This window comes from Martelella lutilitoris (assembly GCF_016598595.1).
GTDB lineage: Bacteria > Pseudomonadota > Alphaproteobacteria > Rhizobiales > Rhizobiaceae > Martelella > Martelella lutilitoris_A.
This window is the reverse complement of the sequence record NZ_CP066786.1, coordinates 4147501-4203576: the sequence shown is the minus strand read 5'-3', so window position 1 is coordinate 4203576 and position 56076 is coordinate 4147501. Positions and strand designations below refer to the sequence as shown.

General features: G+C 63.0%; 52 protein-coding genes and 1 tRNA gene (1 of these 53 only partly in view). 22 read left to right on the top strand and 31 right to left on the bottom strand.

Going from position 1 to position 56076, the window contains the following annotated elements; translation table 11 throughout:
• The 3 genes in view from JET14_RS19835 to JET14_RS19825 are tightly spaced (at most 11 nt apart) and all read right to left on the bottom strand, a layout consistent with a single transcriptional unit that may run on beyond the window.
• Window positions 1-412, bottom strand: partial view of a glycosyltransferase family 4 protein gene (locus JET14_RS19835; RefSeq protein ID WP_246750398.1) — the start only. It extends 626 nt beyond the left edge of the window; the window shows 412 of its 1038 coding nt (coding positions 1-412); it begins with the start codon at window positions 410-412; the stop codon falls past the left edge of the window.
• The gene (locus JET14_RS19830; RefSeq protein ID WP_200335879.1) at window positions 409-807 is read right to left on the bottom strand and encodes a 6-pyruvoyl trahydropterin synthase family protein; all 399 of its coding nucleotides are present in this window, start codon (window positions 805-807) and stop codon (window positions 409-411) included. The genes JET14_RS19835 and JET14_RS19830 overlap by 4 nt, the downstream gene beginning before the upstream one ends.
• An 11-nt stretch (window positions 808-818) precedes the next feature.
• A complete protein-coding gene (locus JET14_RS19825) occupies window positions 819-1799 on the bottom strand; it encodes a zinc-dependent alcohol dehydrogenase (protein WP_246750396.1) in 981 nt (326 codons plus the stop codon).
• A gap of 222 nt (window positions 1800-2021) precedes the next feature.
• On the opposite strand from JET14_RS19825, the gene ribA reads away from it, so the two are divergent.
• Together ribA and JET14_RS19815 are read left to right on the top strand one after the other, a co-directional pair.
• Window positions 2022-3128 carry a GTP cyclohydrolase II RibA gene (gene ribA, locus JET14_RS19820; RefSeq protein ID WP_200335877.1) on the top strand — a complete coding sequence of 369 codons (1107 nt, stop codon included), beginning with the start codon at window positions 2022-2024 and terminating at the stop codon, window positions 3126-3128.
• A gap of 6 nt (window positions 3129-3134) precedes the next feature.
• Window positions 3135-3950 (top strand): CDP-alcohol phosphatidyltransferase family protein, encoded by an 816-nt coding sequence (locus tag JET14_RS19815; RefSeq protein WP_200335875.1) that lies wholly within the window; start codon window positions 3135-3137, stop codon window positions 3948-3950.
• Here the strand turns inward: JET14_RS19815 and JET14_RS19810 are convergent.
• Window positions 3935-4858 carry a lysylphosphatidylglycerol synthase transmembrane domain-containing protein gene (locus tag JET14_RS19810; RefSeq protein ID WP_246750394.1) on the bottom strand — a complete coding sequence of 308 codons (924 nt, stop codon included), beginning with the start codon at window positions 4856-4858 and terminating at the stop codon, window positions 3935-3937. The genes JET14_RS19815 and JET14_RS19810 overlap by 16 nt on opposite strands.
• A 55-nt stretch (window positions 4859-4913) precedes the next feature.
• On the opposite strand from JET14_RS19810, the gene JET14_RS19805 reads away from it, so the two are divergent.
• Window positions 4914-6593 (top strand): sulfatase-like hydrolase/transferase, encoded by a 1680-nt coding sequence (locus JET14_RS19805; protein ID WP_200335871.1) that lies wholly within the window; start codon window positions 4914-4916, stop codon window positions 6591-6593.
• Window positions 6594-6661: 68 nt separating this feature from the next.
• On the opposite strand, the gene JET14_RS19800 is transcribed toward JET14_RS19805, so the two are convergent.
• The 5 genes from JET14_RS19800 to JET14_RS19780 are packed head-to-tail and all read right to left on the bottom strand — an operon-like array spanning window position 6662 to window position 11378.
• Entirely contained in the window at window positions 6662-7174 is a 513-nt protein-coding gene (locus JET14_RS19800; RefSeq protein ID WP_200335862.1) for a hypothetical protein, read from the bottom strand.
• Complete coding sequence (locus JET14_RS19795) at window positions 7167-8471, bottom strand: hypothetical protein (protein WP_200335860.1); 1305 nt, start codon at window positions 8469-8471, stop codon at window positions 7167-7169. Before JET14_RS19795 ends, JET14_RS19800 begins: the two co-directional genes overlap by 8 nt.
• On the bottom strand, window positions 8468-9247 hold the full coding sequence (locus JET14_RS19790) for an ABC transporter ATP-binding protein (RefSeq protein ID WP_200335858.1): 780 nt from the start codon (window positions 9245-9247) through the stop codon (window positions 8468-8470). The genes JET14_RS19795 and JET14_RS19790 overlap by 4 nt, the downstream gene beginning before the upstream one ends.
• Entirely contained in the window at window positions 9244-10299 is a 1056-nt protein-coding gene (locus JET14_RS19785; protein ID WP_200335856.1) for a FecCD family ABC transporter permease, read from the bottom strand. The genes JET14_RS19790 and JET14_RS19785 overlap by 4 nt, the downstream gene beginning before the upstream one ends.
• On the bottom strand, window positions 10296-11378 hold the full coding sequence (locus tag JET14_RS19780; protein ID WP_200335854.1) for an ABC transporter substrate-binding protein: 1083 nt from the start codon (window positions 11376-11378) through the stop codon (window positions 10296-10298). Before JET14_RS19780 ends, JET14_RS19785 begins: the two co-directional genes overlap by 4 nt.
• Before the next feature lie 417 nt (window positions 11379-11795).
• On the opposite strand from JET14_RS19780, the gene pcaF reads away from it, so the two are divergent.
• From pcaF to JET14_RS19735, 9 genes are all read left to right on the top strand, one after another.
• A complete protein-coding gene (gene pcaF / locus JET14_RS19775) occupies window positions 11796-13001 on the top strand; it encodes a 3-oxoadipyl-CoA thiolase (RefSeq protein WP_200335844.1) in 1206 nt (401 codons plus the stop codon).
• Window positions 13002-13021: 20 nt separating this feature from the next.
• Window positions 13022-14020, top strand: a complete 999-nt coding sequence (gene paaA / locus JET14_RS19770; protein ID WP_200335842.1) for a 1,2-phenylacetyl-CoA epoxidase subunit PaaA — start codon at window positions 13022-13024, stop codon at window positions 14018-14020.
• Between the two features lie 29 nt (window positions 14021-14049).
• Window positions 14050-14334 (top strand): 1,2-phenylacetyl-CoA epoxidase subunit PaaB, encoded by a 285-nt coding sequence (gene paaB / locus JET14_RS19765; protein WP_024708712.1) that lies wholly within the window; start codon window positions 14050-14052, stop codon window positions 14332-14334.
• Between the two features lie 44 nt (window positions 14335-14378).
• Window positions 14379-15170: a 1,2-phenylacetyl-CoA epoxidase subunit PaaC gene (paaC, locus tag JET14_RS19760; protein WP_200338181.1), complete on the top strand. Its 792-nt coding sequence runs from the start codon at window positions 14379-14381 to the stop codon at window positions 15168-15170.
• Window positions 15171-15208: 38 nt separating this feature from the next.
• Complete coding sequence (paaD, locus tag JET14_RS19755) at window positions 15209-15697, top strand: 1,2-phenylacetyl-CoA epoxidase subunit PaaD (protein WP_246750650.1); 489 nt, start codon at window positions 15209-15211, stop codon at window positions 15695-15697.
• 14 nt (window positions 15698-15711) lie between these two features.
• Window positions 15712-16788, top strand: a complete 1077-nt coding sequence (gene paaE, locus JET14_RS19750) for a 1,2-phenylacetyl-CoA epoxidase subunit PaaE (protein WP_200335831.1) — start codon at window positions 15712-15714, stop codon at window positions 16786-16788.
• Entirely contained in the window at window positions 16778-17548 is a 771-nt protein-coding gene (locus JET14_RS19745) for a Phenylacetic acid catabolic protein (protein WP_200335824.1), read from the top strand. Before paaE ends, JET14_RS19745 begins: the two co-directional genes overlap by 11 nt.
• A 66-nt stretch (window positions 17549-17614) precedes the next feature.
• Window positions 17615-19696 carry a phenylacetic acid degradation bifunctional protein PaaZ gene (gene paaZ / locus JET14_RS19740; RefSeq protein WP_200335818.1) on the top strand — a complete coding sequence of 694 codons (2082 nt, stop codon included), beginning with the start codon at window positions 17615-17617 and terminating at the stop codon, window positions 19694-19696.
• A gap of 3 nt (window positions 19697-19699) precedes the next feature.
• On the top strand, window positions 19700-20314 hold the full coding sequence (locus JET14_RS19735; protein WP_200335817.1) for a transferase hexapeptide repeat family protein: 615 nt from the start codon (window positions 19700-19702) through the stop codon (window positions 20312-20314).
• Between the two features lie 96 nt (window positions 20315-20410).
• Here the strand turns inward: JET14_RS19735 and JET14_RS19730 are convergent, their stop codons facing one another.
• The 4 genes from JET14_RS19730 to JET14_RS19715 all read right to left on the bottom strand — a co-directional run bounded on the left by JET14_RS19730 (window position 20411) and on the right by JET14_RS19715 (window position 24999).
• A complete protein-coding gene (locus tag JET14_RS19730) occupies window positions 20411-21526 on the bottom strand; it encodes an ABC transporter ATP-binding protein (protein WP_200335816.1) in 1116 nt (371 codons plus the stop codon).
• A gap of 11 nt (window positions 21527-21537) precedes the next feature.
• Window positions 21538-22641 carry a carbohydrate ABC transporter permease gene (locus tag JET14_RS19725; RefSeq protein WP_246750392.1) on the bottom strand — a complete coding sequence of 368 codons (1104 nt, stop codon included), beginning with the start codon at window positions 22639-22641 and terminating at the stop codon, window positions 21538-21540.
• Window positions 22634-23632 (bottom strand): carbohydrate ABC transporter permease, encoded by a 999-nt coding sequence (locus JET14_RS19720; protein WP_246750390.1) that lies wholly within the window; start codon window positions 23630-23632, stop codon window positions 22634-22636. Before JET14_RS19720 ends, JET14_RS19725 begins: the two co-directional genes overlap by 8 nt.
• Window positions 23633-23715: 83 nt before the next feature.
• Window positions 23716-24999 carry an ABC transporter substrate-binding protein gene (locus JET14_RS19715; protein WP_200335815.1) on the bottom strand — a complete coding sequence of 428 codons (1284 nt, stop codon included), beginning with the start codon at window positions 24997-24999 and terminating at the stop codon, window positions 23716-23718.
• Window positions 25000-25286: 287 nt separating this feature from the next.
• Between JET14_RS19715 and JET14_RS19710 the strand changes: the two genes are divergently transcribed.
• From JET14_RS19710 to JET14_RS19695, 4 genes are all read left to right on the top strand, one after another.
• On the top strand, window positions 25287-26297 hold the full coding sequence (locus tag JET14_RS19710) for a Gfo/Idh/MocA family protein (protein WP_200335814.1): 1011 nt from the start codon (window positions 25287-25289) through the stop codon (window positions 26295-26297).
• A 21-nt stretch (window positions 26298-26318) separates the two neighbouring features.
• Window positions 26319-27398 carry a Gfo/Idh/MocA family protein gene (locus JET14_RS19705; RefSeq protein ID WP_200335812.1) on the top strand — a complete coding sequence of 360 codons (1080 nt, stop codon included), beginning with the start codon at window positions 26319-26321 and terminating at the stop codon, window positions 27396-27398.
• 124 nt (window positions 27399-27522) lie between these two features.
• Window positions 27523-28218 carry an FCD domain-containing protein gene (locus tag JET14_RS19700; protein WP_244435608.1) on the top strand — a complete coding sequence of 232 codons (696 nt, stop codon included), beginning with the start codon at window positions 27523-27525 and terminating at the stop codon, window positions 28216-28218.
• A gap of 14 nt (window positions 28219-28232) precedes the next feature.
• Window positions 28233-28631, top strand: coding sequence for a VOC family protein (locus JET14_RS19695; RefSeq protein WP_200335810.1), 399 nt, complete (start codon window positions 28233-28235; stop codon window positions 28629-28631).
• Between the two features lie 167 nt (window positions 28632-28798).
• On the opposite strand, the gene JET14_RS19690 is transcribed toward JET14_RS19695, so the two are convergent.
• Complete coding sequence (locus JET14_RS19690) at window positions 28799-29467, bottom strand: TetR/AcrR family transcriptional regulator (protein ID WP_200335808.1); 669 nt, start codon at window positions 29465-29467, stop codon at window positions 28799-28801.
• Window positions 29468-29625: 158 nt separating this feature from the next.
• On the opposite strand from JET14_RS19690, the gene JET14_RS19685 reads away from it, so the two are divergent.
• Window positions 29626-32121, top strand: a complete 2496-nt coding sequence (locus JET14_RS19685) for a beta-glucosidase (RefSeq protein WP_200335806.1) — start codon at window positions 29626-29628, stop codon at window positions 32119-32121.
• A 229-nt stretch (window positions 32122-32350) separates the two neighbouring features.
• On the opposite strand, the gene JET14_RS22930 is transcribed toward JET14_RS19685, so the two are convergent.
• The 3 genes from JET14_RS22930 to JET14_RS19670 all read right to left on the bottom strand — a co-directional run bounded on the left by JET14_RS22930 (window position 32351) and on the right by JET14_RS19670 (window position 34454).
• Complete coding sequence (locus tag JET14_RS22930) at window positions 32351-32692, bottom strand: hypothetical protein (RefSeq protein ID WP_200335799.1); 342 nt, start codon at window positions 32690-32692, stop codon at window positions 32351-32353.
• Window positions 32693-32730: 38 nt separating this feature from the next.
• The gene (locus JET14_RS22925) at window positions 32731-33324 is read right to left on the bottom strand and encodes a hypothetical protein (protein WP_200335797.1); all 594 of its coding nucleotides are present in this window, start codon (window positions 33322-33324) and stop codon (window positions 32731-32733) included.
• Window positions 33325-33389: 65 nt separating this feature from the next.
• Window positions 33390-34454 (bottom strand): porin, encoded by a 1065-nt coding sequence (locus JET14_RS19670; RefSeq protein ID WP_200335795.1) that lies wholly within the window; start codon window positions 34452-34454, stop codon window positions 33390-33392.
• A gap of 502 nt (window positions 34455-34956) precedes the next feature.
• Here JET14_RS19670 and JET14_RS19665 point away from each other — a divergent pair.
• Window positions 34957-35032, top strand: a tRNA-Ala gene (locus JET14_RS19665).
• A gap of 30 nt (window positions 35033-35062) precedes the next feature.
• Here JET14_RS19665 and JET14_RS19660 read toward each other — a convergent pair.
• Genes JET14_RS19660 through JET14_RS19645 form a run of 4 tightly spaced genes read right to left on the bottom strand, consistent with a single transcriptional unit; the run spans window position 35063 to window position 37459 of the window.
• Window positions 35063-35491, bottom strand: coding sequence for a DUF1178 family protein (locus tag JET14_RS19660; RefSeq protein WP_200335794.1), 429 nt, complete (start codon window positions 35489-35491; stop codon window positions 35063-35065).
• A gap of 16 nt (window positions 35492-35507) precedes the next feature.
• Entirely contained in the window at window positions 35508-36368 is an 861-nt protein-coding gene (locus JET14_RS19655; RefSeq protein ID WP_200335792.1) for a carbon-nitrogen hydrolase family protein, read from the bottom strand.
• Window positions 36369-36378: 10 nt separating this feature from the next.
• Complete coding sequence (grxC, locus tag JET14_RS19650; protein ID WP_200338178.1) at window positions 36379-36636, bottom strand: glutaredoxin 3; 258 nt, start codon at window positions 36634-36636, stop codon at window positions 36379-36381.
• A gap of 37 nt (window positions 36637-36673) precedes the next feature.
• Complete coding sequence (locus JET14_RS19645; protein ID WP_200335790.1) at window positions 36674-37459, bottom strand: ComF family protein; 786 nt, start codon at window positions 37457-37459, stop codon at window positions 36674-36676.
• Window positions 37460-37539: 80 nt separating this feature from the next.
• On the opposite strand from JET14_RS19645, the gene JET14_RS19640 reads away from it, so the two are divergent.
• The gene (locus JET14_RS19640; protein ID WP_200335789.1) at window positions 37540-38424 is read left to right on the top strand and encodes an SAM-dependent methyltransferase; all 885 of its coding nucleotides are present in this window, start codon (window positions 37540-37542) and stop codon (window positions 38422-38424) included.
• A gap of 1 nt (window position 38425) precedes the next feature.
• On the opposite strand, the gene mutT is transcribed toward JET14_RS19640, so the two are convergent.
• The 4 genes from mutT to JET14_RS19620 all read right to left on the bottom strand — a co-directional run bounded on the left by mutT (window position 38426) and on the right by JET14_RS19620 (window position 41886).
• A complete protein-coding gene (gene mutT / locus JET14_RS19635) occupies window positions 38426-38833 on the bottom strand; it encodes an 8-oxo-dGTP diphosphatase MutT (RefSeq protein WP_200335788.1) in 408 nt (135 codons plus the stop codon).
• Window positions 38830-39594 (bottom strand): GNAT family N-acetyltransferase, encoded by a 765-nt coding sequence (locus JET14_RS19630; RefSeq protein ID WP_200335787.1) that lies wholly within the window; start codon window positions 39592-39594, stop codon window positions 38830-38832. Before JET14_RS19630 ends, mutT begins: the two co-directional genes overlap by 4 nt.
• A gap of 139 nt (window positions 39595-39733) precedes the next feature.
• Complete coding sequence (gene argJ, locus JET14_RS19625) at window positions 39734-40969, bottom strand: bifunctional glutamate N-acetyltransferase/amino-acid acetyltransferase ArgJ (RefSeq protein ID WP_200335786.1); 1236 nt, start codon at window positions 40967-40969, stop codon at window positions 39734-39736.
• A 53-nt stretch (window positions 40970-41022) separates the two neighbouring features.
• Window positions 41023-41886 carry a peptidylprolyl isomerase gene (locus JET14_RS19620; RefSeq protein ID WP_200335785.1) on the bottom strand — a complete coding sequence of 288 codons (864 nt, stop codon included), beginning with the start codon at window positions 41884-41886 and terminating at the stop codon, window positions 41023-41025.
• Window positions 41887-42238: 352 nt separating this feature from the next.
• Between JET14_RS19620 and secA the strand changes: the two genes are divergently transcribed.
• Entirely contained in the window at window positions 42239-45028 is a 2790-nt protein-coding gene (gene secA / locus JET14_RS19615; protein WP_200335784.1) for a preprotein translocase subunit SecA, read from the top strand.
• A gap of 187 nt (window positions 45029-45215) precedes the next feature.
• Here the strand turns inward: secA and JET14_RS19610 are convergent, their stop codons facing one another.
• The 5 genes from JET14_RS19610 to JET14_RS19590 all read right to left on the bottom strand — a co-directional run bounded on the left by JET14_RS19610 (window position 45216) and on the right by JET14_RS19590 (window position 51028).
• Complete coding sequence (locus JET14_RS19610) at window positions 45216-46661, bottom strand: homospermidine synthase (RefSeq protein ID WP_200335783.1); 1446 nt, start codon at window positions 46659-46661, stop codon at window positions 45216-45218.
• 163 nt (window positions 46662-46824) lie between these two features.
• Window positions 46825-47742 (bottom strand): heme-dependent oxidative N-demethylase family protein, encoded by a 918-nt coding sequence (locus JET14_RS19605; protein WP_200335782.1) that lies wholly within the window; start codon window positions 47740-47742, stop codon window positions 46825-46827.
• Entirely contained in the window at window positions 47739-48026 is a 288-nt protein-coding gene (locus JET14_RS19600; protein ID WP_200335781.1) for a YciI family protein, read from the bottom strand. The genes JET14_RS19605 and JET14_RS19600 overlap by 4 nt, the downstream gene beginning before the upstream one ends.
• A 10-nt stretch (window positions 48027-48036) precedes the next feature.
• Entirely contained in the window at window positions 48037-49173 is a 1137-nt protein-coding gene (locus JET14_RS19595) for an aminodeoxychorismate synthase component I (RefSeq protein ID WP_200335780.1), read from the bottom strand.
• A gap of 1 nt (window position 49174) precedes the next feature.
• Window positions 49175-51028, bottom strand: coding sequence for a M3 family oligoendopeptidase (locus JET14_RS19590; RefSeq protein ID WP_200335778.1), 1854 nt, complete (start codon window positions 51026-51028; stop codon window positions 49175-49177).
• Window positions 51029-51472: 444 nt separating this feature from the next.
• Between JET14_RS19590 and JET14_RS19585 the strand changes: the two genes are divergently transcribed.
• Window positions 51473-53059, top strand: a complete 1587-nt coding sequence (locus tag JET14_RS19585; protein WP_200338177.1) for a DUF882 domain-containing protein — start codon at window positions 51473-51475, stop codon at window positions 53057-53059.
• Window positions 53060-53120: 61 nt separating this feature from the next.
• Window positions 53121-53375 (top strand): ArsR/SmtB family transcription factor, encoded by a 255-nt coding sequence (locus JET14_RS19580; protein WP_024707741.1) that lies wholly within the window; start codon window positions 53121-53123, stop codon window positions 53373-53375.
• A gap of 165 nt (window positions 53376-53540) precedes the next feature.
• Here JET14_RS19580 and JET14_RS19575 read toward each other — a convergent pair whose 3' ends face one another.
• Window positions 53541-55484 (bottom strand): M23 family metallopeptidase, encoded by a 1944-nt coding sequence (locus tag JET14_RS19575; protein WP_200335777.1) that lies wholly within the window; start codon window positions 55482-55484, stop codon window positions 53541-53543.
• Window positions 55485-56076: the final 592 nt, after the last annotated feature.

Here is a 56076-nt window from a genome sequence, read left to right as displayed (position 1 = left end):
GCTCCCGCGCCGTTTCGGGCGAGGTGACGACAATCTGGCGGGCATGTTCGAGCGCGCGGGACTCGCTCTTGCGCAGGGCTTCCGCCCGCTCGCGCGTCAGTCCGGTTTCGAGCGCCAGCGGATGATGCACCAGGGCGACGAATTTCAGTCGATCGCCTTGCCACGCTGCAAAGTCGTCCAGAATGCCGAAGGCAAGGCCGTCGATCATCACCAGCGTGTCGTCGGCAAGCGCGCAGAGCGCTTGCTCCGCCGCCCGTTTGACGCCGTCCACCGGTTCGGGAAAACCGTCGCCGAGCGGCAGGAGATCGACCTGCCAGCCGGCATCCTCAAGCGCGGCGATCAGCCGGCGGTCATAACCATAGCCACCGGTTCGAAGCTGAAGATCGCCGGGATAGGCGAAGACAAGCCTCACAGATCGGCCTCGTACCAGCCGCGTGCGGCGTGGGATTCGTGCAGCGTGACCCGGATCTTGCGGATCCTGTCGCTGCCCGGGCCGAGCTTGCCTTGCGCAACCGCTTCAGCGAGTTGGTCGAAGATATATTTCGCAATCACCTCGGTTGTCGTTACCTTGCCGGCAAAGGCCTCCACTTCGTCGAGGTTCTGGTAGTTGAGCGGCTGCAAGACCTCGCCCAGAACCGTGGTCGCCGCGCCGATATCGACCGCCAGGCCGTCCTCGTCCAGATCGGCGGTGAAGAATGCCGCATCGGTGACGAAGGTCGCGCCGTGCATGGCCTGGGCGGGCCCGAAGACCGGACGGGGAAGAGAATGGGCGATCATGATGTGATCGCGAACCTCGACAGCAAACATATGGGTTTTCCTCAATAGCGGATGCGGTGGCAGAGCGTGTCGGGAGACGATAGGATGCCGGAATAGGCCGCCTCGATCTCCTCAAATGAAGTGTCGCCCGAAATCAGCGCGTCAAGGCGGGCGTCGGCAAGAAGCTGCAGCGCCTTTCCCATGCGCCGCGTAAACGTCCAGCGGGCGCGGTGCGAGGGCGGCAGCGCGCCGACCTGGGAACTGACGATGGAAAGCCGCCGCGCGTGAAACGGACCGCCGAGGGGGATGGCGGCATTGCCGCTGCCGTGCCAGCTTGCTTCGACGATCCGCGCTTCCTGTCCGGCTGTCGCGATGGCTGCGGCAAGCGCCTTGTCCGACCCCGAGGCATTGACGGCGACATCGAAAGGGCCTGCGTGATCGCCTGTCGAGAAGGCAAGACCAAGCTTTTCGGCAAGCGCGGCCCGTTTTCCGTTGGGATCGATCAGAGTCGTCTCGGTTGCCGGAATGGACGAAGCCAGGAAGGCGACCAGAGCGCCAACAGTGCCCGCGCCGAAGACGGCGACCGTATCGCCCGGCTGGATGCCGGCATCCCAGACAATGTTCAGCGCGGTCTCTATATTGGCGGCGAGAACCGCGCGTTCCGGCGGCAGGTCCTCGGGCAGGGGGGAAAGCATGGCGGCGGGCGCCACGAATCGGTCCTGATGGGGATGGAGGCAGAAGACGAGCCGGCCGGAAAGATCGCTCGGGCCCTCGGCGACCCTTCCGACGGCGGCATAACCGTATTTTACCGGAAAGGAAAAATCGCCTGCCATATTGGGGCCGCGCATGCGTTCGCGCTCGCTTTCCGGCACCCTGCCGTGAAAGACGAGGTTTTCGGTGCCCCGGCTGATCCCGGTGAAAAGCGTTTCGACGAGCGCCTCGTCGGCGCCGGGACGCTTCAGCCTTTCGCCGCGCAAGAGAGCGCGCCCGGCTTCGGGAAACCACAAGGCCCGTGCCTCAAGCTGCCGTTCTCGTTCTGACACTGCCCTCTCCCTGCCGTAATCGATGACCATTCGTTCGAAGACGTCAACGGCGCGGCCTTTGTTCCGGATCACGCGAAGTTGCTCTTCAATTTCTGTTTTTTGTGCAGCAGACTGAACCACTTGGGAAGAGCAAACGTTGATACGGACAGATCCAACGCGTTTTCCGGGTGACCGAGACGTCCTGTCGAACAGACGGATAGAGTGCCCGAGGAGGAGATCAGCATGCGGCAAGACAAGAGTTTCGACTTTGCGTCCCTTACCCCCGAGGCCGAGGTGGAGCGGGCCGTCGCGGAACTGCGTTTCGGTCGCCCCGTCATCATGCGGGACGGCGGGCGGCGGATCGCAGCGCTCGCGCTTGATTGCGTCGCGCCGGCGCTGTTCGACCAGTTCGCCCGCGCCGCCGACAATCGCCACAGCCTGTTCCTGACGCGCGAACGGGCCGAGAGGCTCGGCATTCGCGCGAAGGGCGGCATCGCCGTGCCGCTCGCCGGGATCGGTTTTGACGCGGCCTCGAAGCTTGCCTATGCGCTCTCCGCCGAGAAACCCGCCGCCTGGAGGGAAGCCGATCCTCTGGCGGCGGCCTCGCAGGAACTGGCGCGGCTTGCGCTCCTGCTGCCGGCTATGGTGACAAGCGAAATCGCGCCGGAAGACGGGCGATTCGCCGCCTGCCAGGAAATCGACTTTGCAACGCTTGATCAAAGCGAGGGCGCCCGGCAGAATTTCCAGCAGGTGGTGCGCACGCGGGTGCCGCTGAAGGAGATCGGCGACGCCGACTTCGCCGTTTTCCGCGGCGGGCTGGCGCAAAAGGACCAGATCGCCATCATCGTCGGCAAGCCGGACCTCAGCGCGCCGGTGCCGGTGCGCATCCACTCCTCCTGCATTACCGGCGATCTTTCCGGCTCGCTCAAATGCGATTGCGGCGACCAGCTTCGAAATGGACTGAAACAGCTTAAGGCCGCCGGCGGCGGCGTGCTGGTCTATCTCGACCAGGAGGGACGCGGCACCGGCATCGGCGCCAAGATGCGCGCCTATGGTTATCAGCATCAGGGCCTCGACACGATCGACGCCGACGCCGAACTGGGCCTTGCAAGCGATCACCGCCGCTACGAGGCCGCCGCCGCCATGCTCAGCCTGCTCGGCATTTCCAGCGTGGTCCTGCATACCAACAATCCGACGAAGATTGACGGACTGCGTGCAAACGGCATTGATGTATCGGGCCATGTCCGCGTTACCGGCACGGTCACGACCGACAATGTCAACTATCTTCGCACCAAGACGCTGAGGGCCGGCCATACCCTGGAGCTCGAAAGCCTGATCGCGGCGGAATAGGACGAGATGAGCACGCTTGAACCGCCGACTTCCGGGCGACCCTATCTGCGCCATTTCCGCTTGCCTGTTCAGGAGGGCAGCGAGGAAAGAGCACAATCGCGGGAACGCCGCCTCATCAAGAGCACGCTGACGACGCTTTCGGCGATCTATGTCGTCTCGATCGCGGCCTTCATTGTGCTGGCCGAACGGCTTGCGACGGGGCCTGATGCCGTGGTCGCGTCGGCGCTCACGCTGCTCGTCATCTTCGCGCTGGTGGTTCACGCGCTGCCCGGCCATGACCATGCCCGTTTCGGTCCGGCCAATATCATCACGGCCATCCGCGCGGCGATGGTGAGCTTTTTCGGCGCGGCGATGTTTTTCGGCAATCTCTCGGAGACTATCGAGCTCTATGCGCTCGTTATCCTCGTCGTGAGCGCGCTCGCGCTGGACGGGGTCGATGGTCACCTCGCCCGACGCACCCGCCTTCAGTCGGCGCTTGGCACGCGGTTCGACATGGAGGTCGATGCCTTCCTGATCCTGCTTCTGTCTGTTGCGGCCTTCCTGCTCGGCAAGGCCGGCATCTGGGTGCTGGCGATCGGCTCGATGCGCTATGGCTTCGTGCTGGCGCAGCTCGGTCTGCCCTTCCTGAAGGCGCCCCTCCCGCCCTCTTTCCGGCGCAAGCTGATCTGCGTGGTGCAGGTGGCGGCGCTTTGCATCATCCTGCTGCCCATTGTCGCGCCGCCCCTCTCAACGGCGGTTGCGGCGATCGCTCTCGGGCTGATCGTCTATTCCTTCGGCGTGGATGTCATCGACTTGGCCCGCCGGCGTCATCTCTTGCCATGAGCGCGGCGGCGCCGGAGCGTGACCGCCAGCAGGACCAATCCCTGCGGGGCAACGCCGAAAAGCGAGATGAGGCCGTAGAGCAGGCTCGCCGAAAGCCCTTCGGCGCTGGTGAGCCCGAAGAGCGGCCAGAGAGCGGCGGCGGCCGCCTCCCGCGTGCCCCAGCCGCCGACGCCCGCCGGGATCAGCATCGTCATCAGGCAAAGCGGGATGACCGTGACGGCGGCAACAGGCGGCAGCGGCGCGCCGGTGGCATCAGCCGCGATCATGAACACGGCGATATAGGACAGCACCGTCAGCATGCTGAGACCGAACTGGATGCCGGCCGCGCCGCGCCGCCAGAAGACGGCGGCAAGATCGGGCTTGAGCGTTTCGAACCGGGCAAAAAGCCTGCTGCGGGCAATGACCAGGCCAAGACCGGCGGCAAGCGCCAGAAAACCCGTGCAGATGAAAACCAGCCGATAGAAGCCGGGCGGCAGGCTTTCCGCCAGAAGCAGCGGCCAGGCGAACAGGCCGGCGCCGGCGACAAGGAAAAACGCAAGCTGTCCCGAAAGCCGTTCAAGCACGATCGCCGCGGCCGGCCTTTTCCAGCCCTCCTGCGTGCGCGAACGATAGGCGCGCACGGCATCGCCGGCCATGCCGCCCGGCAGAACCTGATTGACGAAACTGGCGATATAATACTCGCCGATGGCAAGGGGCACGGAAATAGGGTGGCCGAGCCTTGCTGCCGTAAACCGCCAGCGCAAAGCCGAAAGGACGACCTGCAATTGCACGATGACGAGAGCGGTCGCGAGCGGGGCGGCGGTGACATTCTCGAAAGCCGCCGCGACGTCTGCGGGGTCGACAGCGATCACCAGCCCGGCGATGATCGCCAGACAGAAGATCACAGCAAGGACGCCATATGCGGACAAGAGCCGCTCCTTTCGATTGCACGCGGTTTCCGGACGAGCGGAAGGTGGAGTCATGATGGCTGAGCGACCGGCTTGCAAGCAGAACCTTTCCGCGCGGACGATCGGCGCGGCGTTCGTCTTTTCGTTCATCGCCCTTTTCGTGCTCAACCTGCCGGATCATTTGCACGCCTTCTCGCCGCGGGCATTCCTGCATCTGCCGGTGGAAATCCCGCTTCTCGCGCTGGCGCTGGTGCTGCTGCCGCGCCGCATCGCGCTCTTTCTCGCCGCTCTTTGCACCGCACTGCTTGGGCTCGTGCTGTTCCTGCGCCTTGGCGATATCGGCGTGCAGTCCGCCTTTCAGCGTCGCTTCAACCCCTATCTCGACGTCAGGATCTTTGCCGATGGCTGGAACGTGTTTTCCGGCGCGGTCGGCCCCCTGGCGGCATCGCTGGCGGTTGTCGGCGCGGTGGCCGCCTTCCTTGCCGTGCTGGCATTTTTCGTCCTTTCCGCCCGCGCGCTGGCGCGTCTTTCCGGCCGGGCGGCGCGCGCCATGGCGCTTGCCTTTGCCTGCGTTCTCGCCGTGGGGCTCGCGTTGTGGGGCGCGGGTGCGGCGACCGGAACGCGGTCCTATGCCGATGCGGGCGGCTCCGCCTATATCGTTGCGCGCATCGAGGCGGTCGCAACGGCGATGCGCGACATGCGGGACTTCGACCGGATGCTTGCCGAAAGCGACGGCCTGGCGGACAGTGAGACCCTCTTCCGGGCGGTCGAGGGCCGCGATATCGTGTTGGTCTTCATTGAATCCTATGGCCGCAGCGCGGTTGAGGATCCCCGTTATGCGCCGCTGATCGGCCCGCGTCTGGAGGCTGTGGAGGAGGAACTGAGCGAGGCCGGATTTGCCGTGGCCAGCGGCTGGAGCCGGTCTCCGACCATGGGCGGGCTCAGCTGGCTTGCCCATGGCACCTTCCTCTCCGGTCTCTGGGTCGACAACCAGGCCCGCTATGACCGGCTGATGATGAGCGATCGCAAGAGCCTCAACCGGCTGTTCCGCGAGGCCGGCTGGCGCACCGCCGCCATCATGCCGGCGATCACCATGGACTGGCCGGAAGGGGCATATTACGGTTATGACACGATCTTCGCCTCGGATGATCTCGGCTATGAGGGCAAGCCGTTCAACTGGGTGACCATGCCCGACCAGTACACGCTTTTGGCCTTTGACCGGCTGGTGCGCCACACGGGTGACGACCGGCCTGTGATGGCCGAGATCGCGCTGATCTCCAGCCACGCCCCCTGGACGCCTGTGCCCGAACTGATCGACTGGGCCGATGTCGGCGATGGCAGCGTCTTCGACCGGCAGGCGACAAGCGGAGATCCGCCGGCGGTGGTCTGGTCCGACCGCGCCCGGGTGCGGCGACAATATATCCGGACCATCGATTACGCGCTGCAGACGATCGGCGATTATATCGCTCGCTTCGGCGAGGACGCGGTCTTCATCGTGCTTGGCGATCACCAGCCCGCGCCGCTCGTCACCGGACCGGATGCCTCGCGCGCCGTGCCCGTCCACGTCATCAGCCGCGATGCGCGCCTCGTCGAGCGGTTTGAGTCCGAGGGGTTTGCGCCCGGCATGACGCCCGCGGCGGAAGCCCCCGAGCTTCCCATGGATACAATGCGCGCCAGGGTGATCCGTATTTTTTCCGAAACGCCCTCCGCAGATAGGCCTGCTGCTTTTCCGGCGGGCGTCAAAAGCGCTTTATGACGAAGGAAAGCGCAGCCGGTTGCTCCGCTCCGTTTCGGGCATGACCGGCACGCTTCTCGATGGCGTTCTCAGCCGATCAGTCGCGCCGAGTAGATCTCGCTTGCGGGCAGCGGCAGAAGCCGGTCGGCCATTTCGCGTTTCAGCGTTTCGTGGCGTTTGGTCTCCGCGGCCGTCTTGTCCTTCTTGCCGCCAAGGCGGACGAATTCTTCCAGCACATGGCCGGGCTTGATGATGGCTTCGGCCAGTTTTCCCCGATAGGAAAAGCGGAACACATAAGGCCCCGGCGGATCGGTGATCACGTCCTTGCCGCCGAGCGGACGGAAGACGGCGAGCCGATTTTCCGTCAGCGCCCGCGTCACCATTTCCAGCGCATCGCGTCCGCCCGGGCCGGTAAAGGCGGTCAGCACCGAGATCTCGCGGCGCTCAAGCGGGGCGTCATCGAGCAACGGAAAGGCCGCCTGCATGGCTTTGAGGCCATGGACCACGCCGCCCGGAAAACCGCCGCCGTGATAGGCCATGATATCGTTGAAGGAAAAGGTGAGGTCGCGGCCGCCTTCGCGGACCGTGATCGTGTCATGCATCGAGAAAACCCTTCAGATTGGGAACGAACCGGTCGAGGAAACGCGTCGTCGCCGGCATGAAATGCGAACCGTGGTGGAACATCGGATCGAGCGAGGAGACGATCATCCGCCCGGGCGTCGAGACCTCGTCGATATAGAAGATCGCGCGGCCCTCGCCGTCGCGCACCAGCACCTCGGCTCCTTCCGGCGGCGAGAACCAGCCGTGCAGGTGCCAGGTCACGTCGCGGTCGCTCATCCCCGCCATCAGCGGGTGCGCCGGCTCGGCGATCGTGACGCCAAGATCGGCCCCCGGCTCCAGCCACCACCACCAGTTCGTCGGCGTCAGGGTAAAGGCGACATTCGGCAGCCACAGATGCGAGAGGCTTTCGCCAAGCGCGATCACCGTCCCGCCGGCGGCAAGATGCCGGTCGATGACGGGGCGCTGCGCGATCATTCGCTGCGCCGGGGTGCGACAGGGGACCCAAAGCGTATCATCCGGCCGCAAGGTCTCGCCAAGCGCTTCCGGCGTCGTGATCACGTCGAACAGGTCGCCATAGCGCGGGCCTTCGAGGCTGCGGATCTGGTAATAGCAACCCGATGAGGGCAGAACGAGGCGTTTTTTCCGTTCGGGCGCGGACCGGAAGCCCGGATAGTCCTCCGCATCGGCCAGGCGCTTGCGGTAGTCGTCTGCGGTTTGCGTCGCCGTCAGCGGATCAACGCAATCACCGCCGTTGGCCCAGGCGATGATGCGCGCGGCAAGCGTTGCCGGCAGGTCCCATTCGCGCCCCATCGTGGCAAGGTCGTTGCCCGCATGGCTGAAGATGCGCCCGCCTTCGGGACGCGCCCAGACCCAGTCGACCGGCACGGCATCCGGTCCGAGCCCGTTGACGATGACGGCGCCGTCCGGCGGCGGGTTGCATCCGCGTCCGTAAAACCCGGCGACGTTCTTGTTGGTCTCGAGCTTTTCCAGATCTATACCGTTGAAGATCGGATGGGCGTTGACGGCCGAGAGATCGAAATCAGGCCGCTTCGGCGCGGCAATCGGCCGATATTGCGCCATGCCATCGACCAGCGGACGCAGCATGTGGCCATTGAAGAACCAGCGACCACCGCGATCAAGGAAGGCTTTGAGCGCAGCCGTCAGGTCGAGCATGGCGTTCTGATCAAGCTGATTGCCGGTGATCAGGCCGTCATGGGCGGCCAGATGCCGAGCGCTGAGATCGGATTGACCGATGATGGTTAGGAGGCCCTCGGCTTCGGCCTGACGAAAGGTCTCGGATGGCCCCTCATAGGCCGATTTGACGTAAAGAACGCTCATGAAAATTCCCTTCCGGCAAAAGCCGGTATCACTGCCTTGCGGGTGCCGCTTTCCGGTCCCGTCAGGTCCACCCAGCGCATGTCGACGCCGTAAAGCTTCGCCAGCGCCTCGGGCACGATCATCTCCTCCACCGTGCCGTTCACCTCGTGTCCGCCCGGCATCATCATCAGCACGTCGTCGGCGGCTGCCAGCGCGTGGTTCGGGTCGTGCGTGGTGAAGAGAATCGCCTTGTCGCGCCGTTCTCGCAGCATGTTCAGAAGATCGAGCGTCTTCGACTGGTTGCCGAGGTCGAGCGCCGAGGTCGGCTCGTCGAAGACCAGCGCCGGCGAGCCGGTGGCGAGCGCCGGCGAGCCGGTGGCGAGCGCCCGGGCAATCAGGATCATCTGCCGCTGTCCGCCCGACATGCGGTCATAGCGTAGGCCTGCCAGATGCGTGGCGCCGACGATTTCCAGCGCCTCTTCAGCCGCTTCGATATCGTCTTTCCCCGGCTGGCCGAAGAGCCCGATCTGCGCGGCATGGCCCATGACGACGACGTCGAGCCCGGAGAGTTTCGCCTGTGAGGCGCCGTGCTGGGGTACATAGCCGGCGATCTTCGGCGCGGTGCGCGTACCCGTCTTCAGCGGCTGGAAACCAAGAAGCGCGCGCAGAAGCGTGGTCTTGCCCCGACCGTTCGGACCGAGGATCGCCATGGTGCGTCCGACCGGCACCTCGAAGCTCACATCGCGGAAGATGACGTTGTGACCGAAGGCGACGCTGGCATTTTCAAGTCCGATCATGGCTGGTTCGCTTTCGAGAAATGCCGGCGCAGAAGCAGGCCGAAGACCGGCGCGCCGATCAGCGCCGTCAGCACGCCGAGCGGGATTTCCGCGGAGGTCAGCGTGCGCGCCAGCGTATCGACAAAGGTGAGATAGGCGGCCCCCAGAATGGCCGAGGCCGGGATCAGCACGCGGTGATCCTCGCCCACCAGAATGCGCGCGGCATGGGGAATGACGAGGCCGATCCAGCCGATAATGCCGGCGATTGCCACCGAAGTCGCCGTCATCAGCGCCGTGGCGACGAAGATGAACCAGCGTTCGCGGTCCGGATTGACGCCGAGCGAACGCGCCTCGGTATCCTCGAGCGCCAGAAGATTGAGCCGGTAGCGGAAGAGCCAGATGGCGACGATGCCGACGGCAAGGCCCGGCAGCCCGAGCCAGAACCGCGCCCATGTGGCGGTCGAAAACGAGCCCATCAGCCAGTAGACGATCGCCGGCAGCGAGGTGTTGGGGTCGGCCACGAACTGCACCACCGAGACGAGCGCTGAAAACAGCGCGCCGACCACCATGCCGGAGAGAATGACGGTGACGATCTCGGTGCGCCCGTTGATGCGCGCCAGAAGGCCGACGATGACCAGGGCGGCAAGGCCGAAGATGAAGGCCAGACCTAAAAGCGTGACCCCGGCATAGCCGAGCAGAATGGCAAGCGCGCCGCCAAAGGCCGCGCCCTGGCTGATGCCGAGCACCTGTTGCGACACCAGCGGATTGCGGAAGACGCCCTGAAGTGCGGCCCCGCCGACAGCCAACGCCGCACCGGAAACGGCGGCGATCAGAACGCGCGGCATGCGCACCAGCAGCACGATCCGCTCGTCGATAGTCTCAAGCGGCGCGGAAGGTGCGGCGATCCAGGCAAGGATGATCTCGGCGATCCGGCCGGGCGAGACTGAAAACCGCCCGGCGCCGATGGCAAAGATCAGGGCCGCGAAAAGTGCTGCAAAAAGGCCGACGAAGACGCCGGCCCGCAAGGCGCCGGACCCGCCGTGAAGGCGGGCACCGGCTGTCACATCGCTCATGACTGGGCCTTGAACTGATCGTAATTGGCAGCGCCCTCATTGAGGTCGGTCCAGAGAATGCCGTCAATGTCGTCTTCGGTCAGATCGTAATCGTAGATCTTCGCATAGGCGTCCTTCATCTCGGCGCGGAGATCATAGTCGAAGACATCCGGATGCAGGAGTTCTGCGAGCCACATCCAGGTCAGCGGGCTTTCCGTGTTCGGCGGATCCCAGCGGTAGCCGCCGAGCGGCATGCGGTAGACCTTGTGGTTCTGCGCCGCATTGGTGAGCGACAGGATCGGGTCCTCATAGATGCGCTCGGGCGAAATCTCGCTCTCGAAATTGTTGAGCAGGATCACATCCGGGTTCCAGGCGGCGATCTGTTCCGGGTTGATGGTCACGCCATTGGCCTCGAGGTCAGCCGAGGCGCTCTTGCCGCCGGTAAGCTCGATATACCAGGTGTTGTAATTGTTCTTCGCGCCAGACGCCTTCAGCGTTTCCTGGGCGCGCAGCAGGTAGAGCACTTTCGGCTTGTCGGCCTCGTCAATGGCGGCGGCCTTGTCGGCGATGTCGCTGGCAACCTCTTCGCGCCATTCGATCAGCGGGCCGATGCGGTCGTCGCGGCCCATGGCAACGGCCGACATGGTCATGTATTCGCGCGCCTTTTCTTCCGTGCCGTAGGAGATCAGCATGGTCGTCAGCCCGGCATTGGTGATCGGGTCGACCAGGTCATTGCCGCGATCGGCCCACTGGATGACGAGATCTGGATTGGTCGCTGCCAGTTCCTCGACATTGGGGATGAAGTTCGGCGCGGTGATGTCGGAGGGAATATCTTTTGCCTCGGGATAGATCTTGCCGAGAATGCCGTCGAGCACGGCCTGTTTGGCAACCGGGTTCATGCCGACCTGCTTTTCGACGCCGCCGTCGATCGCGATCAGCGTCGAGGCCATCGGCATCGGGATCGAGGCGACGCGCTCGGCGGGCTCCTCCAGAACCACTGCGCGGCCGGCCTGGTCGGTGATTTCGATCGGGTCGGCATGGGCGATGCTTGCGCTGGCCAGGATGAGGGAAGCGATGCCGAGCGGCAAGACGGTCTTCATGGGAAGCTCCTTTGACATATGGCAGGTAGGAACTTTTATATTAAGGTGATTTTTATAGTCAAGTTTTAATGCAACCCAGGCGCTATTTGGTCGCAGGGCGCGCATCGAAACCTCGATGGTTCAGGCTCTTGGGCGGGAGACGTCCGGTTTTTCGAAACCGACGGCGAGGATGCCCGGCGGCTAAGAAAATCTCGAAATTAAGTGCAGATAAATCAATCTGTTATTTCGCTTGCCGCATAAAACATCACATAAAATAGAACAAATCTCTTTTTGCGTGATGTTTTATGCGCTATATAAGTGACCGATCGGTCGGCGAATTGAGGGTTCCCGGCCGGACGCCCGGCGAAGGCGGCTCGAGCAGCCGTCATGCGGGCAAGGGTTTTGATGCGGCGACTGCCGCCGAAGGAGGAGCATTTCATGGCGCAAGCCTTTATCTGCGATGGAATCCGCACGCCTGTGGGCCGCTATGGCGGCGCGCTCTCTGCCGTGCGCGCCGATGATCTGGCGGCCGTTCCGCTTTCCGCATTGCAGGAGAGAAACGGCAAGGTCGACTGGGAAAGCGTCGATGACGTCATTCTTGGTTGCGCCAATCAGGCGGGCGAGGACAATCGCAATGTGGCGCGCATGGCGGTGCTGCTCTCCGGCCTGCCGGAAGGCGTGCCGGGCACCACGGTCAACCGGCTCTGCGGTTCCGGCATGGATGCGATCGGCCTTGCCGCGCGCACGATCCGCGCCGGCGATGGCGCCCTGATGATTGCCGGCGGTGTGGAAAGCATGAGCCGCGCCCCCTTCGTCATGGGCAAGGCGGAAACGGCCTTTTCGCGCAAGGCGGAAATCTACGACACCACCATCGGCTGGCGCTTCAAGAACAGGAAGTTCCACAGCGCATTCGGCACCCACTCCATGCCGGAAACCGCCGACAATGTCGCTGCTGATTACAACATTTCGCGCGAGGATCAGGACCGATTCGCGGCCATGAGCCAGGCGCGCTGGAAGGCGGCCCAGGATGCCGGCGTCTATGCCGACGAAATCGTCCCCGTCACCATTCCCCAGCGCAAGGGCGACCCGGTTGTCGTCGATACCGACGAGCATCCGCGTCCGGGCACCACGGCCGAGGTTCTGGCAAAGCTGAAGGGCGTTAACGCGCCGGAGCTTTCCGTCACCGCCGGCAACGCGTCCGGCGTCAATGACGGTGCTGCCGGGCTGCTGATCGCTTCGGAAGAGGCGGCAAGCACGAACGGCCTGACCCCGAAGGCGCGGATCGTTGCCATGGCGGCTGCCGGCGTTGCCCCGCGCGTCATGGGCATCGGCCCGGTTCCGGCCACCCGCAAGGTGCTGAAGCTTGCCGGTCTTTCGCTTTCCGACATGGACGTGATCGAACTCAACGAAGCCTTTGCCGCGCAGTCGCTCGCCGTTCTGCGCGAACTCGGCCTGCCGGATGACGCGGCCCATGTGAACGCCAATGGCGGCGCAATCGCTATCGGCCATCCCCTCGGCATGTCCGGCGCCCGTCTGGTGCTGACGGCCACGAACCAGCTTCACCGCACCGGCGGGCGCTACGCCCTTTGCACCATGTGCATCGGCGTCGGCCAGGGCATCGCCATGATTATCGAACGGATCTGACCAAGGAGGCCTTGAGAGCCATGTATGCACAGATGGTAAAATCGGAAGGCATGAAATCCCGCGAAGAGATGTCGCCGGAGGAACAGTCCTTCCAGGACCGCATCGACCGCGGCGAGAAGATCGAGCCGAAGGACTGGATGCCGGAAGGCTACCGCAAGACGCTGGTGCGCCAGATCGGTCAACACGCCCATTCGGAAATCGTCGGCCAGCTTCCCGAGGGCAACTGGATCACCCGCGCGCCCTCGCTGGAGCGCAAGGCGATCCTGCTGGCAAAAGTGCAGGACGAGGCCGGCCACGGGCTCTACCTCTATTCGGCCGCCGAAACGCTCGGCGTCTCGCGCGACGACCTGATGGAAAAGCTCCATGACGGGCGCATGAAATATTCCTCGATCTTCAACTACCCGACGCTCAACTGGGCCGATATGGGCGCGGTCGGCTGGCTGGTCGATGGGGCTGCGATCATGAACCAGGTGCCGCTGCAGCGCACCTCCTTCGGGCCCTATTCGCGGGCGATGATCCGCATCTGCAAGGAAGAGAGCTTCCACCAGCGCCAGGGCTATTCGATCATGATGAAGATGGCCTTCGGCACGCCGGAGCAGAAAGAGATGGCGCAGGATGCGCTGAACCGTTTCTGGTACCCGTCGCTGATGATGTTCGGCCCGTCCGACAAGGATTCGGTGCATTCCGCCCAGTCGATGGCGTGGAAGATCAAGATCAACACCAATGACGAGTTGCGCCAGAAATTCGTCGACCAGACGGTGCCGCAGGCCAAATATCTGGGCCTTTCGATCCCGGACGAGAACCTTGCCTGGAACGAGGAGAAGGGCGGCTACGACTTCTCCGAGCCGGATTGGTCGGAATTCTTCGAGGTGATCAAGGGCAATGGCCCGTGCAACCGCGAACGCATCGAAGCCCGCCGCAAGGCCTGGGACGAGGGCGAATGGTTCCGCGACGGGCTTGCCGCCCACGGCGAAAAGGAAGCGCGGCGCGCCAAGGCGCCGGTCGCAGCCGCAGAATAAGCGCACAGCGTTTCTCAAGGGAGGAAAACATGTCCAAGGAATGGCCGCTCTACGAAGTCTTCATCCGGGGTCAGCATGGTCTGAACCACCGCCATGTCGGCAGCCTGCACGCGCCGGACGCGGAAATGGCGATCCGCCACGCCCGCGACGTCTACACCCGCCGCAAGGAAGGCGTGTCGATCTGGGTGGTGAAGTCGAACGACATCACCGCGTCCTCGCCGTCGGAAAAGGGTCCGCTCTTCGATCCGGCCGAAAGCAAGGCCTATCGTCATCCGACCTTCTTCGACATCCCGGAAGAAGTGGGGCATATGTGATGACCGCGACCGTCGAACATACGGGCAATGTCACGCCGATGGCGATGTCGACGACGCCCGACCCCTTTGTCGGCGACGAGGCCCTGCGCGCCGCCTTCTTCGAATGGCTCTGTCGCCTCGGCGATTCGACGCTGGTGCTTGGCCACCGCGTTTCCGAATGGTGCGGCCATGCGCCGGTGCTGGAGGAAGATATCGCCTTTGCCAATACCGCGCTCGATCTCATCGGCCACACGCAGATGTGGCTCGGACTGGCCGGCGAGGTGGAAGGCGAGGGCCGCAGCGCCGACAATCTCGCCTATCTGCGCGACGCCGCGAAGTTCCGCAATCTGCTGATCACCGAACTGCCGAAGGGCGACATGGGCGTCACCGTGATGCGCCAGTTCCTGTTCGATGCCTGGCATTTCGCGCTGCTGAAGCAGCTTGTGGACTCAAAAAGCCCGCGCGTTGCCGAAATCGCGGCAAAGGCGGTCAAGGAAGCGGCCTATCATTTCGAGCGGTCCGCCGATCTGGTGATCCGGCTTGGCGACGGGACCGAGGAAAGCCACCGGCGCATGCAGGACGCGCTCGACTATCTCTGGCCCTATACCGGCGAGATGTTCATCACCGACGATATCGACCGGAAGATCGCCGATGCCGGCATCGCCCCCGCGCCCGCTGCGCTGAAGGCCGAATGGGACCGGACGCTGGCTTCGGTGTTCTCGGAAGCGACGCTGAAGAAGCCGGAAGAGGGCTATGCCCATACCGGCGGCAAGAGCGGGCGGCATACGGAGCATCTGGGTTTCATCCTGGCCGAGCTGCAATTCCTGCAGCGCGCCTATCCGGGAGCGGAATGGTGAGCGCTGCAACCGCCGTCCTGCCCTCGCCGGAAGAGGTGATGGCCTGGCTTGCGCAAGTGCCCGATCCCGAAATCCCGGTGATCTCGATCACCGAGCTCGGCATCGTGCGCAAGGTCGGCCATGACGGCGGCACATTGGTTGTCACCGTGACGCCCACCTATTCCGGCTGCCCGGCCGTGTCGCTGATCAATCTGGAAATCGAGGCCAAGCTCCTGGAGAAGGGCGTCGAGGATTTCCGGATCGAGCAACAGCTTTCCCCGCCCTGGACGACGGATCTTCTGTCTGAGGAAGCGCGGGAAAAGCTGAAAGACTACGGCATTGCCCCGCCAATCGACGGCACGGCGGCCGATGGACGGCTTGTGGCCCGCGCGGCCCGGCTTTCCGGCCGCTCAAATCTCGTCATTGCCTGTCCGCGCTGCGGCTCGGGCAATACGGAGCGCGTTTCCCAGTTCGGCTCGACCCCCTGCAAGGCGTCATACCGCTGCAAGGACTGTCTGGAGCCGTTCGATTATTTCAAGTGTATCTGAGGAGGAGTGATCAGATGGCACGGTTTCATCCGCTGGAAGTGACTGACATTCGCCGCGAAACGGCCGATGCGGTGGTGCTCACGCTGAAGCCCCGCGACGAGGATGCGGGCGCCTTCGGCTTTACCCAGGGTCAGTATCTGACTTTCCGTCGCCAGTTCGATGGCGAGGAGGTGCGCCGGTCCTATTCGATCTGCGCGGGTCTCGACGAGGGCTGCCTCAAGGTCGGCGTCAAGCGCGTGGAAGGCGGCGCCTTTTCCACCTTCGCCAATGAGGAACTGAAGCCCGGCGACGTCATCGAGGCGATGCCGCCGATGGGCAAGTTCTTCACCGCGCTCGATGCCGATGTCAGCAAGGACTATCTCGGCTTTGCCGGCGGGTCCGGCATCACGCCGCTGCTGTCGATCGTCAAGACGGTGCTGGCGCGCGAGCCCCGGTCGCGCTTCACGCTGGTCTATGCCAACCGCCAGATCAAGTCGATCATGTTCCGCGAGGAGCTGGGAGACCTGAAGAACACCTATCTGGGTCGCCTCTCCGTCATTCATGTGCTGGAAAGCGACAGCCAGGAAATCGATCTCTTCACCGGCCGCATCGACGAGGAGAAGCTTGAAGCCTTCTTCAATCTCTGGATCGACCTTCCCGCCGTCGATACCGCCTTTATCTGCGGGCCGGAGCCGATGATGCTGACGATTGCCGCATCGCTGAAAAAGCACGGCATGAAGGACGAGCAGATCAAGTTCGAGCTGTTCGCCTCCTCCCAGCCGGGCCGCGCGAAGCAGAAAGTGATCTCGAAGGCGGCCGCGACCGCCGGCGAGAACGTAGAAATCCAGCTTACGCTCGATGGCACCACCCGCTCCTTCACCATGCAGCGCGACGGCACGGCGGTGCTCGATGCCGCGCTCGCCCACGATATCGACGCGCCCTATTCCTGCAAGGGCGGCATCTGCTCCACCTGCCGGGCGAAGGTGGTCGAGGGCGAAGTCGAGATGATCAGCAACCACGCGCTGGAGGATTACGAGGTGCGGGCCGGTTACGTGCTCTCCTGCCAGTGCCTGCCGCTCTCGGAAAAGGTGGTGATCAGCTATGACGAATGACATGTCGATTGCCGATTATCTGGCCGAAGGCGGCAAGCTGTCCTCCCCGGACAATGCCCCGCCGCTCTACCGCGCCGAGCTGATGCGGATGATGTCCTCATTCGTCGACAGCGAGCTTGCCGGTTCGGCAGGTTTTGCCGCCGCCATCAACTGGGCGCCCGGCATTGCCGAGCGCATCGCCGCAAGCCGGATCGTGCTGGAAAAGGCCGATCATGCCGAGCGCGTGCTCGATCTGATGGGCGATTTCGGAACCGATACCGCGCTCTACAATCGCGCCCACAGCTGGGCGGCGCGTCTTCCCCGCGATGCCGTGGTCGATACCCGCCGCATGGGCGGTGATATGCGGCTTTCCGTCTTCCACTATCCCTTCGAGGACTGGACGGATGCCGTGGTGATGAACGTGCTGATGGGCCTTGCGACGGTCATTCAGCTCGAGGAAATGACGCACGCATCCTACACGCCCTATGCCGAGGTGATCCGCTCTGTTCTGCCGCGCGAGACGAGGCATATGGAGCTTGGGCTTGAAGGGCTGAAGAAGCTCGCCGCGACCGATGAAGGCCGTGGGGCCGCGCAGAAAGCCGTTGCCTACTGGCATCCGCGCGTTGCCGAGACCTTCGGTCCGGCGGTCTCCGAACGCTTTGCCCGGCTTTCGCGCTTCGGTCTGCGCCACAGCGAGAATGAGGCGCTCAGGACCCGCTGGCGGACGGAAGCTGAAAGCATGCTTGAGGACTGCGGGCTGAAGATGCCCGTCGCGGCCTGACCTGCAATATTTTGAGGCCCTGTCTGTCCGGAAAGTCCGACAGGGCCGATGAGGAAGGATATCCCCATGACTGAGACGGCCGCACGCCGCCTTGAGAGCTATGTGCTCGGCTCCTGGCAGACGGGATCGGGCGCGGGAAAACCGCTTTCCCATGCCGCAACCGGTGAAACCGTCGCGCTGATCGGCTCGGACGGGCTGAACTTCGCGGACGCGCTTGCTTATGGCCGCGAAAAGGGCGGCAAGGCGCTTCGGGCAATGACCATTCACGAGCGCGCGCTGATGCTGAAGGCTGTCGGCATGGCGCTGATGGAACGCAAGCAGGAATTCTACGTCGAGAATAGCTGGACCGGCGCCACCCGCCGCGATGGCTGGGTGGATATCGAGGGCGGCATCGGCACGCTTTTGACCTTCGCGTCGAAGGCGCGGCGCGAATTGCCGAACGCGAAGGTGCTGAGCGAGGGCGATGTCGAGCCGCTGTCGCGGGACGGCAGCTTCGTCGGCCGCCATATCCTGACGCCGATGAAGGGCGTTGCGATCCACATCAACGCCTTCAACTTTCCCGTCTGGGGCATGCTGGAAAAGATCGCGCCGGCGCTGATTGCCGGCATGCCATGCCTGGTCAAGCCTGCCTCGCAGACGGCCTATCTGACCGAGCTTGTCACCCGCGCCATCATCGAGACCGGACTTCTGCCGGACGGCGCGCTGCAGCTTGTCTGCGGCAGCGCCGGCGATCTGCTGGATCATGTCACCGGGCAGGATGTCGTCACCTTCACCGGATCGGCGACGACGGGCCGCAAGCTGAAGACCGGCAAGGCCATCGTTGAAAACGCCGTGCGCTTCAACATGGAGGCCGACAGTCTCAATGCCGCGATCCTCGGGGCCGATGCTGGGCCGGGCACGCCGGAATTCGATCTCTTCATCCGCGAGGCGGCCAATGAAATGACGTCGAAGGCCGGGCAGAAATGCACCGCCATCCGCCGCATCATCGTGCCGCGCGCCCATGAACAGGCGGTGGTCGAGGCGCTTTCCGAAAGGCTTTCCAAGGCGACGATCGGTCTGCCGGACGACGAGAATGCCCGCATGGGCGCGCTGGTGTCGCTTGCCGATCGCGACGGCGTGCGCGAGAAGATCGCGGCGCTTCTCGGCGATGGCGAGATCGTTCATGGCGATCCCGACAATGTGACGCTGGTTTCGGGCGATGCGGAGAAGGGCGCTTTCATGAGCCCTGTGCTTCTCCGCTGTGCCAATCCGTTCGAAGCAAAGGCCGTGCACGATGTTGAAGCCTTCGGGCCGGTCGCAACCGTGATGGCCTATGATGAGGCCGAAGAAGCGGTGGCGCTTGCCGAGCGCGGCAAGGGCTCGCTGGTCTCATCGCTCTTCACCAATAACGGCGGCATTGCCGCTGAAATCGTCACCGGTCTTGCCGCCCATCACGGACGCGTCATGATCGGCAATCGCGGTTCGGCGAAGTCCTCGACCGGGCATGGCTCGCCGCTTGCGCCGCTCGTCCATGGCGGTCCGGGCCGCGCCGGCGGCGGCGAGGAAATGGGCGGCATGCGCGGGGTGAAGCACTTCATGCAGCGCACCGCCGTGCAGGGAACGCCCGACATGCTGACCGCGATCACCGGCGAATGGGTCGATGGCGCGGAAAGCCGGAGCGGCAAGCACCCCTTCCGCAAGTCGCTGGCGGAACTGAAAATTGGCGACCAGATCGTGACCGAAACCCGCACGATCACCCGCGAGGATGTCGAGCATTTCGCCGAATTTACCGGCGACACCTTCTACGCCCATATGGACAGCGACGCGGCGAAGGCCAATCCCTTCTTCGAGGACCGGGTGGCGCATGGCTATCTGATCGCCTCGTTCGCGGCCGGCCTCTTCGTCGATCCGGATCCGGGTCCGGTTCTCGCCAATTACGGCGTCGACAATCTGCGTTTCCTCACCCCGGTCTATTTCGGCGATACGCTGAAGGTGCGGCTCACCTGCAAGGCGATCAATCCGCGTGAAAACGCCGGCCACGGCGAGGTGCGCTGGGATTGCCGCGTCACCAACCAGAAGGACGAGGTCGTCGCGCAATATGATGTGCTGACCATGGTCGCCAAGACCTGGCCGCTTGCCGCCGAAGCGCTCGACCAGATGGCGGGCTGAGCGATGGCCGTCTACGCCTATGACGACATCGTCCCGGTGATTGATCCGGACGCCTATGTCCACCCGGACGCTGTGCTGATTGGCGACGTGATCGTCGGCCCGCAATGTTTCGTCGGCGCAGGCGCGGTGCTGCGCGGGGATTTCGGTCGGATCGAGATGCATGAGGGCTCCAACATCCAGGAGACCTGCATCTGCCATTCCTTCCCGGATCGCGATGTCGTGGTCGAGCGTTTCGGCCATGTCGGTCACGGCGCGGTGCTGCATGGCTGCCGCGTCGGCGAGAATGCCATGGTCGGCATGAATGCCGTTGTCATGGACGAGGCGGTGATCGGCAAAAACGCCATCATCGGCGCAATGGCCTTTGTCAGGCAGGGCTTTGTCGTGCCCGAAGGCATGCTCGCCCATGGCAATCCGGCGCGCGTGATCCGTCCGCTGACGGATGAGGAAATCGCCTGGAAGACGGGCGGCACTAATATCTATCGCCAGCTTGCCTTCGAGGCGGCAGGCCGAACGCGACCGGCCGAACCGCTTTCGCAAGCGGAACCGGATCGCCGCCGGATCAAAGCCCCGCGCTATGATCCTCTGATGATCGCAAGGGTGGGCGAGAAGAAGCAATGAGGGTTTGGGAGAAGCCATGATGCGCCTTCTTCTGCTGTTCAGCTTGACCGATCCAATTCGATTGGCAGCTGCAACGCTTTCAGCCTTGAGGAGTGCCTAGCGTGTCCGCTTCTCCTGGCCGCGCCAATCCGGGTCGATCCTCCGGCCATCGGCCTCGAAGAGATGCCAGTGCTCTTCCCTCGGACGCACATGGACGACATCGCCGCGCGACAGCGCGCTTTGTCCCGGCTCATGGATCAGAACCGGCGCGCCGTCCGGCAGCGTGCAGTGCAGGTAGCTGTTGGCTCCGTGCTGCTCGGAGACGGAGACGGTCACCGGCCAGGTCAGATCATGGGCATCGACCGTGACGAGGTGTTCGGGCCTGATGCCGAGCGTTACCTTCTGTCCGGTCGCAGACTTGGCGGCATGGTCGGAGAGTTTCAGCGGCGGCAATTGCGCGGCGTTGAAGACGAGCGCGCCGTCGGCCGCCACGCCGAGCGTACCCTCGACGAAGTTCATCCTCGGCGATCCGATGAAACCGGCGACGAAGGTGTTGCGCGGATTGTTGTAAAGCTCCAGCGGCGCGCCGACCTGTTCGATAACGCCGCGTCTCAATACCACGATCTTGTCGGCCATGGTCATTGCCTCGATCTGGTCGTGGGTCACATAGATCATGGTGTTGCCGAGCCGTTCATGCAGTTTGGTGATCTCCAGGCGCATATGAACGCGCAGTTCGGCGTCGAGATTGGAAAGCGGTTCGTCGAACAGGAAGATCTTCGGATCGCGGGTGATCGCCCGGCCGATGGCCACGCGCTGGCGCTGGCCGCCGGAAAGCTGCTTGGGCCGGCGGTCGAGCAGCGCGTCGATCTGCAGCATGCCGGCGGCCATGGCTACGCGGCGGTTGATCTCATCCTTCGGCATGCGGATGTTTTCCAGCCCGAAGCTCAGATTTTCACGCACCGTCATATGCGGGTAGAGCGCATAGGACTGGAACACCATCGCCACGCCGCGGTCGGCCGCCGGCACATGCGCGATGCTTTCGCCGTCGATCCGGATATCGCCGCCGGTGACATCCTCAAGGCCGGCGATCATGCGGAGCAATGTCGATTTTCCGCAGCCGGACGGCCCGACGAAAACGACAAACTCACCGTCGTCGATCGTCAGGTTGACATCGGGGATGACTTCGACAACGCCGAAACACTTGTTGAGGTTCTCGAGGGTCAGTTTTGCCATGAATGTCGAACCTATTTTATGCCTGTGGAAGCGATGCCGCTTGTGATGTAGCGCTGCAGGAAGATGAAGGCGAAGGCGAGCGGCAGGGCGGTCAGCGTCGTCATCGCCAGAAGCAGGTCGTAACGGATCTCGAATTCCGTTTGGAACGAGGCGAGGGCCAGTTGCAGCGTGAAGGATTCCCGGTTGTTGAGCACGATCAGCGGCAGCAGGAAGTCGTTCCAGCGCGACAGGATCGAGAAGATCGCGACCACTGCCAGCGCCGGCGAGGACAGCGGCAGGATGATGCGCCAGAAAATCCGCCATTCGCTGGCATGGTCCATGCGCGCCGCCTCCAGCAGTTCGTCGGGAATGGTGAGCATATACTGACGCAGCAGGAACACGCCGGTGGGGGTGGCGACGGTGGGCAGGATCACGCCCCAAAGACTGCCGACAAGGCCGAGCTCGGCAACGATCAGATAGACCGGCACCAGAACCACGGTGGCCGGTATCATCAGCGTCGCCAGAATTGCCGTCAGGGCCGCCGTGGAGCCGCGGAAGCGGTATTTCGACAGCGCGAAGGCCGCCATCGAATTCATCACCAGCGTGATTACCGTGGCGACGACCGTGATGAACAGCGAATTGTAGACATAGCGCCAGATGTCTGCGCCCGCCGTGGTCAGAAGATTGACATAGTTGTCGATCGTGAAACGGACCTTGCGCACCGGCTCGGCATTGGCGACCTTGATCACAAGCCGCCCCGCCGCCGGATCGGCCGGATCGATCATCTGGGCGTTGAGCCCGACGCGCCGGATCTGGGCGAGTCGGATGGTCTCGCCGTCCTCGGTCCTGACGTCGTAGAGCGGCAGCGGTTCGTCGAAGCCTTCGACGGAGACCGTTTCCGTCGTCACCGGCAGCAGCGTCGGCGGGAAATCCTGCAGATTGGCCGGCGTCTTGAACGAGGAGATCACCAGCCACAGCACCGGCGCGAACATGATGACCAGGCCAAGCAGCAGGTAGCCATAGGTGACGTAGTCGGTCCAGTCCGCCTTCCTGCCGCCGCGTTTGCCGAAGATGGTTCCCAGAAGACCAGGCGACGGCCGGTTCCGGGCGATGCGGATGTCGTCGAGGTCAGCCATCACGTGCGCTCCTGGAGAATTTGAGTTGCAGTGCCGTGAACAGCAGCAGCACGAGGCCGAGCAGCAGAGAGGCGGCTGCGGCAAGGCCGAAATTGCGCGGCTGGGCGGCAAAGCCGACCTCGTAGATATACTGGACCATCAGCATCGTGGCCGAGCCGGGGCCGCCGCCGGTCAGCACGTAGAGTTCGTCGAATGTCTGCACAGAGCGGATGACGCACAGGACGAAGACCACCAGAAGCACCGGCAGGAGAAGCGGCAGGGTGATGCGCCGGAACACCCGCCAGTGACTGGCCGAGTCCATCTTCGCGGCCTCGTAGACATCGCGCGGGATCGCCTGCAGGCCTGCGAGAAGAATGATGGTGTAGAACCCCATATGGGCCCAGATCGTCACCGCGACGGCCCAGGCAAAGGCGGTGTCTGCGTGAACCAGCCAGTTGATGCCGCCAAGACCCACGGATTCCAGAAGCCCGTTGAGCGCGCCGTTGCGCTGCAGGATCCATTGCCAGGTCAGCGCGACAACCACCGGCGACAGCATGACGGGGAAGAAGAACACGCCCCGGAAGAAGCCGCGCCCCCTGATCTCCCGGTTGAGGCAGATGGCGGTCAGCAGGGAAATGCCGATCATCAGCACCACCTGCGTCGGCACGAATACGAGACTGTTGCCGAGGGCGCGCCAGAACAGGTCGCGCGAGCATGTCGATGGCTGGAGATAGTTCCGACAATCGAGCAGGGTCTCGTAATTGGCCATGCCGATGAAGGGCCGATCCACAGGGTAGAGCCTGTCACTGCCGGTGACCGAATAGAAAATATTGATGAAGACCGGAAGCAGCGCGAACAGCAGCACCGCCGTCAGGTTGGGGATCAGGAAAATCCACGGCATCCGCTTGATGCCGATTGTCTTTTGAACCCTGCTCATCGCCGGCTCGATCAGCCGGGCGGGCAAGGCCGCGACATTGGCCAGCATCCGGCCGGCTCGCATGCTTGCTGTCATCCGTCTCTCCCTCCGCCTTCGGTGGTGGAGGCGCCCTTCAGGCCGGGCGCCCTCCTGTCTGCTGCCGCCTGAAGGTCGCCCGGTTACTGGTTGCCCCGGGCGGCATCGATCGCCAGGTTGACGTCTGTTTCGATGCGGGCCAGCGCCTCGTCAACCGTCAGCTCGTCGTTGAGCACCTGGCTGATGCGGGTGGTCAGCGAGTTCATCATTGCTCGCTGGTAGCGCCAGCCCTGAAAACGGTAGGCGGCGTCGGCCATTTTCGGCACCTGGGCGCTGAAGGTGGCGAGCGCCTCCTGGGTGCGCTCCGAAGCGCCCGGATATTCGACGCCGGCATCGCCGACCGAGCGGGAGGCCGGGATCTCGACCGAGGCGGCGATCACCTCGGTGAGGTTTTCGGGCTGTGACAGATAGTTGATGAAGGCGCCCATGGCTTCCGGGTGTTCGGTGTGTTTGAACGCCACCAGCGCGCCGCCGCCCGGCATCACCGTGCAGGAGGACGGGCCGCAAGGCGCGGGTGCGACCTCCCAGTCGAACAGGTCACCGACTTCGGCGTCCATCTTGCCGAGGTTCCACGATCCGCCGAAATAGAAGACGACATTGGCATTGAGGAAGTCGGCGAAAAGCTCGCGATGGGTCGCGCCGCCAACGGCCCCCCAGAGATCCATCGGCATCACGCCGGTCTCGTGCCACGCCTTGAATTTCTCGATCGCGTTGCGCAGGCCGTCATCGACGACGGGCCGACCCTCGTCATCGACCAGTTCGGCACCCTGGCTGATGGCGAAGCTGGCGAAGCGGTGGCCCGACCTGTCCATCTCCATCGGAAAATCCGTGTCGGTGGCCTCGGCAACCTTTGTCGTGGCGACCGCCCAGTCATCCCAGGTTGCGCCTTCCTCCGGCAAGGGAACGCCGGCCTGCTCGAACAGTGTCTTGTTGACATAGGCGCCATTGACCGTCAGCGAGGTCGGCATGCCGAAAATCGCCGCGCCGTCGGGGTCGCTGCCGCGCAGCCATGACAGGGTCTGGCCATAGTCCGTCTCGAACTGCGCCGCGTCGACATAAGGGGTGATGTCGAGATAGAAGCGGCTCAAGCCCCCGAGGTCGGTGATGATCGCGCCGTCCGGCCCTTCGCCGGATTCGAGCTGGACCGGCAGGCTCTCCAGGATGGCCTGATAGCTCACGGTTTCCAGTTTGACCGGCAGGTCGGGATGCTCCTCGTTGTAACGGTCGACCACGGGCTGCATGGTGATGCAGCCGAAGCCGGTGTCGTCACAGAAGATCGTGGCGGCGCCATTTTGCGCCGAGGCGGCAGCGGCGCAGGCCAAAAAGATGCTTGCCGCCGCCGGGTAAGCGAACGCTGAAAGTTTCATTCTGATCCTCCCGTTGGACGATGCCAGCCCTCCGCCAGGCATCTTCTCCAGTCAGACGCATTGGTCCAACCACGGAACTATTGATTGGCCTGACCAAAATGTCAACAGCTACGACGTTTCACAAAAAATGCCGTAAAAATGGGACAGGAAGGGCTTGTCTCCACAAGAGGGAAACTTGACAGGGCGAGGTTATTTCTGTTTGGTCTGTCCAGATCGGCGAGATTGGGATGCGACGTCGGATTTCGGCCGATTGTCGTACTTAGCCGAAACCAAGGAGAACCGGGTAAATGCTGAGGTTTGCTGTCGTGGGCATCGACCACGGTCATATTTTCGATCACGTCAACGGACTGCTGGCGGCAGGGGCCGAATTCGCAGGATATTGCGAAAAAACATCGGTTCCAGAACTGGTTGACGCATTCCGCCGAACCTATCCCGATGCGCCCGTCGTCGACCGGGAGACCATTTTTGGCGACGACAGTATTGACGTTATCTGCATCGCCGCTGTTCCCGCAGATCGGGCCGATCTCGCGATCCGGGCGATGGAAGCCGGCAAGGATGTCATGGTCGACAAGCCTGGTATGACCACTGGCGCGCAACTCGCGGCGGTGCGCGAGACGGTCGGAAAGACCGGCCGGATCTTCTCGGTCTGTTTCTCCGAGCGGCTCTGTGTTCCCTCCGCCGTCAAGGCCGGAAAACTGGTCAGAGCAGGAGCGATCGGCAAGGTGGTGCAGACCATCGGCATGGGGCCGCACCGCAAGTCCGCGGGCCAGCGGCCGGACTGGTTTTTTGAGCTTGACCGGTTTGGCGGCATCATCATCGACATCGCCTCGCACCAGATCGATCAATTCCTGTTTTACACCGGCTCGGAGACGGCCGAAGTCGCTGCCGCCAGCATCGGCAATTTCGCCACGGGAGACTATCCCGCCTTTCAGGATTTCGGCGAGGTTCTGCTGCGCAGCGATCATGCCGCCGGCTATATCCGCGTCGACTGGTTCACGCCGGACGGCCTGCCGACCTGGGGCGACGGACGCCTCACCATTCTCGGCACCGACGGCTATATCGAGCTGCGAAAATATGTCGATATCGGCGGCCGCGACGGCAAGGACCACCTGTTCCTCGTTGACCGGACCCATACCGAATATATCGACTGCTCCGGGGAAAAACTCGACTATTTCGACCAGTTCGTCACCGATGTGCGCGAGCGGACGGAAACCGCCATGAGCCAGGCCCATGTTTTCGAGGTCTGCCGCCTGTCGCTCGAGGCCCAGGAAAAAGCCCACAACATCACCGCGCGCTGAGCGGAACCGGGAGGAGAATCCATGACCAGAAAGTTCCGCGTTGCCGTCATCGGCGCCGGTATCGCCGCCCGTCACATGACGGGCTACAGGTGGAATGCCGAGCGCTTCGAGGTCAAGGTGATCTGTTCGCTCGACGAAGCGCGCGGCCGGGCGCTTTGCGAGGAATTCGACGTGCCCGAATACACGCAGGACACCGATTCGCTGTTTGCCCGCGAGGATATCGACATCATCGACGTCTGCACGCCGCCGCACAGCCATTTCGAGCTGTCTCGAAGGGCGCTTGAAGCGGGCAAGCACGTCATCTGCGAGAAGCCGCTGTTCGGTTCGCTCGCCGATGTCGACGCCATGGAGAAGATTGCGGCGGCATCCGGCAGAGTCATCATGCCGATCTTTCAGTATCGCTACGGCGCGGGATTGCAGAAGCTGAAACACCTGATCGCGGAAGGGCTGGCCGGCCGACCGTTCATGACCACGATCGAGACCCATTGGTGGCGTCCGCCGCCCTATTTTGCGGTGGAATGGCGCGGGAAGTGGGCAACGGAACTGGGCGGCGGCTTGCTCGGCCATGCCATCCACGCCCACGACATGCTCAATTATGTCCACGGCCCCTGCGCCGAGGTTTTCGCCTATGGAGCGACGCTGGTCAACAAGATCGAGGTTGAGGACACGATGGCGCTTGCCGTGAAGATGGAGAACGGCTCGCTGGCAAGCCTGTCGATGACGCTCGGCTCACGCGAGGAGATTTCGCGGTTGCGCTTCTGTTTTGAAAACCTGACCGCCGAGAGCATTCGCGAACCCTATACGATGGGGCGGGATCCGTGGCGGTTCATCGCCGGCGATGCCGCGCATCAGGCGCGTATCGACGCCGCGCTCGCCGAGGTCGCGGTCACGGAGGATGGCTACACGCGCCAGTTCGAACTGTTCCATGCCGCGCTTTTGGAAGGCCGCGCGCCGCCGGTGACACTTGCGGATGCGCGGAATTCGCTGGCCTTGGTCACGGCGGCGTATTATTCAGATCGTACCGGCAGGCCGACGCCATTGCCGATCACTGAGGACCATCCGCTTTATCGGTCATGGCTGCCGGAGGCGGGGAAGGAATAGCAGACGCGTGCGCAGTGCCAACACAACCAGCCCCAATGACGGGGGATCGGCCGGAGTCGCACAGGGCGAAGGCGCGGGCGGGCGGAAAGTGCGCCTGCTTGCGGCCAAGCGGCTTTACCAGGTTGTGGCGCGGCGCATCGCCCGGATGATCGAGGAAAATCAGGGCAGGGAAGATTGGCGGCTGCCATCCGAACGCGAGCTCGCCGAGCAGTTGGAGGTAAGCCGCACGGTGGTGCGCGAGGCGGTGATCGCGCTGGAGATGCGCGGCATCGTGGAGGTGCGCGGCCGTGCCGGCATCATCGTGCTGCCGGCGCATGTCAACCCTCTCAGCTTCGATGCCATCAACACCGACATCGGTCCGGGCCCTTTCGAATTGCTGGAGGCGCGGCTGGCGCTGGAATCGAGCGCCGCCGCGCTCGCCGCCGAACGGGCCACACGCTATGACATCATGGAGCTTGAGGAATGCATCGAGCGCATGCAGCTGGAAACCGACGAGGTTTTCCTGAATGAAAAGGGAGACCGGGAGTTTCATCTGACGATCGCGAACATGACCGGCAACGCCATCATCCTGTCGATGATCCAGGCCTTGTGGGACCAGCGCGACGCCTCGCGCATGTGGCAGCGCGTCCACCGGCACATCCATGCCCCGAAGGTGCGTGCGTTGTGGATCGGCGATCACTATGCCATCGTTGCTGCGTTGAAAATGCGCAATGGGGAAGCCGCGCGTCACGCCATGACGCGCCATATAAACAACGTGACTGACGAATTGTTGCGCGCGGACGAACTGGGCCGGTTCTCGTCCGAATCCGCGGATGATTGAGATGGAGATCGGAAATGCTGAAGGGTTTTGAACACGTAGGCATGACTGTCAGCAATATCGACAAGAGCCTGAATTTCTACGTGGATCTGCTCGGGCTGAAGCTGACGGTGCGCCGCAGGGGGCAGGATGATTCCGGTTTCGAATTCTGTTTCCTTGATGCGGGCAACGGGATGCTCGAGATCATGGGGCCGGCGACCGGAGCGCTGCAGGCCGAAGACGTCGCCGCCGGTCGGTCGGGGCTGCGTCATCTGACGTTCTGCTTCGATGATATTGACACGCTATACCGCAGGCTGGAGGAGGCCGGCGTCGAACTGGTCGAGGCTCCGCGCGAGGCTTACAACCGCGACATCGTCGACAAGGTCGCGTTCTGCCGCGATCCCGATGGAATCCTGATTGAACTCTGCGAACGATAGGCATGACCACGCTGCGCTCCGCATTGCCGCCGCACATGGCCGGCAGCGGACCAGGCGAGGCTCGAGGCGTCCCGACATACTGATGCCGTTTCCCGAGAAACAGGCGTTCCGGAAGGCGCGGATTTTGGCGCCGTCCTGTGTTCGGGTCTTCGGCGAACCCGGCGCCTTCATCCTGTCCAAACCAACCGATCGTGATCCCGGCCGTATTGGCCGGCAAGGCGATTGATGTAGTTCCCGAAGATGCCCGCCATGTCGAGCGTTTCGCCAGAGCGCAGCCATTGCTCCTGCAAACCGTCCATCATGGCGATGATCTCGAAAGCGAGGTTGTCGGTATCGGACGCCGGATCGAATGTGCCGTCAGCCTGGCCCGATCTGAGGGCCCCGGCGATCATGGCGTGCGTCCTTGCCGAGCGCGCCGCGAACCAGTCCGCCGCCGGATGATCGGCCGAGAGGCTTTCCACCGAGAGAAGCGCGAAGGCGCGGATCACGCCCGGGATCGTCTCGTTATACCGGACGATAGCCACCAGGGAACCGAGGAATGTGCGCCAATCGGCGCCCTTCTTCGGTAACATAACGGCGGTGACCGCGTCCCGCTCTTCCAGGACCGCCAGCAGCAGCTCGGTCTTGCTCGGAAAATGATGCAGCAGGCCGGGAAGCGTAAGCCCCACCTCTGCGGCGACGGCGGCGATGGCCGCATTCTGATAGCCCGACTGGCTGAACACGCGGACTGCCGCCTCGACGATTTCGGCGCGCCGCCGCTGGCCTTTCCCATAAGGCCCCCGCGCACCGGCGCCTGTCTTTCGTGGTTCGCGTTTTGTCGGGGTGTCGTCCGGCATGTCCGTCGTCTCCATTGGTTTCCCAGGATACATGAAAGGGGTGAAACTTAAAACCTAGTGTTTGGTAGCTTTTTGTGCTTTCGTGTGGCCACAGTGATTGGCGCTGCGCCGCGTGCGTGGCTGTCGGACGTCCATGCCGGCGATGAAATGAGGTTTTGATGAACAATGATCAGACGGGCGGCGCGGCCGTCAATATCGACCACCTTCTGGAGGAGCTGACCCTGGAGGAACAGGTGTCGCTGATGGCGGGCGCGGATTTCTGGACCACCGTTCCGGTGCCGCGCCTCGGCATCCCGGCCGTGAAGGTTTCCGATGGCCCCAATGGCGCGCGCGGCGCGGGCGGCCTGACCAACGGCACGCCGGCTGCCGCCTTCCCCTGCGCCATCGCGCTTGGAGCGAGCTGGAACAGCGATGCGGCCTATGAAATGGGGGCGGCGCTGGCCGCCGAGGCACGTTCGAAAGGCGCGCGGGTCCTGCTGGCACCGACGGTTAACATGCACCGCTCGGGGCTGAACGGGCGCAATTTCGAGTGCTATTCGGAGGACCCGCTGCTGACCTCCATGCTCGCGGTCGCCTATATCAAGGGCCTGCAGGACAATGGCGTCGGGGCGACGATCAAGCATTTCGTCGCCAATGATTCCGAAATCGACCGGCAGACGGTTTCATCCGATGTCGATGAACGGACGCTGCGGGAGATCTACCTGCCGCCGTTCGAGGCAGCGGTCAAGAAGGCGGGCGTCTGGGCGGTGATGACCGGTTATAACCGGCTCAACGGCATCCATATGGACAGCCACAAATGGGCGCTGCAGGACGTGATGCGCGGTGAGTTCGGTTATGACGGCATCTTCATGTCGGACTGGTTCGGCACGAATTCGGTCGCGCCCTCGGTCAATGCCGGACACGATCTCGAAATGCCCGGGCCGACGCGCTATCGCGGCGCAAGGCTTCTCGATGCTGTAAAGACAGGCGAGGTCGATGCCGAGACGATCCGGGCGGCAGCGCGCCGCCTGCTCGTCCTGTTCGAGCGCGTCGGCGCATTCGACAGCGCCGGTCCCGAGGCGGAAATCTCACGTGATGCGCCGGAGACCCGCGCGCTGATCCGTCGTCTCGGCGCCGAGGGCGCCGTTCTTTTGAAGAATGAAGGCAATCTGCTGCCGCTCGAAAACAACGTCTCGATCGCAGCACTCGGCCCCAATGCCGGCGTGGCGCGGTTGATGGGGGGCGGTTCGGCACAGATCAACGCGCCCTATCGGGTGACGCCGGTGGAAGGGCTGAAGGCCGCCTTCGGCGACAATCGCGTTTCCCATGCCAAGGGCTGCACCAACAACAGGCTGACGCAGGTTCTGCAAGGTGATATCGAGCTTCGGTTCCATCACGGCCGCCGGCTTGAAGGCAAGCCCGTTCATATCGCAACCGAGGAGGCGCTCAACTGCTTCTGGTTCGATCTTCCGGTCCCGGAACTTGACCAGAACGATTTTTCCGTGCGGTTCGTCGCGACCTTCACCCCGGAGGAAAGCGGGACCTACCGCGCCGGCATGACAAATGCCGGGCTTGCACGCGCTTATCTCGATGGCGAACTGCTGATCGATGGCGAGAGCGACTGGTCGCACGGACAGAACTTCTTCGGCGCGGCCAATGACGAACGGCAGGTCGAAATCGAGCTTAAGGCTGGAACAACCTATCAGATCGTGATCGACTACTGCTCCCCGGACACTGCCGAGCGCGGCATCACCGTTCGCGCGCTCCGGTTCGGGATTGAAAAGACCATGGGCGAGCAGGACATCGATGATGCCGTCAGGCTTGCGGCCGAGCAGGATGTGGCAGTGCTGTTCGTCGGCCGCCAGGAGGAATGGGACAGCGAGGGACACGATCTGCCGGACATGACATTGCCCGGCCGGCAGAATGCGCTGATCGAGGCCGTGGCCGCCGTCAATCCGAACACGGTCGTGGTGCTGCAGACCGGCGGCCCGGTTGAAATGCCCTGGCTCGACCAGGTGAGATCAGTCGTTCAGTTCTGGTATCCGGGACAGGAGGTCGGCAATGCGATTGCCGATGTGCTGAGCGGCGCGGCCTGTCCCGGCGGCCGGCTGCCGCAGACTTTCCCCGCGCGCATGAAACACAATTCGGCCTGGAGCGACGACGCGCTCACCTATCCCGGCAAGGGCGGGCATGTGCGCTACGGTGAGGGCGTGTTCGTCGGCTATCGCCATCACGACAGCCGCGATGTGCCGCCGCTGTTTCCCTTCGGTTTCGGCCTCGGATACACCCGGTTTGACTGGGGCGACGCCACGACGGACACCGCGATCATGACGGACGCCGGCATCACCGTCACCGTATCGCTGGTCAATTCGGGCGCGGCGGATGGCGTCGAGGTCGTGCAGCTCTATGTTCATCCGGAGGCGATGGCGGGAGACGTGCCCGTCGCCCGCCCGGAAAAGGAACTACGCGCCTTCGCCCGCCTTGCCCTCACGCCGGGCGAGCAAGGCACGGCCAGCCTCGGCATCGTGCCGCGCGATCTTGCCTATTTCGATGTCGAACGCCGGCGATGGGTGGCGCCGGCGGGTCGCTATACGCTTCTTGTCGCCGCCAATGCCGGCGATATCCGCCAGCGTCTGACCGTCGATCTCAAGACCGAGTGGTCAGAACCGGCCTGAAGGCAGAATTGCATTGACCGCCGCGAGCCGGACAGCGCGCGGCGGTGAATGGCCGTTCATGAAAAGCCTATTCGTTCATCACGGTCCGCCCTGTCGAACGGTCGCGCTTGGTTGCCGGGGCAGCAGGTCATTGCCGTTTGAGCGTCTGGGCGCTTGCCGGCGCCTTCGAGGTCCAGGCGGTCGCTGCAAAGCCCCGCTGACCTTGCCCGCGCGGCACGCTGCGGCTTCGTCAACCGGCCGCTTCCGCATCATCTCGATTGTGCATCAATCGCTTCAGGAACGGCGCCAGCACCAGGAGAATGATGCCGGCGGCAATCGCCATCAGGCCGTAGACGAAGAAGCCGTGCTCGTAGATCGAGGCCTCCGCGGCAGGTGTTGTGCCCTTGGGCACGGCCGCGTAGTCGCCGATCACGCCGGCGACGAAATTGGCGGCGGCGGTGGCGTAGAACCACACGCCCATGGCATAGCCGCCGAGCCGGCGCGGGGCCAGCTTGGTCGTCAGCGCCAGTCCAAGCGGCGACAGGCAGATTTCGCTGATCTCGAAGACGATGTAGAACAGCACGATCCACATCAGGCTCGCCTTGACCGTATCCCCGGTCTCGACGATGCCTACCGAGAGAACCCAGAAGACAGGCCGAGGAAGCTCGGACCGAGCGCGTATTTCGCCAGATCGCTGACGGCGTAGCCTCTGCGGGCAAGAAAGAGCCAGAGCCGTGCGACGAAAGGCGAGAGGATGATCAGCACCAGCGCCGAAAAGGCGGTGCCCTCGCTTGCGGGCACGATCCAGCCGAAGACATTGCGGTTGACGTCGCGATCGGTGAACAGCGTGACCGAAATGCCCTGTTGCTGATAGATCGCCCAGAAGGGGATCGAGAACAGGATCAGCACCAGCAGGATCAGCAGGCGGCGGCGGCTTTCGGTATCCTCCTTCGCCAAGATGGCGAAGGAGGATACCACCAGCACGATCCCGACCGCGAAGACGAACCAGCCGGCCCATTCCGGTCGGGAAAGCAGGATGGCCGACAGGCCGACCGCCAGCAGGATGGCCAGGCCGACAATGGCGTTCCAGCGCGCGCTGCCTGAAATCTCCGGCGGCCGGTCGCGCTTTTCCAGCATGCGCCTGCCGGCCACATAGGTGGCAAGCGAGGCCATCTTGCCGAGGCCTGCGAGCGCAAACACGCAAGCGACGGGCAAAAAAGGCATTCCCGGCACAATGCCGGGAATGACGGAATCAGCAACGCTAAAAGGCGTTTTCCGTGACGAAGAGATCAGAAATCGCGTTCGAGACGAACCCAGCCGAACCAGTTCTGCTGGTTCCAGCTGTCGTCGAGGAAGGCGTAGTTGATGTTCGTCCGCAGGTGGAAATCGTCGACGATCTCCCAGTCGGCGGTGGCGCCCGCCTCCCAGAACACCTTGTCGTTGCTGGCGACGTTATACTGCGTCTGCGGCGACAGGATGAAGTTCTCGGTGACGTTGAAATAATAGTTGGCGGCCACCGCATATTTCAGATAGGTGCCGGCAATGGGGCTGTCATTCCAGTTGGCCGCGGTGAAGTCGGGGCCATAGGCGATGAAGCCGCTCTCGTAGAGGCCGGCGATTTCGAACGTGCCGGGCCCGATGCCGAAGCCGGCCCAGGGACGCAGCGCATAGGTCTCGTTGTAGGTATCCCAGGCGGCGTCGAACTTGAAGTAGTTGCTGTCGGAGACGATGTAGCCGAGGCGGGCGGCGAGGCCGAGCTTGGGATAGTTGGTGTCGCTGAGGCCGACATTGCCCGGCGTCATCGCGTCAATCTCGAGGGCGGCCTGGAAATGGTCGGCGCCGTTATAGGCGATGCGGATCGCGTTGTAGCGGCTGACATTGTCGATATTGTCGAGTTCGCCCCACAGGTCCTCGTTCCAGTAGCCCTTGATATAACCGGCGCGCAGGGCGAGTGCATCGCCGATGTCGATATAGGCTTCATCGATGGTGAAGTCGTCGCCGGTGCCGTTGGAATAGAAATAGAGCTCGGGAACGAATTTCGACGTCAGCGTGCCGAGTTCGGTATCGGACTTGGCGGTGATCGCCAGATTGGTCTTGACGTAGGGATACCAGTCGCCGTCGGCTGCCGAACCGGTCTGGATGCCGCCGAACTTCGTCTCGAAACGGACATAGCCGCCGATATCAAGGCAGGTTTCCGTACCCGGGATATAGAAATAGCCGCTGCCGAAGGCGTCACAGACTTCGACGTAATTGGCGGTGACCGGCTCGATCATCACGACGGGGTCGGCGGCCGTCGCGCCTGTTGCAGCCGCAAGCAGCGAGGCGGAGCCGATGAGGAAAAATTTGGTCTTCATGGTCAGTACTCTCCAGAGCCCTTGATAATCATCACACGAACGCAGGGACGCCATGACGCACTCGGTTGTTATTGTGTTCAATCGTTTATTGGCGATTGCAGAGACGACTATACGTTGACCCATTTGAAACACAATTGCCGCTGACCGATTCTCGGCGGATGCGCGCGCGATTCGGTCTCGATAGGACAGCGGTGTTGTCGAACGGCAACTTTTTCAGGCATGGATCGAGTGGGCAGGCAACCTTTCGGCGCCAAAAGAAGCAACCAGAAAAGAAAATGAAAACATATTGTTATGCTAAAAGACCGCGCGCGCGAAGGTGATTCTCTCTCCTCCTGCCGGAATGTCCTGCCGTCTGGATGCGCGGCGGGAGCACATCCCGCAGGCGTGTGGGCCGCCTGCCTGCGGCAATGCGTCCTCGCTCCCGGACCGGCTCCGTCCGCGTTTTCGGTCTCTTCCCGCTTGCTCGCAAGGCCGGTTTGGAGTATCAGCGATTTCGGTGAAAGGGGCCGTAGCTCAGCTGGGAGAGCGCTGCAATCGCACTGCAGAGGTCGGCGGTTCGATCCCGCTCGGCTCCACCAACCGCCTTCGCCATCCGTTGCGCCTGATGCTCAGTTCTTGTCTTCGGGCAGGACCGGCAGCGGCATGATCTCGATGCCCTCTTCAAGCAGGTCTCGCACCTCGTCGGGCTTTGCCTCGCCGATGATGCCGCGCTGCTTTGCCTCCCCGTAATGGATCCTGCGCGCCTCTTCGGGAAAACGCTCCCCGACATCCTCGGAACCGGCGCGGATTTCGGCCACCGCCTGTTTCAGTTTCTCCAGGGCCTCGCGTTGCGCCTTGTCGACAAGGGCCGCCTTGCGCTCGTCCTTTCTGCGGGCGGTCGAGACCTGCGGCGCCATAAGCTCCTTGGCAATCTTCGCCGAGTTGCAGATCGGGCAGGTCAGAAAACCGCTCTCGACCTGACGATCGAAATCATCGCTGCCGGAAAACCAGCCCTCGAAGGCGTGGCCGTTGTCGCAGGAGAGGGAATAATGGATCACGGAGCCGGCCTCTCACTCAGGCCTTTTCGGCACTGGCTTGCATCGCCTGACGCTCTTCCAGCGTGAAGGGGCGGATGTTCTTCAGGTTCGGGACCTTGCCGCGCGCCTCGGCCACCTGATCGGTGTCGATCTCGGCGGTGACAACCGCCTCGCCGACATCGCCGGCCTCGGCAAGGACACGCCCCCAGGGATCGATGATGATCGAGTGCCCGAAGGTCTCGCGACCGTCCTCGTGGACGCCGGCCTGTGCCGCCGAGATCATGAAGGCGCCGTTTTCAATGGCGCGGGCGCGTTGCAGCACATGCCAGTGCGCCTCGCCGGTCTGCTTCGTGAAGGCCGCGGGCGCCGTCAGCACCTCGGCGCCGGCAAGCGCATAGGTGCGGAAAAGGTCGGGAAAACGCACGTCATAGCAGATTGCCATGCCGAGCCGGACAAAGGGCAGGCGCGCCAGACAGGCGGTCTCGCCCGGCCGGTAGACGGCGCTTTCACGCCAGCTTTCACCATTGTCGAGGTCGACGTCGAACATGTGGATCTTGTCATAGCGCGCGGCGATCGTTCCATCGGGCGCGAAAAGCAGGGCGCGGTTTGCAACCCTGTCGCCGCCGACGGCGATCGCCGTCGAGCCGACATGCAGGTAGACACCGTGCCTTTCGGCAAGCGATGACGCCGTGCGGACGATGATGTCGTCCTCCTCGCCCTTCAGCACCGCCATCAGCGCCTTGCGGTTCTTCTGCACCGCGCCGGTCATTTCCGGGGTCTGGATATAGCCGGCACCCTTCGCGACAGCCTCCTCGACCAGTCGCGACAGGGTCTCGGCGTTCTTCTCGGGGTTAGTGCCCGAACGCATCTGCAGGGCGGCGGCGGTAAAACGGGTCATATGAGGTTCCTCAGGAGGCGAGAAGCGGGTCAAGCTTGCCCGCGCGTTCCAGGGCAAAAAGATCGTCGCAGCCGCCGATATGGCGGTCATCGATGAAGATCTGAGGAAAGGTCGAGCCGCCCCTGGCGCGCTCGATCATCTTCGCCCGGACCTCCGGGGTCTCGGTGGCGTTGTATTCGGTAAAGTCGACGCCCTTGTCGGCGAGGAGCTTCTTCGCGCGGGCGCAGAAACCGCAGAATTCCCGTGTGTAGATCTCGACATTCGCCATGATGAACTGGGGTCCTTTCTTTGCTGGCATCCGGCCTTCATATAGTTTCATCGAGAACGCGTGCAAAGGTCAAAACGTTGATCTCGGCAGCGCCCTTGCGTCTCAGGAGGCGCGCAACGGACGAAACGGTCGCGCCGGTCGTATAGACATCGTCGATGACAAGGATCGACTTTCCGAAGACCTTGTCCTCGCTGTCGGGCGAAAGCGCAAAGGCGCCGCGCACATTGTCCTCGCGCGCCGTGCGGCTAAGCCCCACCTGCCGGCTGGTGCGCCGCGTGCGCCGCAGAAGGCCGGGCAGGAAGGGTTTCTCGGAAAGCCGCGCCAGATTGCGGGCCAGTTCGGCCGACTGGTTGCACCGGCGCGACATCAGCCGGGTCTTATGCAGCGGCACGGCGGTGATGCCGTCAGCGCGCGCGATCATGCCGTCATCGGCGCGGCGCATCCATTCGGCCATCATCACCGCAAGATGGGTGTTGTCGCGATATTTGAGCGCGTGGACGAGATTGCGCACGGAGCCTGTGTAAAAGGCGGCGGAGCGCAACCGGTCGAAATCCGGCGGGTTGGCGATTGCCGCCGCGCTCAGGATATCCGGGCCGAGATCATGGGAAAACGGCGTTCCGAGAACCGCGCAATAGGGCCGTTCGATGAAACGGATATCGCTCCAACATTCCACGCAGAGCGCGCGATGCGTTCCGGTGGTCCTGCCGCAGGCGGCGCAGACTGGTGGAAAGAGGAGATTGCCGAAAGCCGAGAGCGTGCCGCGGGCCAAAGCCGCGGAACGTTGCCCTATTGTCTCGCCTCTGAAGGGTTCGATCTCGTCCATGGGCCTGAAGGTAGCGCGTTGACGGATGCTTTGCGACTCCCTAATTGGCGGGCAGGCGTCAGCAGAAAAGGCCGCATGTCATGGAACAGGTTTTCGAAACGGAACGGGTCGAGAAAAATCGGCTGAAGGCCTGGCGCGCGGCCAAGCCCGGCGCGGATTTCCTGCTTAATATCGTTGCCGAAGAGATCGCCGAGCGGTTGGCCGTCGTCGAGCGGACCTTCGATCGCGCCGTCGAACTGCACGGCATGACGGGTGCCGTGGCAAGGGCCGCGCTGGCGAGCGGCAAGGTCGGAAAGATCGAGAGGCTGGAAAGCGACGAGGCCTTCTCCTCGGAGGATGCGCCTGTGGCGGTCGCGCCGCTGGAATGGCCGGGGCTTGAGGAGCGCTCGTTCAATCTGGTGCTTTCTCCCCTTGCCGCGCATCTGACCAATGATACGCCCGGCTATTTCATCCAGGCGCGGCGGGCGCTGAAACCCGACGGGCTGTTCCTGGCGGCCATTGCGGGGTCGGGTACGCTTGCCGAGCTGCGCGATTGCCTGCTTGCGGCAGAGGCAGAGATCTACGGCGGGGTTAGCCCGAGGGTCATTCCCTTTGCCGATGTACGCGATGTCGGCGGTCTGCTGCAGCGGGCCGGCTTCGCGCTGCCCGTCGTGGACCAGGAGAATTACACGGTTCGTTACGATACGCTGTTCGACCTGATGGCGGATCTGAGAGCCATGGGCATGGGCAATCCGCTCTCCGACCGGTCGAAAAAGCCTGTCAGCCGGTCTTTCTTCCTGCGGGCGGCCGAACTCTACGCCGAGCGCTACAGCGATCCGGACGGGCGCATCCGCGCCACCTTCTCGATCATCTATGTTTCCGGCTGGGCGCCGCACGAAAGCCAGCAGAAACCGCTGAAGCCCGGTTCGGCGAAGGTACGTCTTGCCGACGCGCTCAACACCGAGGAGTTCAAGCTGAAGCGCTAGTTTACAGCAGATCCTGCAGGATCGGGATCAGCGGTTCGTCGGCCGGCGGCATCGGGTAGTCGCGCAGGTCGCGCGCCCGCACCCACTTGATTGCCTGGCCTTCCCTGCCGGATGGAATGCCCTGATAACGGCGGCAGACGAAGAGCGGCATCAACAGGTGAAAACGCTCATAGGTGTGGCTGGCGAAGGTCAGCGGGGCGAGGCAGTCGGGCTTGGTGGTGATGCCCAGTTCCTCCTCCATTTCGCGGATCAGGCAGGCTTCCGGCGTCTCGCCGACCTCCACCTTGCCGCCGGGAAATTCCCAGAGCCCGGCCAGCGCCTTGCCTTCCGGACGTTGCGCCAGAAGGATGCGTCCATCCGCGTCGATCAGGGCGCAGGCTGCCACCAGAAGCAGTTTCATCTCGCTCATTTTTCCGCCTTTTCGCGCCAGTAGCGATATCTGTAGGCCTCTTGAAAGCCGAGGGATTGGTAAAGAGCAAGCGCCGCCGTGTTGGTCTCTGTCACCTGCAGCCAGGCGGTGCGCGCGCCCCGTCCCCTGGCCCAACGCAGCATGCCCGTCGCCAGCTCGCGGCCATGGCCCTTGCGCCGCGCCCCGGGCGCAACGGCAAAGGCCTCGATGCCAGCCATGTCGAAATCATGGACGCAGAGGCCGGCCGCGAAGGGCTCGCCGTCCTCCTCTTCCCGGATGAAGAAACCGTGTGCCGGCCTGATCGCGGTCACGACTTCGGCAAGGCCTGCCCGTGTCAGTTCGCCGACCGGGCTCACCTTCAGCGCAGCGCCGACAAAACGGCCGACATCCTGGCTGGGCAGCAGCTCGACGCCGTCGTCGGGCTCAAAGCGGAAAAGATCGAGCGTCATGACGACGGTCGCGTCGAAGGGTTCTGCCGCTTCCGCCTGCAGGAATTCGACGAGCGCCGGCGGCGTCAGCGGCGTTTCGCGCACCAGAAGCGGCCGTCCGAAGGCCTCGTAATGGCGACGCGCCTTTTCGAACCGGATTTCGATATCGGAGATATCCGACTGGTCGAGCACCGACAGGCTGTTGAGACGTTTCGACGGGTGACCCGCTGTCAGCCGAAGCTGCCAGGCGCCGTCGTAATGCACGTTCTTTGCCGGCCATGCGCGCAGACCCATGGCTTCCAGCCGACGCACAAGTGGAAGATCCGCACTCATCTTCGTTCCGATCCTGTCGCGACGTTATTGTTTTTGTTCATCTAGTGCGCTTCAGGCCGGCCTGTAAACACGCCACTTACGCTTGGCGCAGCCGGTGTTGCCCGATGGCAACGCGGCTGACTGCGGCGTTTGAGCGGTATCAGCTGCGGTAGTCGCCGTTGATGGCGACATATTCCTTCGTCAGGTCGCAGGTGTAGATCGTCGCCTGACCCTCGCCGAGGCCGATATCGGCGCGAATGGTGATCTCGTCCTCGCGCATCACGGCAGAGGCGAACTCCTCGGAATAGTCGGGATCGCGCTCGCCGTTGACGGCAACGCGGATATCGCCGAACCAGATGGCGAGGCGGTCGCGGTCGGCCTTCTCGCCGGCCTTGCCGACAGCCATGACCACGCGGCCCCAATTGGCGTCCTCTCCGGCGACGGCGGTCTTGACCAAGGGCGAGTTGGCGATCGAACGGGCGATCACGTCTGCCGCGCGATCATCCTCGGCACCCGTCACGCGCACCGTCACCATCTTGCGCGCGCCTTCGCCGTCACGCACGATCTGCAGCGCCAGATCCTGCATCAGCGCGTGAAGGGCAGCGCGGAAATCGTCGAGGCGCGGATCTGATCCGTCGGTGACCAGGTCCTGACCGGGCGCCTTGCCTGTGGCGAAGGCCAGAACCGTATCGGAGGTGGAGGTGTCGCTGTCGACCGTGACCGCGTTGAAGCTTGCGCCCACGCCTTCGGAAAGGAGTTGCTGCAGCGCTTCGGCCGAGATCGCCGCATCGGTGGCGATGAAGGAAAGCATGGTGGCCATGTCGGGCGCGATCATGCCGGCGCCCTTGGCAATGCCGTTCAGCGTCACGGAGACGCCATCGATTTCGGCGCCTCTCGTCGCGACCTTCGGATAGGTATCCGTGGTCATGATCGCCTTCGCCGCCTCAAGCCACAGGTCTGCGCTGGCATCGCCCGCCATGCTGGAGAGGACACTCGCGAATTTGGAGGCATCGAGCGGCTCGCCGATGACGCCGGTCGAGGCCAGGAACACGTCGCTCTCGGCGCAGCCCGCGGCTTCGGCCGCAGTGCGCGCGGTCAGCGCCGTGGCTTCCGCGCCCTTCTTGCCGGTAAAGGCGTTGGCATTGCCCGAATTGACCACCAGCACGCGCGCCTTGCCGCCGGCAAGATTGGCGCGGCAGAAATCGACGGGGGCGGAGGGGCATTTCGATTTCGTGAAGAGGCCGGCGACAGCGGCCGTCTCGTCGAAGATCATCATCATGACGTCCGTCCGCCCCTTGTACTTGATGCCGGCGGCGGCAGTGGCGATGCGCAGGCCGTCGATCGGCGGCATGGGCGGGTAGGATTTGGGCGCGAGCGGGGATATGGCGGTCGTCATGGCAGGCCTCTGAAAGTCCGGCCCGCGGCAGTTGCGCGGGCCGGTGGATTGGATCACTGCATTTTATTGACGGCGTCGTAGGCCTGTTGCAAGTCCTTATCTTCGATAACGATCTTGTCTCCGGCCTTCAGCTGGGAGACCACTTCATTGTATTTCTCGCTGGCGACGAGCTGGCGAAGCTGGGGTTCAATCTGTTCGAAGGGGATCGGCGTCTTTTCGCGCGTGTCCTCGACCTCGATCACATGATAGCCGAACTGGGTCTGGACAGGGGTTTCGGTATATTCCCCGGGATTGAGCGAGAAGGCGACCTCTTCGAATTCCGGAACCATTTGGCCCTTGGAGAAATAACCGAGATCGCCGCCGTTGTCGGCGGACGGACCGGTCGAATGCTCCTTGGCGAGCTCTGCGAAATCGGCGCCGTTGTCGAGTTCCGCGATGATCTTCTTGGCCTCGTCCTCGGTGTCGACCAGAATATGGCGCGCGTGGACCTCTTCCTGCTTCGGCGCATTGGCGATTTCCTCGTCATAGCGCGCCTTCAGCATTTCCGGCGTGATCTCGGCGTTGATCTTCTGGTCGAAGAAAGCGTTGTAGAGTTCTTCCTGGCGCAGCTGGTCCATGCGCGTCTTGAAGGCTTCGGTCTTGTCGAGGCCCTCCTTTTCCGCCGCATCGGTGATGACCTTCATGTCGATCAGGCTCGAAAGGGCGACCGCGCGCAGCTGCTCCTCCGGCATCTGACCGAACTGGCCCTTGAACTGGTCGAGCGTGGTCTGCAGTTCCGACTGGGTGATCGGAGCGCCGTCGACGGTGGCGACAACGGCGTCGTTCGCGGAAGAGCCGCTGTCCTGAGCGAAGGACGGGACCGCGAAGCTGACAGTCGTGGCCAGGAGTGCTGCCGCTGCCAAATGTCTTTTCTGCATGAGTTCACCTTTTCCTGTTGTGCGGCGAAACCTCCTGTTTCGCCCTCTTGCGCCGGTCGGGCCCGCCGCATGTGGTAGAAGCGTTGCCACGCGTCAACGTGTGCGTCCGGAATGTGTTGCATCCTTACCGCGATTTAATGTGCGGCGGTCAGCGAGAAGACCGGCAACACAGGAATGTGGCCATTGTGGCGCGGCCTTTGACGTTGACATCCCCCGACCCCCCTCTTATCTGTCTGCCAAGCCCGCGTCCAGTGAAGCTCCGGACGGTGATATGGACCCCGCTTGTCAGGAATGCGTTTGTACGGCGCCACGTACAGGATAGATATGACAACTTTCAGAAAGAGCTATTGAAATGGTCTCACTCGGTGGCGTAGCCCGCAAATTGTTCGGTTCGGCCAATGATCGCCGGATCCGCTCCTACAAGCCCCGCGTGGCGGCGATCAACGCGCTTGAAGAGCAGATGACGGCGCTTTCGGATGACGACCTGAAGGCAAAGACCGAGGAATTCAAAAAGCAGCTCGCCGAAGGCAAAAGCCTGGACGATCTTCTTGTTGAAGCTTTCGCCGTCGCCCGGGAGGCATCGAAGCGCGTGCTCGGCCTGAGGCCTTTCGACGTCCAGCTGATCGGCGGCATGATCCTGCATGAAAACGCGATCGCCGAAATGAAGACCGGCGAGGGCAAGACGCTCGTCGCCACGCTTCCCGTCTATCTCAACGCGCTCGCCGGCAAGGGCGTCCACGTCGTCACCGTCAACGACTATCTTGCCCGCCGCGACAGCGAGAACATGGGCCGGCTATACGGCTTCCTCGGGCTCACCACCGGCGTCATCCATCACGGCCTCGACGACCAGCAGCGCCGTGCGGCCTACAGCGCCGACATTACCTATGCCACGAACAACGAGCTCGGCTTCGATTATCTGCGCGACAATATGAAGATGCAGCGCGCGGAGATGGTCCAGCGCGGCCACAATTACGCGATCGTCGACGAGGTCGACTCGATCCTGGTTGACGAGGCGCGCACGCCGCTGATCATTTCCGGTCCGCTTGATGACCGTTCGGACCTCTACGTCACCATCGACAAGATCATTCCGATGCTGGACGAGGGCGATTACGAGATCGACGAAAAGCAGCGCTCGGCCAACTTCTCCGAAGACGGCATGGAAAAGCTGGAGAAGATGCTGACCGAATCCGGTCTGATGAAGGGTGAATCGCTCTATGACGTCGAGAATGTCGCCATCGTGCATCACCTCAACAACGCGCTGAAGGCGCACAAGATGTTCTCCCGCGACAAGGACTACATCGTGCGTGACGGCGAGGTCGTGATCATCGACGAGTTCACCGGCCGCATGATGCCGGGTCGGCGCTATTCCGAAGGCCAGCATCAGGCGCTCGAGGCAAAGGAAGGCGTCAAGATCCAGCCGGAGAACCAGACGCTGGCCTCGATCACCTTCCAGAACTATTTCCGCATGTATGACAAGCTGGCCGGCATGACCGGTACGGCGGCAACCGAAGCGGAAGAATTCGGCAATATCTACGGCCTCGACGTTGTCGAGGTTCCGACCAACCTGCCGATCGTGCGTCTCGATGAGGATGACGAGGTCTACCTCACGGTCCAGGAAAAATACGAGGCGATCGTCGAGGAGATCAAGGCGGCCAAGGAAAAAGGCCAGCCCGTTCTTGTGGGCACGACCTCGATCGAAAAGTCCGAGTTGCTGGCCGCGGCGCTGAGGCGCGACGGCATCACCGAATTCGAGATCCTGAACGCCCGCTACCACGAGAACGAGGCCTTCATCATCGCCCAGGCCGGCGTGCCCGGCGCGCTGACGATCGCAACCAACATGGCTGGTCGCGGTACTGATATCCAGCTCGGCGGCAATCTGGAAATGCGCATCCAGGCCGAACTCGGCTATCTGGAGCCGGGCATCGATATCGTCACCAACGAAGAGGGCGAACGCGTCGAGGTCGAGCGCAAGTTCACGCCGCCGGGTCCGGAGCGCGAGGCGAAGGAGCAGGCGATCCGCGAGGATGTCGCCCGGCTGAAACAGGAGGCGTTGGCTGCCGGCGGCCTTTACGTGATCGCTACCGAACGTCATGAAAGCCGGCGCATCGACAACCAGTTGCGCGGCCGTTCCGGCCGTCAGGGGGATCCGGGCCGTTCGAAGTTCTACCTCTCGCTTCAGGATGACCTGATGCGCATCTTTGGCTCCGACCGCATGGAAAGCATGTTGACGAAGCTGGGCCTGAAGGAAGGCGAGGCTATCGTCCATCCCTGGATCAACAAGGCGTTGGAGCGCGCGCAGAAGAAGGTCGAGGCCCGAAACTTCGACATCCGCAAGAACCTCCTGAAATATGACGATGTGCTCAACGACCAGCGCAAGGTCGTCTTCGACCAGCGCAAGGAACTGATGGATTCCGACGATATCTCCGAGATCGTTGAGGACATGCGCCATGAGGTGATCGAAAACGCGGTTCACCGCCGCATTCCCGAACGGGCCTATGCCGAGCAGTGGGATGTCACCGGCCTGAAGGAAGACTGCCTGCGCATTCTCAGCCTCGACCTTCCGATCGAGGAATGGGCGGCCGAAGATGGCATTGCCGAGCCGGAAATCCTCGAGCGCATCAATGCCGCGGCCGATCAGGCCGAGGAAGTCCGGGCCAGGCAGGCCGAGCAGTTCGGGCCTGATGTGATGAAATATGTCCAGCGCCAGGTCACCATGCAGTCGCTCGACCATCTCTGGCGCGAGCATATCGTCAATCTCGACCATCTGCGCTCGGTCATCGGCTTCCGCGGTTATGCCCAGCGCGATCCGCTGCAGGAATACAAGGCCGAGGCTTTCGAACTGTTCCAGGCGCTTCTCGGCAATATGCGCGAGCTTGCCGTTTCGCAGCTCTCGCGCGTCCAGCTGGTGCGCGAGGCGCAACAGCCCCAGCCGCAGCCGGAAGTGGATACTGCGAAGCTGCGCGCCAGCCATGTCGACCCGGATACCGGCGAAGACGAAATGGCGGGCGAACAGGTCGGTGCCGGTGAAGCCGCAGCGCCTGCCGGTCAACTCCCGCCGGAATACCGCAATGTCGGCCGCAACGACCTTTGCCCCTGCGGTTCGGGCCGCAAGTTCAAGCACTGCCACGGCCGTCTCGCCTGACATAATCAAGGCTTCATTTCAGGCCGTTGCCGGATCCGGTGGCGCGGTCGTACCCGTTTTCCCGGCGCCCCGTTTTCCCGGCGCGATGTCAGGCGACGCGCCGGTTCCCGTTTGTCGCGACCGGCTGAGAGAGCCGGCGCAGGACGGAACGGCCGCGCAGGCGATGCGTTGCGGCCGTTCCCTTTTCTCAGAACTGCACCAGGATGTTCTTGAACTGCCAGGGATCCTTCTCGTCCTTGCGTTCCTCGAAGAAGGTCTGGCGTCCGGTGAGCGGCGTCCAGTCGGTATAGTGGCCTTCGACCGGGCCGAGATAGGGCATCTGGATTTCCAGGCAGCGGCGATAATCTATCTCGTCGGCCTCGACGATGCCCGCTTCCGGGTTTTCCAACGCCCAGACCATGCCGGCCAGAACGGCGGAGGTGACCTGAAGCGCGGTCGCGTTCTGGTAGGGCACCAGATCGCGCGTTTCCTCGATCGAAAGCCTTGAACCGAACCAGTAGGCGTTTTTTTCGTGGCCGTAGAGCAGCACGCCGAGCTCGTCGATGCCGGTCAGGATATCGGCCTCCTCCAGCACCAGGCTTTCCGCCTGCGGATTGCCGCCATTGCCGAACATCTCGTCCAGCGAGAGCACGGCCACGTCGGCCGGGTGGTAGGCATAGTGGCAGGTCGGCCTGTAGGAGACCTTGTCGCTGTCGTTCCTGACTGTGAAATAATCCGCGATCGAGACGGATTCATTGTGGGTGACGAGAAAGCCGTATTGGGGCCCGGGCGTCGGGCACCAGCTTCTCACCCGCGTATTGGCCCCGGGCTGCTCGATATAGATCGAGGCCTTGCAGCCCTTCTTGTGCTTCTTGGCGTTCTTCGGCATCCATTTTTCGTGGGTGCCCCAGCCGAGTTCGGCGGGCTGCATGCCCTCGGCGACGAACCCCTCGACGGACCATGTGTTCCAGAAGGTTCCCTGCGGACGCAGGAATTTGGAGCGCTGGGTGTCACGCTCGGCGATATGGATGCCCTTGACGCCGGCATCCTTCATCAGTTGCGCCCAGCCCTCGCGGTCATCTGCCATGGGTTCAACGAAGTTCATTCCTGTGTCGCGGGCAAGGTTGACCAGCGCCTGCTTGACGAACCAGGAGACCATGCCCGGATTGGCGCCACAGCAGGAAACGGCGGTGGTGCCGTCGGGGGTCTTGCGCTTTTCCTTGCGCACGGTTTCGCGCAGGGCGTAGTTGGTGCGCGAGGCATTGTCCGCGTTCTTGTCGAAATAGAAGCCGAGCCAGGGTTCGATCACCGTGTCGACATAGAGCACGCCGAGCGAGCGGCAGAGCTTCATCAGGTCGAGCGAGGAGGTGTCGACGGAAAGGTTGACGCAGAAGCCCTGGCCATCGCCCTCGGTCAGAAGCGGTTCCAGCAGTTCCTCGTAATTGTCCCTGGTCACGGCAGCGTGGATGAAGCGGACCCCGTGGTTTGCCGCGATATTGGCATGGGCGTCATTCGGATCGATGATGACCATGCGCGACTTGTCGAAATTGAAGTGCCGTTCGATCAGCGGCAGGGCGCCTCTCCCGATGGACCCGAAACCGATCATGACAATGGGTCCGGTGATTTCGGCGTGGATCGGGTATTCCTGAAGCATTTCCGTTTCCTTCTCGATTAGGACCTGCGCGCAAGGCGAATGCCGCGAACGTAAGCACAAATTGTGACACGGCCATTTTGTTCCGTGGCCTGTCGATCGCGTTAAAAGCGTGACCACAGCGCCGGGCAACAGTAAAGCGGATTTGTTGCCGCCGTTCCAGAAGTCAGTTCAAAACTTCCCGCAGATAAGCCGAAAGCGAGTCGATATCGGCATCTTTCATGCCCTTGTAGGCGCGCTCCTCCGCCGTCAGTCCGTCAAGCTGCTTCAGCATGGCTGCGGCGATCGCACGGTTCTCGGGATGACGCCGGACCATGGCCAGCGGATCGGCATGGATCTTGATCGTGAAGAGGATGGCGCCGGTTTCCGGCAGACGACGCAGCGTCTGGCGCTCGACGCGCAGGACATTGTCGCCGATCGGGCGGACCGGCCGGAACGGGTCTTCCGGCAGATGCTTGGAGACCGGCATCGCCAGCGCAGTCGAGCCCTTGAAGGACCAGTTGAACCGCTCGGCCGGAAGGTCGGGCTTCAGGTTGTCGAAAATGCGCGTGACCATCGCCGCATTTCTTGTGCCGCCCTGAAAGCCCGGCACATCCGCATGGACCTCGTCCATCGGCCGCCCGGCCTTTTCGGCCAACGACCAGGAGGAGGGAAAAGCGATGAAGCCGGCGGAAAGATGCCAATGGCCGTCATGCCTGGTGAGAACGGCAAGGTCGTCGGCGATCAGCAATCCCGCCCGCATCAGCGGCGGCATGGTCCCGTCGGCGATATCGACGGTGTGGCCGGCCATCGACATCATGGCGCCGTCGAGCCGGTGGGTGTCGTGATGCTCGTCCCCCAGGTGGCGGACAATCAACTCGAGCGCTTCCTGCTGGGCTGCGAGACTGTCGGGCGCGGCGCGGAAGATTGCGTCGGGGTCCGCTTCCAGAAATTGCCTCTTCTCGTCGAGATAGCGGCCGAGATCACCCTCCGCCTCCAGCCAGTCCGTTGTCGCAATCTGCGAGAGACCTATAGAAAACGGCTTGTAGGCGCGGCCATAGGGCATCAGGCGCAGCGGGCGGTTCTCGGTCGCGGCGTCCGTCATGGCTGTTTCAGGCCTTCGACGCCGGCAACGGTTCGGGAAAAATCGACCTCGGTCAGTTCGTATCGCGCCACGCCTTCGCTGACGAAGGGATCGGCCTCGCAGAGGGCGCGCACCTCATCGAGACTGCTGCGGGCAATGATGAGGCCGCCGGTGCGGGGCACTTTGCGACCGGACGCAACGAAAACGCCATCGGCATAGTGCCTGTTCAGCCATTCGATGTGGCCATCGAAGTGCTTTTCGACGGCGTCCATCGGCGCAATATAGGTCAGCGAGATCAGGATCATCACAGCGTCCTCAACCGGCCGGAACAGCGCACAGGTCGCCGGCAAAACGGGCTTTCAGCAGGGCTTCGTCATATTCGGCGCGCGCGGTGGAATCAAGCACGATGCCGCCGCCGACATTGAAAACCGCCCGTCCGTCATCAAAGAGCGTGATCGTGCGGATGGCGACATTGAAGCGCATCGCGCCGTCGGGCGCAATATGGCCGATCGCCCCGCAATAGGCACCGCGCGGCCCATCCTCCAGGCTGCGCAATATCCTCATCGCCGAAATCTTCGGCGCGCCGGTTATCGAGCCGCAGGGAAAGAGCGCGGCAAAGATCGACCCGATGTCGGTCCCGGCGCAAAGTTTTGCCCGAACGTGGCTCACCATCTGGTGGAGCGTGGGGTAGGTCTCGATGTCGAAGAGCTTTGGCACGTGGACGCTGCCGGGTTCGGCGATGCGGGAGATGTCGTTGCGCAGAAGGTCGACGATCATGCAGTTTTCCGCAAGCGTCTTTTCGTCGTCCAGCATCGCCGCGATGATCGCGTCGTCCTCTTCCGCCGTTGCACCGCGCGGAGCCGTGCCTTTCATCGGGTGCGTTTCGAGAAAGCCGTTATCGTCGACCTTGAAGAAGAGCTCCGGCGAGCGCGACAGGATGCGCGGACCGGCAAGGTCGAGATAGGCGCCGTAGCGCACCGGCTGGCGTTCCGCATAGGCGTGGAAGGCGGCAAGCGGATCGCCCTGCCAGCGGGCTTTGACCGGAAAGGTAAGGTTGCCCTGATAGCAGTCGCCCGCCCTCAGATGGGCGTGCAGCGGTTCGAAACGTTCGCGATAGGTGGCGAAATCCCAGGCGGGTTCGAGATCGGACAGAAAGGGCGTCGTGGAGCATGACGCGGGAAGACCGGTCTCCTCCGGGGGATCGAAAACGCCGAAACAGAGATAGGGTATCTCGGTTTTGCCAGGGGAAAGGCCTGAGAAGGCGGGGTCCAGGAGAAGCCCCGCCTCATAGGAAACATAGCCGGCGAGCCAGTGCCCCCCGGCCCTTGCTTCCTCCATGCGGACAAAGCCCTGCGCCACGTCTTCCGGGTCGGTCGCCAGGATCAGCGCATGCGGCTGCGAAAATGCGAGCATGCGACCGGCGAGGTCGTCCCGGAAAACGGCGCGCGTCATGCTATTCCTTGTCGAGCGCTTCGAGTTCGTCGATCAGGCCCTCGATCATCGACAGCCCCTTGCCCCAGAAGGTCGGGTCAGATGCATCGAGTCCGAAGGGCTTCAGCAGTTCCGAGTGATGCTTGGTGCCGCCGGCGGTCAGCATCTCGAAATACTTGTCCTGAAAGCCGCTTTCGGCATTCTGGTAGACGGCGTAGAGCGAGTTCACCAGGCAATCGCCGAAGGCATAGGCATAGACGTAGAACGGCGAATGGATGAAGTGGGGCACATAGCTCCAGTAGGTCTCGTAACCATCGGCGAGCCTGATCGCCGGCCCGAGGCTCTCGGCCTGCACCGACATCCACATTGCGTTGATCTGGTCTTCGGTCAGCTCGCCCTCGCGACGCGCCGTGTGGACCTTGCGCTCGAACTGGTAGAAGGCAATCTGGCGCACGACGGTGTTGATCATGTCCTCCACTTTCTGGGCGAGCATCGCCTTGCGCCTTGCCGTGTCGGTCGTCTGCGAAAGCAGCGCGCGGAAGGTCAGCATCTCGCCGAAGACGGACGCGGTTTCGGCCAGCGTCAAGGGCGTCGAGCACATCAGCGCGCCCTGTTTGGCCGCCAGAACCTGGTGCACGCCGTGGCCGAGTTCGTGGGCAAGCGTCATCACGTCGCGCGGTTTGCCCAGGTAATTGACCAGAACATAAGGATGGGCGGAAGGCACGGTCGGGTGCGCGAAGGCGCCGGTGCGTTTTCCCGGGCGGATCGGCGCGTCGATCCAGTTCTCGTCAAAGAAGCGGCGGGCGATGCCGGCCATTTCAGGCGAGAACGCGCCATAGGCCGAAAGCACCGTGTCCCGGGCCTCGTCCCACGGGATCACCCGCTCGGCGGTGTCGGGCAGCGGGGCATTGCGATCCCAGTAGTTCATCTGCTCCATGCCGAGCCATTTCGCCTTCATCGCGTAATAGCGATGGGACAGGCGCGGATAGGACTGGCGCACCGCCTCGGACAGCGCATCGACAACCTCGCGCTCGACCCGGTTGGAGAGATGCCGGCTGTCCGCGATATCCTCGAAGGCGTGCCAGCGGCTGTTGATCTCGGTGTCCTTGGTCACCGTGTTCATGATCAAAGAGAATGTCGGCAGATTGTCCTTGAAGGTCGCGGCCAGGGCTTCCGCGGCCTTGCGGCGGACCGGTTCCTTTGTATCGCTCAAAAGATTGAGCGTCTTTTCCAGCGGCATGTCCTCGCCGTCGACGGTAAAGCGCATGCGGTCCATTGTTTGGTCGAACAGGCGGTTGAAGGCCTGGCCGCCGGTCGTCGATTTCTCCATGAACAGCTGTTCGATCCGGTCATCGAGCTGGTGCGGCTTTTCCAGGCGGAGATCGAGCACCCACGGGCGGTAATGGGCAAAGCGATCGTCAGCCTCGAACGCCCTGTCGATCGTTTCTTCGTCGAGGCGGTTCAATTCCAGTTCGAAGAACAGGAGATCGGCGTAAATCTCGGTGATCCGCGCCGAGGTGTCGCCATAAAGCTTGCGCAGGGCCGGATCGGCGGCATTGGCATAATAGGAGAGACCGGCAAAGGAGCCGAGCCGTCCCAGTGTGTCGCCCAGCGCCTCATAGGCCTCGATGGCGGCGCCGAGTCCGTCTTCGCCGCTTCTCTCCGCCGCCTCGGCAAGCTTGCCCTTCCACCGGGTCGAAAACGACCTTGCCTTCTTCGCAGCCTCATCAAAGGCGTTGTTGAACTCGGGCGAGGAAGGGCCGGGATAAAGATGGGAGAGATCCCATTCGGGCAGGTTGCCCAGGGCCTCGTCGCCGGACTTCGTCGCCCGGGCAGGGCTGCCGGCGGGTGCGCGCGGAAATGAAGCGTTGAACATGGGTCTGTCTTTCCTGTTGTGGTGCGGTCGCCGCCTGAAGCGGGCGCGAAGCTCCAACATATGTGTCGCCCGCACGCCCCGCAATCGGCTGCCCCAAGATATCTGACGCCTTGCTGTGACGGATCGCCTCGGTTTTTCCGTGCGCCAGCGTTGATTTGCGGCAAGGACTTAACCCTTGGGAAAGGCTAAGCGGTTATTCATGGGTCTAGGAATTTAACCAAATATTGCCTATAAAGTGGCAAGCTGAACGTCAGGCGGGAAAGATGCCTCGTTTGCGCCGCATTGGACCTCCAAGAAGGTCGCCGTCCGCCGCTCCTGAGGCTGCTGACGGTGCGGGGCCCCGATCACGACATTCAGAGTACCCAGGGAGAGTCCGGTTTGTGTGACCGTCCATCAAGCATATTCCTGCAACGGACAATTGCCGTTCTGGCGTTGCTTGCGGCCATGTTCTGCGTGTTTGGCGTGACCGAGGCGCAGGCCGAAACCCGAACCCTGAAGCTTTATTACATCCATACAGGCGAAAAGGCGGAGATCACCTTCAAGCGCAACGGGCGCTATGACAAGAAGGGGCTGGAGCAGCTGAACTGGTTCCTGCGCGACTGGCGGCGCAAGGAGCCGACCACCATGAACCCGCGGCTGTTTGATCTGGTCTGGGAGGTCTATCAGCAGGTCGGCGCCAAGGATTACATCAACGTCGTCTCGGCCTATCGTTCGCCCGAAACCAATGCGATGCTGCGCAAGACATCGTCCGGCGTTGCCAAGAAATCGCAGCACATGCTCGGCAATGCAATGGATTTCTTCATCCCCGGCGTGCCGCTCGCCAAGCTGCGGGCGACGGCGATGAAGTTGCAGCGCGGCGGCGTCGGCTATTATCCGAGCTCCGGCTCGCCCTTCGTCCATCTCGATGTAGCGAGTGTTCGCGCTTGGCCGCGCATGAGTCGCAGCCAGCTTGTCGCGCTCTTTCCCGAAGGTCATACGCTGCATCTGCCGGCCGACGGCAAGCCGCTTCCCGGCTATCAGGACGCGCTGGCTGAATACAAGGCCAAGGGCAGCGTCTCCGGGTCCGAGCCCGTCCGCGTCGCCAGTGCTGACGATGGCGACGAGGATGAACGTCCGAATCTGCTTTCGATGCTGTTCAATCGCAACAATTCCGGCAATGACGACACTGCAGGGAACGACCGCCAGCAGCGCGCCGCAACGACGCCGTCGCGCCAGAGCGCGCCGCAGCAGACGGCGCCCCAGCAGCGGCCGGTCGACATCCTGACGGCGGCCGTCAGCTTTGACAATCTCGACATTCCGCTGCCGCTTTCCCGTCCCGGCGCCGACAATGCCGATCTCGGCACGCCGCTTGCCACCGCGCTGGTCGATCCCAATCCGCCCGAGGCGGAACCGGCGCTGGCGATCGCTGCCAATATTCCGGTGCCGCAGTCGCGGCCGTCCTCACTCGGCGCGGCAGAGGGCATGTCAGTTTCCGACGTGCTGGTGGCCGAAGCCGCTTCGCCCGTCGAGCAGGCCCCTGTCGAAGTCGCCTCCCTCGGCGACGGTTCGTCTTTCGAACAGGATCGCTTCGGCTTCATGGATGGCGAGGTTCCCGTGCCGAGCCCGCGTATGAGCTATGCCGGACTGGATCAGGGCGCGCCGATAACGCCCGAGCAGTTGCAGGCGGCCGGCCGCGCCGGGACTGTCGTTCCGGAGCCGGCTCAAAATCCGCGCAAGACGGCCCAGAGCGAGCTTGCCCGCAAGCTTTCGGCCATGGGTGATACGACGGAGCTTGCCTACAACGAGGACAATGACTTCCGCGTTCTGTTCCGCCCGACCCTGGCGCGAATCAATGCCACCGCGCCGGAAGCGCCGACCAAGGGCGCCCGCCCAGGGACGATCCTGCCCGGCAATGCAAGGTCGGCCGCCGTATCGGGCGGCGAAGCAGGTATTTCTGCTGAAGGCTATCAATCCGCAAGTATTGCAAGTACAAAGTCGAGTGGAACCGGTCAGAAGTCGATTGTTGACTATTTTGATCAGGAAAGATTTTAGTATCTACTCTTGGATGAACGAGCTACTTGTCGCGCGGATAACTTTAACGTAATATGACGGCATGAGCACATCTGACCCTTTCGTCGCTATTGCCGACCCCAATCGTCGCCATCTCCTGATGGCCTTGAGGCGTGAGCCGAAAACGGTGACCGAGCTTTCGGAGGGGTTGCCGATCAGTCGTCCCGCCGTCTCGCAGCATCTAAAGGCCCTCTTGGACAGCAAGCTCGTGCGCGTGACGCCGGTCGGTACAAAACGGTTCTATGCCATCAATCCGGAAGGTTTCTCCGCGCTGAACGGCTGGATTCGTCAGTTCTGACCGCGGCGTTCCGCGGTCCGGTTGTGCGTCGGCCGGCATTGGCGGGCACGAGGGCGCCGATCCTTATAAAACGCAGCTGAACGAGGCGTGTCCGGACAGCGGACGACCTGGTGGTGCCGTCGCAGGCGCCCGCACGGCCAGGGGCGGCGGCGCTCGGATGCAATGTCAATTGCTCCTGTTGGAAGCGACCTGCGTTGCGCTCTCATTGCCGAGCAGCGCGTCGATCCGCTTGCGTTCGGATTCGAAGCGGGCAAGATTCTCGCCCGCCAGCGCGTCGGAGTTCGGGAAGCGGATCTTCATCGGATCGACCTTGGTGCCGTTGACGAGGAGTTCATAATGCAGATGGGGGCCGGTGACGAGACCGGTGGCGCCGACATAGCCGATGACCTGTCCCTGCTTGACGCGCGCGCCCTCCTTGACGCCCGGGGCGATCTTGCTCTGGTGGTTGTAGGAGGTCTCGTAGCCATTGGCGTGACGGATAATGGTCTGGTTGCCGTATCCGGAGGACGACCAACCGGCCTTTTCGACGATGCCGTCACCGGCCGCAATGATCGGCGTCCCGGTTCGCGCCGCCCAGTCCACGCCGCTATGCATACGGGCGTATTTCAAAACCGGATGCCGGCGCATGCCGAAACCGGAGGTGAACTTGCCGTTCGGCACGGGATTGCGCAAGAGGAAGCGGCGGATGCTGCGGCCGTTCGCATCATAGAAATCGACGGCGCCGGTCTTTGGGTCGGCGAAGCGATAGAGCCTGATGGCCTCGTCGCCGATCTTCGCATCGATATAGAACAGTTCGGACGTGGCCGTCGCCTTGCCGTTCGGATCGGCGTCGGAAAAGAACAGCTCGAGCTGGTCGTCCGGCGAAGCTATGGACTGCAGATCGACCTTGCTCGCCAGAAGATTGATCAGTTGACCGGCCATGTCCTTTGTCAACCCGTAGGTCAGCATGGCGCGGAAAATGCCGTCATAGACCCGCACCGGCTTCTGCGTGGTGCCGAGCAGCAGATCCGTCTCGTCGGCAGACGCATTGGCGACGGCCTCGCTCATCGGCGGTTCGACGCCCTCGACGAAACGTCCCTTGTCGTTGAGCGCCGTGGTCATCACATGTTCGCCGCCGCGATAGAGGCTGAGCCGGACCACGCGCATATTGCGGCCCATCCGCATAAGGCCGATGCGCAGAATGTCTCCGGCCTTCAGCATCGGCGAGCCGGAGCCTTCCTCGATCAGGCGGCCGAGTTCGGCGGCGAGCGGCGCGGGATAGCCGGCGGCCACCAGAAAGGCCTCGACCTCGACCTGCTGGCGAACCGGCAGGATATCATCGTTGAAATCCTGGGTGAAGACGGACTGCAGCGCGCTTACCGAGACATTCTCATCGACGATCTGGGCCGCCATCGCCGGCTTGAGCGGAAGCATGATCTGCTCGGGCTCGAAGCGATCGGGATCGACATAGCTGAGCATCGACAGATCGCCGACGCTGTTCTGCAGCATCGTCTCGTTTGCGAGAATCGTTTCCTCGATCTCGTCGGTGGAAAGGCCGGCGGCAAAGGGCAGGGGCGGCTTGGTTGCCGGGAAGGGCGTGAACTTGAGCTCGACCTCGCCCTCGACATCGGTATCGTAGATCACGTCGACGGCCCGTACGCGCGGTCCGGCCCGCTCGGTGGTCGAGAAAACCTCGAAGGGATCGAAGGCGGGGTAGTCGGGCGTCTTGCCGTAATTGGCCGCGAGCGCCATCCGCACTTCGGAAAAGGGCTCGTAGTGAATGACGTCGCGATCACCCTGGCGCACCGCCGTTGGCACCTGCAGGACGCGGCGGTTGGACGGCTTGGCGATCACCGTGGTCGGGATCAGGCGGTCGCCTCTGACCGCCGTGTCGTCGACCCCGGCCGCGGCCGTCTTGGCAAAGGCGGAAGCCGGCGCGGCGAGCCGTTCGCGTCCATCGACGGCCGCGGAAAGGGCGATTGCCATCAGCGCGGTGCTTGTCAGCCCCGTCAGGCAGGCTCCGGCGAGCCAGCGGATCGACACGTCGCGCCGTGCCGGCGGCGTCTTGCCGTCCACGACAATCGGCGTGCCTCTGCCGAACGAGCGCGCAGGGTTTTTCTTTTCTCTCATATGCCCGTGGTCTTAGGTCCGATTTGCCGATATCGCAATTGGTTCAACTGATGTGCCGAAAATCGCCGCAGCTGTCAAATCACCATTTGCCCCCGGTCCCTGGGCTCCAGTCCGACTTGACCGATGGGGGCGGCGTCATCCGTGACTCTTCGCGGTGAATATGGCGCATTGAGGGCAGGTCTGCTGTGGGCGATGCCGGGACGAAAAGGCGGAGCGCAGCGCCTGGAAAGGGAAGCATGAACGGTGACCCCAACAAAACCAATGACTTAACAAAAATGTCATTTTTTTTGGAGTTGGTTGTTGACGGTTTGGCGGAATGGGGTCTATAAGCCGCCTCACCGAACGACGGGGCGGCGCTGAGGCGGTGCTTACGGTTCTAGAAAATCTTCCGACAGGCTGGAATGCTGAGTCAGGCTGAACTTGAAAAGAGATTGGCCGCGAGAGGATTTTTGACGGTTTTGCCGTCGGTTATTTGGACAATTGCATATATGAAGAAAGAGAAGCGTGGCGAGCGGCTTTGTCGGTGAGCTTTCGGGCTTACCAAAGAGACTTAGGAGCGGTCACGTTTTAGGAAACTGCTTGGATTTTGCGC

Bases quoted from the DNA above. Each gene is read 5' to 3' on its own strand.
- JET14_RS19830 (WP_200335879.1), bottom strand. From the start codon at position 807: ATGTTTGCTGTCGAGGTTCGCGATCACATCATGATCGCCCATTCTCTT.
- ribA (WP_200335877.1), top strand. From the start codon at position 2,022: ATGCGGCAAGACAAGAGTTTCGACTTTGCGTCCCTTACCCCCGAGGCC.
- JET14_RS19815 (WP_200335875.1), top strand. From the start codon at position 3,135: ATGAGCACGCTTGAACCGCCGACTTCCGGGCGACCCTATCTGCGCCAT.
- JET14_RS19805 (WP_200335871.1), top strand. From the start codon at position 4,914: ATGGCTGAGCGACCGGCTTGCAAGCAGAACCTTTCCGCGCGGACGATC.
- JET14_RS19800 (WP_200335862.1), bottom strand. From the start codon at position 7,174: ATGCATGACACGATCACGGTCCGCGAAGGCGGCCGCGACCTCACCTTT.
- JET14_RS19795 (WP_200335860.1), bottom strand. From the start codon at position 8,471: ATGAGCGTTCTTTACGTCAAATCGGCCTATGAGGGGCCATCCGAGACC.
- JET14_RS19790 (WP_200335858.1), bottom strand. From the start codon at position 9,247: ATGATCGGACTTGAAAATGCCAGCGTCGCCTTCGGTCACAACGTCATC.
- JET14_RS19785 (WP_200335856.1), bottom strand. From the start codon at position 10,299: ATGAGCGATGTGACAGCCGGTGCCCGCCTTCACGGCGGGTCCGGCGCC.
- JET14_RS19780 (WP_200335854.1), bottom strand. From the start codon at position 11,378: ATGAAGACCGTCTTGCCGCTCGGCATCGCTTCCCTCATCCTGGCCAGC.
- pcaF (WP_200335844.1), top strand. From the start codon at position 11,796: ATGGCGCAAGCCTTTATCTGCGATGGAATCCGCACGCCTGTGGGCCGC.
- paaA (WP_200335842.1), top strand. From the start codon at position 13,022: ATGTATGCACAGATGGTAAAATCGGAAGGCATGAAATCCCGCGAAGAG.
- paaB (WP_024708712.1), top strand. From the start codon at position 14,050: ATGTCCAAGGAATGGCCGCTCTACGAAGTCTTCATCCGGGGTCAGCAT.
- paaC (WP_200338181.1), top strand. From the start codon at position 14,379: ATGTCGACGACGCCCGACCCCTTTGTCGGCGACGAGGCCCTGCGCGCC.
- paaD (WP_246750650.1), top strand. From the start codon at position 15,209: ATGGCCTGGCTTGCGCAAGTGCCCGATCCCGAAATCCCGGTGATCTCG.
- paaE (WP_200335831.1), top strand. From the start codon at position 15,712: ATGGCACGGTTTCATCCGCTGGAAGTGACTGACATTCGCCGCGAAACG.
- JET14_RS19745 (WP_200335824.1), top strand. From the start codon at position 16,778: ATGACGAATGACATGTCGATTGCCGATTATCTGGCCGAAGGCGGCAAG.
- paaZ (WP_200335818.1), top strand. From the start codon at position 17,615: ATGACTGAGACGGCCGCACGCCGCCTTGAGAGCTATGTGCTCGGCTCC.
- JET14_RS19735 (WP_200335817.1), top strand. From the start codon at position 19,700: ATGGCCGTCTACGCCTATGACGACATCGTCCCGGTGATTGATCCGGAC.
- JET14_RS19730 (WP_200335816.1), bottom strand. From the start codon at position 21,526: ATGGCAAAACTGACCCTCGAGAACCTCAACAAGTGTTTCGGCGTTGTC.
- JET14_RS19725 (WP_246750392.1), bottom strand. From the start codon at position 22,641: ATGGCTGACCTCGACGACATCCGCATCGCCCGGAACCGGCCGTCGCCT.
- JET14_RS19720 (WP_246750390.1), bottom strand. From the start codon at position 23,632: ATGACAGCAAGCATGCGAGCCGGCCGGATGCTGGCCAATGTCGCGGCC.
- JET14_RS19715 (WP_200335815.1), bottom strand. From the start codon at position 24,999: ATGAAACTTTCAGCGTTCGCTTACCCGGCGGCGGCAAGCATCTTTTTG.
- JET14_RS19710 (WP_200335814.1), top strand. From the start codon at position 25,287: ATGCTGAGGTTTGCTGTCGTGGGCATCGACCACGGTCATATTTTCGAT.
- JET14_RS19705 (WP_200335812.1), top strand. From the start codon at position 26,319: ATGACCAGAAAGTTCCGCGTTGCCGTCATCGGCGCCGGTATCGCCGCC.
- JET14_RS19695 (WP_200335810.1), top strand. From the start codon at position 28,233: ATGCTGAAGGGTTTTGAACACGTAGGCATGACTGTCAGCAATATCGAC.
- JET14_RS19690 (WP_200335808.1), bottom strand. From the start codon at position 29,467: ATGCCGGACGACACCCCGACAAAACGCGAACCACGAAAGACAGGCGCC.
- JET14_RS19685 (WP_200335806.1), top strand. From the start codon at position 29,626: ATGAACAATGATCAGACGGGCGGCGCGGCCGTCAATATCGACCACCTT.
- JET14_RS22930 (WP_200335799.1), bottom strand. From the start codon at position 32,692: ATGTGGATCGTGCTGTTCTACATCGTCTTCGAGATCAGCGAAATCTGC.
- JET14_RS22925 (WP_200335797.1), bottom strand. From the start codon at position 33,324: ATGCCTTTTTTGCCCGTCGCTTGCGTGTTTGCGCTCGCAGGCCTCGGC.
- JET14_RS19670 (WP_200335795.1), bottom strand. From the start codon at position 34,454: ATGAAGACCAAATTTTTCCTCATCGGCTCCGCCTCGCTGCTTGCGGCT.
- JET14_RS19655 (WP_200335792.1), bottom strand. From the start codon at position 36,368: ATGACCCGTTTTACCGCCGCCGCCCTGCAGATGCGTTCGGGCACTAAC.
- grxC (WP_200338178.1), bottom strand. From the start codon at position 36,636: ATGGCGAATGTCGAGATCTACACACGGGAATTCTGCGGTTTCTGCGCC.
- JET14_RS19645 (WP_200335790.1), bottom strand. From the start codon at position 37,459: ATGGACGAGATCGAACCCTTCAGAGGCGAGACAATAGGGCAACGTTCC.
- JET14_RS19640 (WP_200335789.1), top strand. From the start codon at position 37,540: ATGGAACAGGTTTTCGAAACGGAACGGGTCGAGAAAAATCGGCTGAAG.
- mutT (WP_200335788.1), bottom strand. From the start codon at position 38,833: ATGAGCGAGATGAAACTGCTTCTGGTGGCAGCCTGCGCCCTGATCGAC.
- JET14_RS19630 (WP_200335787.1), bottom strand. From the start codon at position 39,594: ATGAGTGCGGATCTTCCACTTGTGCGTCGGCTGGAAGCCATGGGTCTG.
- argJ (WP_200335786.1), bottom strand. From the start codon at position 40,969: ATGACGACCGCCATATCCCCGCTCGCGCCCAAATCCTACCCGCCCATG.
- JET14_RS19620 (WP_200335785.1), bottom strand. From the start codon at position 41,886: ATGCAGAAAAGACATTTGGCAGCGGCAGCACTCCTGGCCACGACTGTC.
- secA (WP_200335784.1), top strand. From the start codon at position 42,239: ATGGTCTCACTCGGTGGCGTAGCCCGCAAATTGTTCGGTTCGGCCAAT.
- JET14_RS19610 (WP_200335783.1), bottom strand. From the start codon at position 46,661: ATGCTTCAGGAATACCCGATCCACGCCGAAATCACCGGACCCATTGTC.
- JET14_RS19605 (WP_200335782.1), bottom strand. From the start codon at position 47,742: ATGACGGACGCCGCGACCGAGAACCGCCCGCTGCGCCTGATGCCCTAT.
- JET14_RS19600 (WP_200335781.1), bottom strand. From the start codon at position 48,026: ATGATCCTGATCTCGCTGACCTATATTGCGCCGATGGACGCCGTCGAA.
- JET14_RS19595 (WP_200335780.1), bottom strand. From the start codon at position 49,173: ATGACGCGCGCCGTTTTCCGGGACGACCTCGCCGGTCGCATGCTCGCA.
- JET14_RS19590 (WP_200335778.1), bottom strand. From the start codon at position 51,028: ATGTTCAACGCTTCATTTCCGCGCGCACCCGCCGGCAGCCCTGCCCGG.
- JET14_RS19585 (WP_200338177.1), top strand. From the start codon at position 51,473: ATGTTCTGCGTGTTTGGCGTGACCGAGGCGCAGGCCGAAACCCGAACC.
- JET14_RS19580 (WP_024707741.1), top strand. From the start codon at position 53,121: ATGAGCACATCTGACCCTTTCGTCGCTATTGCCGACCCCAATCGTCGC.
- JET14_RS19575 (WP_200335777.1), bottom strand. From the start codon at position 55,484: ATGAGAGAAAAGAAAAACCCTGCGCGCTCGTTCGGCAGAGGCACGCCG.